The 53789-nt window shown below is 54.3% G+C and carries 68 protein-coding genes and 1 tRNA gene (2 of these 69 only partly in view); 30 read left to right on the top strand and 39 right to left on the bottom strand.

What is annotated here, in order from left to right; all coding sequences use genetic code 11:
• Positions 1-72, bottom strand: the start of a protein-coding gene (locus M8010_RS06800) for an FKBP-type peptidyl-prolyl cis-trans isomerase (RefSeq protein ID WP_250089825.1). It extends 408 nt beyond the left edge of the window; the window shows 72 of its 480 coding nt (coding positions 1-72); the start codon lies at positions 70-72; the stop codon falls past the left edge of the window.
• A 102-nt stretch (positions 73-174) separates the two neighbouring features.
• Between M8010_RS06800 and M8010_RS06795 the strand changes: the two genes are divergently transcribed.
• Both M8010_RS06795 and M8010_RS06790 read left to right on the top strand, forming a co-directional pair.
• A complete protein-coding gene (locus M8010_RS06795) occupies positions 175-1659 on the top strand; it encodes a glutamate-cysteine ligase family protein (RefSeq protein WP_250089824.1) in 1485 nt (494 codons plus the stop codon).
• Positions 1656-2696 (top strand): M14 family metallopeptidase, encoded by a 1041-nt coding sequence (locus M8010_RS06790; RefSeq protein WP_250089822.1) that lies wholly within the window; start codon positions 1656-1658, stop codon positions 2694-2696. The genes M8010_RS06795 and M8010_RS06790 overlap by 4 nt, the downstream gene beginning before the upstream one ends.
• 53 nt (positions 2697-2749) lie before the next feature.
• Here M8010_RS06790 and radD read toward each other — a convergent pair whose 3' ends face one another.
• From radD to M8010_RS06775, 4 genes are all read right to left on the bottom strand, one after another.
• Positions 2750-4519: a DNA repair helicase RadD gene (gene radD, locus M8010_RS06785; protein ID WP_250089820.1), complete on the bottom strand. Its 1770-nt coding sequence runs from the start codon at positions 4517-4519 to the stop codon at positions 2750-2752.
• 103 nt (positions 4520-4622) lie between these two features.
• Positions 4623-4997, bottom strand: a complete 375-nt coding sequence (locus M8010_RS06780) for a TM2 domain-containing protein (RefSeq protein ID WP_250089818.1) — start codon at positions 4995-4997, stop codon at positions 4623-4625.
• Positions 4975-5232, bottom strand: a complete 258-nt coding sequence (yidD, locus tag M8010_RS20105; RefSeq protein ID WP_502846193.1) for a membrane protein insertion efficiency factor YidD — start codon at positions 5230-5232, stop codon at positions 4975-4977. The genes M8010_RS06780 and yidD overlap by 23 nt, the downstream gene beginning before the upstream one ends.
• Before the next feature lie 3 nt (positions 5233-5235).
• On the bottom strand, positions 5236-5457 hold the full coding sequence (locus M8010_RS06775) for a DUF4177 domain-containing protein (RefSeq protein ID WP_088827196.1): 222 nt from the start codon (positions 5455-5457) through the stop codon (positions 5236-5238).
• A 134-nt stretch (positions 5458-5591) separates the two neighbouring features.
• On the opposite strand from M8010_RS06775, the gene M8010_RS06770 reads away from it, so the two are divergent.
• The 4 genes from M8010_RS06770 (at position 5592) to M8010_RS06755 (ending at position 8332) form a co-directional block, all read left to right on the top strand.
• Positions 5592-5843 carry a hypothetical protein gene (locus M8010_RS06770; protein WP_250089816.1) on the top strand — a complete coding sequence of 84 codons (252 nt, stop codon included), beginning with the start codon at positions 5592-5594 and terminating at the stop codon, positions 5841-5843.
• A gap of 106 nt (positions 5844-5949) precedes the next feature.
• Positions 5950-6495: a nucleoside 2-deoxyribosyltransferase gene (locus tag M8010_RS06765; RefSeq protein WP_250089814.1), complete on the top strand. Its 546-nt coding sequence runs from the start codon at positions 5950-5952 to the stop codon at positions 6493-6495.
• 179 nt (positions 6496-6674) lie between these two features.
• Entirely contained in the window at positions 6675-7685 is a 1011-nt protein-coding gene (ltaE, locus tag M8010_RS06760; RefSeq protein WP_250089812.1) for a low-specificity L-threonine aldolase, read from the top strand.
• Between the two features lie 44 nt (positions 7686-7729).
• Positions 7730-8332, top strand: a complete 603-nt coding sequence (locus tag M8010_RS06755; RefSeq protein WP_250089810.1) for an IMPACT family protein — start codon at positions 7730-7732, stop codon at positions 8330-8332.
• Positions 8333-8517: 185 nt separating this feature from the next.
• Here the strand turns inward: M8010_RS06755 and M8010_RS06750 are convergent, their stop codons facing one another.
• Both M8010_RS06750 and M8010_RS06745 read right to left on the bottom strand, forming a co-directional pair.
• Positions 8518-8823 carry a hypothetical protein gene (locus M8010_RS06750; protein ID WP_250089808.1) on the bottom strand — a complete coding sequence of 102 codons (306 nt, stop codon included), beginning with the start codon at positions 8821-8823 and terminating at the stop codon, positions 8518-8520.
• 210 nt (positions 8824-9033) lie between these two features.
• Positions 9034-9444 carry a hypothetical protein gene (locus M8010_RS06745; protein WP_250089807.1) on the bottom strand — a complete coding sequence of 137 codons (411 nt, stop codon included), beginning with the start codon at positions 9442-9444 and terminating at the stop codon, positions 9034-9036.
• Between the two features lie 201 nt (positions 9445-9645).
• Between M8010_RS06745 and M8010_RS06740 the strand changes: the two genes are divergently transcribed.
• Positions 9646-9990, top strand: a complete 345-nt coding sequence (locus M8010_RS06740) for a PBPRA1643 family SWIM/SEC-C metal-binding motif protein (protein WP_250089806.1) — start codon at positions 9646-9648, stop codon at positions 9988-9990.
• A 222-nt stretch (positions 9991-10212) separates the two neighbouring features.
• Here M8010_RS06740 and M8010_RS06735 read toward each other — a convergent pair whose 3' ends face one another.
• Positions 10213-10539: a 5'-nucleotidase gene (locus M8010_RS06735; RefSeq protein ID WP_250089804.1), complete on the bottom strand. Its 327-nt coding sequence runs from the start codon at positions 10537-10539 to the stop codon at positions 10213-10215.
• A gap of 106 nt (positions 10540-10645) precedes the next feature.
• Between M8010_RS06735 and M8010_RS06730 the strand changes: the two genes are divergently transcribed.
• Entirely contained in the window at positions 10646-10864 is a 219-nt protein-coding gene (locus tag M8010_RS06730) for an RlmF-related methyltransferase (protein WP_250089802.1), read from the top strand.
• A gap of 113 nt (positions 10865-10977) precedes the next feature.
• Here M8010_RS06730 and M8010_RS06725 read toward each other — a convergent pair whose 3' ends face one another.
• Both M8010_RS06725 and M8010_RS06720 read right to left on the bottom strand, forming a co-directional pair.
• Positions 10978-11286, bottom strand: a complete 309-nt coding sequence (locus tag M8010_RS06725) for a hypothetical protein (RefSeq protein ID WP_250089801.1) — start codon at positions 11284-11286, stop codon at positions 10978-10980.
• A gap of 515 nt (positions 11287-11801) precedes the next feature.
• Complete coding sequence (locus tag M8010_RS06720; RefSeq protein WP_250089799.1) at positions 11802-12578, bottom strand: substrate-binding periplasmic protein; 777 nt, start codon at positions 12576-12578, stop codon at positions 11802-11804.
• 308 nt (positions 12579-12886) lie between these two features.
• Here M8010_RS06720 and M8010_RS06715 point away from each other — a divergent pair, with 308 nt between their 5' ends.
• Positions 12887-14344, top strand: a complete 1458-nt coding sequence (locus M8010_RS06715; RefSeq protein ID WP_250089798.1) for a pyridoxal phosphate-dependent decarboxylase family protein — start codon at positions 12887-12889, stop codon at positions 14342-14344.
• Between the two features lie 42 nt (positions 14345-14386).
• Here the strand turns inward: M8010_RS06715 and M8010_RS06710 are convergent, their stop codons facing one another.
• Together M8010_RS06710 and M8010_RS06705 are read right to left on the bottom strand one after the other, a co-directional pair.
• Positions 14387-14683, bottom strand: a complete 297-nt coding sequence (locus M8010_RS06710; protein ID WP_250089796.1) for a hypothetical protein — start codon at positions 14681-14683, stop codon at positions 14387-14389.
• A gap of 344 nt (positions 14684-15027) precedes the next feature.
• Positions 15028-15324, bottom strand: coding sequence for a hypothetical protein (locus tag M8010_RS06705; protein WP_250089795.1), 297 nt, complete (start codon positions 15322-15324; stop codon positions 15028-15030).
• A gap of 200 nt (positions 15325-15524) precedes the next feature.
• Between M8010_RS06705 and M8010_RS06700 the strand changes: the two genes are divergently transcribed.
• Positions 15525-15965: a DUF3010 family protein gene (locus tag M8010_RS06700; RefSeq protein ID WP_250090150.1), complete on the top strand. Its 441-nt coding sequence runs from the start codon at positions 15525-15527 to the stop codon at positions 15963-15965.
• Between the two features lie 286 nt (positions 15966-16251).
• Here the strand turns inward: M8010_RS06700 and M8010_RS06695 are convergent, their stop codons facing one another.
• The 4 genes from M8010_RS06695 to M8010_RS06680 form a co-directional block, all read right to left on the bottom strand.
• Positions 16252-16707, bottom strand: a complete 456-nt coding sequence (locus tag M8010_RS06695) for a metallophosphoesterase family protein (protein WP_250089794.1) — start codon at positions 16705-16707, stop codon at positions 16252-16254.
• 337 nt (positions 16708-17044) lie between these two features.
• Positions 17045-17242: a hypothetical protein gene (locus M8010_RS06690; RefSeq protein WP_250089792.1), complete on the bottom strand. Its 198-nt coding sequence runs from the start codon at positions 17240-17242 to the stop codon at positions 17045-17047.
• Positions 17235-17732 carry a type VI secretion system PAAR protein gene (locus M8010_RS06685; protein WP_250089791.1) on the bottom strand — a complete coding sequence of 166 codons (498 nt, stop codon included), beginning with the start codon at positions 17730-17732 and terminating at the stop codon, positions 17235-17237. The genes M8010_RS06690 and M8010_RS06685 overlap by 8 nt, the downstream gene beginning before the upstream one ends.
• A gap of 151 nt (positions 17733-17883) precedes the next feature.
• Positions 17884-18204, bottom strand: a complete 321-nt coding sequence (locus M8010_RS06680; protein ID WP_250089790.1) for a DUF1127 domain-containing protein — start codon at positions 18202-18204, stop codon at positions 17884-17886.
• 25 nt (positions 18205-18229) lie between these two features.
• Here M8010_RS06680 and M8010_RS06675 point away from each other — a divergent pair, with 25 nt between their 5' ends.
• The 9 genes from M8010_RS06675 to M8010_RS06630 all read left to right on the top strand — a co-directional run bounded on the left by M8010_RS06675 (position 18230) and on the right by M8010_RS06630 (position 26881).
• Entirely contained in the window at positions 18230-19114 is an 885-nt protein-coding gene (locus M8010_RS06675) for a LysR family transcriptional regulator (protein ID WP_250089789.1), read from the top strand.
• Between the two features lie 168 nt (positions 19115-19282).
• Positions 19283-21178: a hypothetical protein gene (locus M8010_RS06670; protein ID WP_250089787.1), complete on the top strand. Its 1896-nt coding sequence runs from the start codon at positions 19283-19285 to the stop codon at positions 21176-21178.
• Between the two features lie 404 nt (positions 21179-21582).
• Positions 21583-21927: a LysR family transcriptional regulator gene (locus M8010_RS06660; protein WP_250089786.1), complete on the top strand. Its 345-nt coding sequence runs from the start codon at positions 21583-21585 to the stop codon at positions 21925-21927.
• Positions 21908-22216 (top strand): LysR substrate-binding domain-containing protein, encoded by a 309-nt coding sequence (locus M8010_RS06655; protein WP_250089785.1) that lies wholly within the window; start codon positions 21908-21910, stop codon positions 22214-22216. The genes M8010_RS06660 and M8010_RS06655 overlap by 20 nt, the downstream gene beginning before the upstream one ends.
• Positions 22217-22256: 40 nt before the next feature.
• The gene (locus M8010_RS06650; RefSeq protein ID WP_250089784.1) at positions 22257-22742 is read left to right on the top strand and encodes an MOSC domain-containing protein; all 486 of its coding nucleotides are present in this window, start codon (positions 22257-22259) and stop codon (positions 22740-22742) included.
• 252 nt (positions 22743-22994) lie between these two features.
• A complete protein-coding gene (locus M8010_RS06645; RefSeq protein ID WP_250089783.1) occupies positions 22995-23522 on the top strand; it encodes a retropepsin-like aspartic protease family protein in 528 nt (175 codons plus the stop codon).
• 83 nt (positions 23523-23605) lie between these two features.
• The gene (locus M8010_RS06640) at positions 23606-24895 is read left to right on the top strand and encodes a lactate 2-monooxygenase (protein ID WP_250089782.1); all 1290 of its coding nucleotides are present in this window, start codon (positions 23606-23608) and stop codon (positions 24893-24895) included.
• A 6-nt stretch (positions 24896-24901) separates the two neighbouring features.
• Entirely contained in the window at positions 24902-25885 is a 984-nt protein-coding gene (locus tag M8010_RS06635; RefSeq protein WP_250089781.1) for a ribonuclease Z, read from the top strand.
• 315 nt (positions 25886-26200) lie between these two features.
• Positions 26201-26881, top strand: coding sequence for an arginine N-succinyltransferase (locus M8010_RS06630; RefSeq protein WP_250089780.1), 681 nt, complete (start codon positions 26201-26203; stop codon positions 26879-26881).
• A gap of 33 nt (positions 26882-26914) precedes the next feature.
• Here M8010_RS06630 and trxC read toward each other — a convergent pair whose 3' ends face one another.
• Entirely contained in the window at positions 26915-27355 is a 441-nt protein-coding gene (gene trxC, locus M8010_RS06625; RefSeq protein ID WP_250089778.1) for a thioredoxin TrxC, read from the bottom strand.
• Positions 27356-27411: 56 nt separating this feature from the next.
• On the opposite strand from trxC, the gene M8010_RS06615 reads away from it, so the two are divergent.
• Positions 27412-27915 carry a YchJ family protein gene (locus M8010_RS06615; RefSeq protein ID WP_349666097.1) on the top strand — a complete coding sequence of 168 codons (504 nt, stop codon included), beginning with the start codon at positions 27412-27414 and terminating at the stop codon, positions 27913-27915.
• Positions 27916-27937: 22 nt separating this feature from the next.
• Here the strand turns inward: M8010_RS06615 and M8010_RS06610 are convergent.
• Positions 27938-28011: transfer RNA gene (locus tag M8010_RS06610), tRNA-Gly, on the bottom strand.
• 62 nt (positions 28012-28073) lie between these two features.
• Positions 28074-29006 carry a M14 family metallopeptidase gene (locus M8010_RS06605; protein ID WP_250089775.1) on the bottom strand — a complete coding sequence of 311 codons (933 nt, stop codon included), beginning with the start codon at positions 29004-29006 and terminating at the stop codon, positions 28074-28076.
• Positions 29007-29184: 178 nt separating this feature from the next.
• On the opposite strand from M8010_RS06605, the gene M8010_RS06600 reads away from it, so the two are divergent.
• Together M8010_RS06600 and M8010_RS06595 are read left to right on the top strand one after the other, a co-directional pair.
• Complete coding sequence (locus tag M8010_RS06600) at positions 29185-29508, top strand: type II toxin-antitoxin system RelE/ParE family toxin (RefSeq protein WP_250089773.1); 324 nt, start codon at positions 29185-29187, stop codon at positions 29506-29508.
• Positions 29505-29795: a helix-turn-helix domain-containing protein gene (locus M8010_RS06595; protein ID WP_250089772.1), complete on the top strand. Its 291-nt coding sequence runs from the start codon at positions 29505-29507 to the stop codon at positions 29793-29795. Before M8010_RS06600 ends, M8010_RS06595 begins: the two co-directional genes overlap by 4 nt.
• Positions 29796-29958: 163 nt before the next feature.
• Here the strand turns inward: M8010_RS06595 and M8010_RS06590 are convergent, their stop codons facing one another.
• Positions 29959-30234, bottom strand: coding sequence for a hypothetical protein (locus M8010_RS06590; protein ID WP_250089770.1), 276 nt, complete (start codon positions 30232-30234; stop codon positions 29959-29961).
• A 10-nt stretch (positions 30235-30244) separates the two neighbouring features.
• Positions 30245-31210, bottom strand: a complete 966-nt coding sequence (locus M8010_RS06585; RefSeq protein WP_250089769.1) for a LysR family transcriptional regulator — start codon at positions 31208-31210, stop codon at positions 30245-30247.
• Positions 31211-31322: 112 nt separating this feature from the next.
• Between M8010_RS06585 and M8010_RS06580 the strand changes: the two genes are divergently transcribed.
• Positions 31323-31703 carry a cupin domain-containing protein gene (locus M8010_RS06580; protein WP_250089767.1) on the top strand — a complete coding sequence of 127 codons (381 nt, stop codon included), beginning with the start codon at positions 31323-31325 and terminating at the stop codon, positions 31701-31703.
• 127 nt (positions 31704-31830) lie between these two features.
• On the opposite strand, the gene rho is transcribed toward M8010_RS06580, so the two are convergent.
• From rho to M8010_RS06540, 8 genes are all read right to left on the bottom strand, one after another.
• The gene (gene rho, locus M8010_RS06575; RefSeq protein ID WP_250089766.1) at positions 31831-32865 is read right to left on the bottom strand and encodes a transcription termination factor Rho; all 1035 of its coding nucleotides are present in this window, start codon (positions 32863-32865) and stop codon (positions 31831-31833) included.
• A 121-nt stretch (positions 32866-32986) separates the two neighbouring features.
• Entirely contained in the window at positions 32987-33163 is a 177-nt protein-coding gene (locus tag M8010_RS06570; RefSeq protein WP_250089765.1) for a hypothetical protein, read from the bottom strand.
• Positions 33145-33558, bottom strand: a complete 414-nt coding sequence (gene mntA, locus M8010_RS06565; protein ID WP_250089764.1) for a type VII toxin-antitoxin system MntA family adenylyltransferase antitoxin — start codon at positions 33556-33558, stop codon at positions 33145-33147. The genes M8010_RS06570 and mntA overlap by 19 nt, the downstream gene beginning before the upstream one ends.
• Positions 33559-33668: 110 nt before the next feature.
• The gene (locus tag M8010_RS06560; RefSeq protein ID WP_250089763.1) at positions 33669-34178 is read right to left on the bottom strand and encodes a CAP domain-containing protein; all 510 of its coding nucleotides are present in this window, start codon (positions 34176-34178) and stop codon (positions 33669-33671) included.
• Between the two features lie 54 nt (positions 34179-34232).
• Positions 34233-34874: a DUF1294 domain-containing protein gene (locus M8010_RS06555; protein ID WP_250089762.1), complete on the bottom strand. Its 642-nt coding sequence runs from the start codon at positions 34872-34874 to the stop codon at positions 34233-34235.
• Positions 34871-35926: a nuclease-related domain-containing protein gene (locus M8010_RS06550; RefSeq protein WP_250089761.1), complete on the bottom strand. Its 1056-nt coding sequence runs from the start codon at positions 35924-35926 to the stop codon at positions 34871-34873. The genes M8010_RS06555 and M8010_RS06550 overlap by 4 nt, the downstream gene beginning before the upstream one ends.
• A 99-nt stretch (positions 35927-36025) precedes the next feature.
• Positions 36026-36337, bottom strand: a complete 312-nt coding sequence (locus M8010_RS06545; protein ID WP_250089760.1) for a helix-turn-helix domain-containing protein — start codon at positions 36335-36337, stop codon at positions 36026-36028.
• A gap of 14 nt (positions 36338-36351) precedes the next feature.
• Positions 36352-36705 carry a type II toxin-antitoxin system RelE/ParE family toxin gene (locus M8010_RS06540; protein ID WP_250089759.1) on the bottom strand — a complete coding sequence of 118 codons (354 nt, stop codon included), beginning with the start codon at positions 36703-36705 and terminating at the stop codon, positions 36352-36354.
• Positions 36706-36896: 191 nt separating this feature from the next.
• Here M8010_RS06540 and M8010_RS06535 point away from each other — a divergent pair, with 191 nt between their 5' ends.
• The 5 genes from M8010_RS06535 (at position 36897) to M8010_RS06515 (ending at position 40093) form a co-directional block, all read left to right on the top strand.
• Positions 36897-38066 (top strand): PDDEXK family nuclease, encoded by a 1170-nt coding sequence (locus tag M8010_RS06535; RefSeq protein ID WP_250089757.1) that lies wholly within the window; start codon positions 36897-36899, stop codon positions 38064-38066.
• A gap of 141 nt (positions 38067-38207) precedes the next feature.
• The gene (locus M8010_RS06530; protein ID WP_250089755.1) at positions 38208-38528 is read left to right on the top strand and encodes a hypothetical protein; all 321 of its coding nucleotides are present in this window, start codon (positions 38208-38210) and stop codon (positions 38526-38528) included.
• A gap of 1 nt (position 38529) precedes the next feature.
• Positions 38530-39030, top strand: coding sequence for a hypothetical protein (locus M8010_RS06525; RefSeq protein WP_250089754.1), 501 nt, complete (start codon positions 38530-38532; stop codon positions 39028-39030).
• 161 nt (positions 39031-39191) lie between these two features.
• Entirely contained in the window at positions 39192-39623 is a 432-nt protein-coding gene (locus tag M8010_RS06520) for a tautomerase family protein (RefSeq protein ID WP_250089753.1), read from the top strand.
• 287 nt (positions 39624-39910) lie between these two features.
• Positions 39911-40093 (top strand): hypothetical protein, encoded by a 183-nt coding sequence (locus M8010_RS06515; RefSeq protein ID WP_250089752.1) that lies wholly within the window; start codon positions 39911-39913, stop codon positions 40091-40093.
• A gap of 112 nt (positions 40094-40205) precedes the next feature.
• On the opposite strand, the gene M8010_RS06510 is transcribed toward M8010_RS06515, so the two are convergent.
• The 3 genes from M8010_RS06510 to M8010_RS06500 form a co-directional block, all read right to left on the bottom strand.
• On the bottom strand, positions 40206-40829 hold the full coding sequence (locus M8010_RS06510; protein WP_250089751.1) for a SagB/ThcOx family dehydrogenase: 624 nt from the start codon (positions 40827-40829) through the stop codon (positions 40206-40208).
• 81 nt (positions 40830-40910) lie between these two features.
• Positions 40911-41507, bottom strand: a complete 597-nt coding sequence (locus tag M8010_RS06505) for an HNH endonuclease (protein WP_250089750.1) — start codon at positions 41505-41507, stop codon at positions 40911-40913.
• A gap of 420 nt (positions 41508-41927) precedes the next feature.
• Positions 41928-42716 (bottom strand): hypothetical protein, encoded by a 789-nt coding sequence (locus tag M8010_RS06500; RefSeq protein WP_250089749.1) that lies wholly within the window; start codon positions 42714-42716, stop codon positions 41928-41930.
• A gap of 228 nt (positions 42717-42944) precedes the next feature.
• Here M8010_RS06500 and M8010_RS06495 point away from each other — a divergent pair, with 228 nt between their 5' ends.
• Both M8010_RS06495 and M8010_RS06490 read left to right on the top strand, forming a co-directional pair.
• Positions 42945-44300, top strand: a complete 1356-nt coding sequence (locus M8010_RS06495) for a hypothetical protein (protein WP_250089748.1) — start codon at positions 42945-42947, stop codon at positions 44298-44300.
• 69 nt (positions 44301-44369) lie between these two features.
• On the top strand, positions 44370-46994 hold the full coding sequence (locus tag M8010_RS06490) for an SIR2 family protein (RefSeq protein WP_250089747.1): 2625 nt from the start codon (positions 44370-44372) through the stop codon (positions 46992-46994).
• 377 nt (positions 46995-47371) lie between these two features.
• On the opposite strand, the gene M8010_RS19950 is transcribed toward M8010_RS06490, so the two are convergent.
• From M8010_RS19950 to urtA, 7 genes are all read right to left on the bottom strand, one after another.
• Complete coding sequence (locus M8010_RS19950) at positions 47372-47494, bottom strand: hypothetical protein (RefSeq protein WP_349666096.1); 123 nt, start codon at positions 47492-47494, stop codon at positions 47372-47374.
• A 35-nt stretch (positions 47495-47529) separates the two neighbouring features.
• On the bottom strand, positions 47530-47784 hold the full coding sequence (locus M8010_RS19945; RefSeq protein ID WP_284047945.1) for a HupE/UreJ family protein: 255 nt from the start codon (positions 47782-47784) through the stop codon (positions 47530-47532).
• Positions 47785-47933: 149 nt separating this feature from the next.
• A complete protein-coding gene (urtE, locus tag M8010_RS06480; RefSeq protein WP_250089746.1) occupies positions 47934-48632 on the bottom strand; it encodes an urea ABC transporter ATP-binding subunit UrtE in 699 nt (232 codons plus the stop codon).
• Complete coding sequence (gene urtD / locus M8010_RS06475; RefSeq protein ID WP_250089745.1) at positions 48632-49456, bottom strand: urea ABC transporter ATP-binding protein UrtD; 825 nt, start codon at positions 49454-49456, stop codon at positions 48632-48634. Before urtD ends, urtE begins: the two co-directional genes overlap by 1 nt.
• Positions 49453-50595 (bottom strand): urea ABC transporter permease subunit UrtC, encoded by a 1143-nt coding sequence (gene urtC / locus M8010_RS06470; protein WP_250089744.1) that lies wholly within the window; start codon positions 50593-50595, stop codon positions 49453-49455. Before urtC ends, urtD begins: the two co-directional genes overlap by 4 nt.
• A gap of 192 nt (positions 50596-50787) precedes the next feature.
• The gene (urtB, locus tag M8010_RS06465; RefSeq protein ID WP_250089743.1) at positions 50788-52386 is read right to left on the bottom strand and encodes an urea ABC transporter permease subunit UrtB; all 1599 of its coding nucleotides are present in this window, start codon (positions 52384-52386) and stop codon (positions 50788-50790) included.
• Positions 52387-52550: 164 nt separating this feature from the next.
• A protein-coding gene (gene urtA / locus M8010_RS06460) for an urea ABC transporter substrate-binding protein (protein ID WP_250089742.1) crosses the window boundary here: on the bottom strand, positions 52551-53789 show its 3' portion. 63 nt of this gene lie beyond the right edge of the window; the window shows 1239 of its 1302 coding nt (coding positions 64-1302); its start codon lies off the right edge, out of view; the stop codon is at positions 52551-52553.

Below are 53789 nucleotides of genomic sequence, written 5' to 3'. Positions count from 1 at the left end.
TTCAACAACGTTGCCCTGTTCATCACTGACACTGTAATGGAACAGGACCACCTGATTCTTTTCGATTGGCATAGGGTTCTCTGCTTCGGTTTAAAGTACGCCATTATAAACGGCTGCGGTTTTTCACAAAACTGACTACTATCAAGGTAAGTTATCGCCAGAGACGACGTTACCGTGGGACTGTCGATCAAAAAAACAGAATTCTCGACGAAAGACTTTGAACGTTTTGCTGCCAAGGTCCGAACGGACCTTGCAGCACTTACTCGTCTTCTGGATCGGCCCGACTTTGGTGAGGGCGAGAGCTCTATTGGAGCCGAGGTCGAGTTCTACATCGTAAATCCTGACCTGCGAGTTCACCCCATTAACACGGAAATCGCCGCCAGCGTTCAGGACCCCCAACTGACGGTTGAGCTCAACCGCTTCAATCTCGAATACAATCTCAGCCCCCAGGATTTCAGGGGAGATCCGTTTGCCAGAACAGAACAAGAGCTGCTCGCTGCCATTAGACGAATCAATCAGCACGCCGCACCACTGGGCGGCGAACTGGTACCGATAGGCATTCTGCCCACACTTCGCCAGTCCGATATGGGCGCGCATGTGATGACAGACGAACCCCGCTACCATGCTCTATCCAACGCGCTGCTCAAACAACGCGGCCAGCCATTCAGCATCCATATCGGTGGCAACGATGTCATAGATCTGGAGGCCGACGACGTCTACATGGAAGGGGCAAATACGTCGTTTCAGCTGCACTGGCGTGTCCCCGCCCATCGCTTCGCCGATTATTTCAATGCGGTCCAATTGGTCACGCCTATTGTCCTGGCTCTGGCCAGTAATTCGCCCAGCCTGTTTGGCCACCACCTCTGGGACGAAACCCGTATTGCGCTGTTCAAGCAATCCATCGACAGCCGATCCCCCAATCATAAAAACTGGCGCCACCCACCCAGGGTTTATTACGGAAACGGCTGGGCACGAAGCGCCTGGGAACTGTTTGCGGCCTCAGCCTCGCTGTATCCTCCCATCATTCCAGTGATGTCGGACGAAGACCCGATAGCCATCATTGATCGTGGAGAGGTGCCGAAACTGGCCGAGCTGCGCCTGCACCAGGGAACCACATGGCCCTGGAACCGGGCTATCTTTGATCATGCAGACGGCGGTCATCTACGCATCGAGATTCGCTCTATGCCTGCAGGTCCGACTGCCGTTGATATGTGTGCGAACGGACTGTTCGTGATCGGGGCTGCGTTGGCAGTACTCGATGACATCGGTCATCTGACGTCGATACTGCCCTTCCATTACACCGAACACAATTTCTACCGCGCAGCCAAATATGGCATTGGCGCAGAAATCATCTGGCCGCACAGGGATCAGGTTCAATTGCAGGATACGCCCCTGTTAACCGTGGCCCGTGAGCTGCTGCCGCGTGCCCGGGAAGCATTGAAACGAACAGACGTCGACGAGACGGAAATTCACCGCCTGCTGGGAATTATCGAAGGCCGCATTGAAACAACCATGACTGGCGCCCGGTGGCAGCGCAACATTACTGAGTCTTTTTTTAAATCCCTGAGCCCCGATGAGGCATTCCGGAGTATGCTGGCTCTTTACATGGCCAACCAGAAGAAAAACATCCCGCTCCATGAATGGACACTGTCACCGTGAGCAACTCAAACGTACTCGATTACCTGAATGACCCGTCACCCCGGACGCTCGGTCGCTCCCCCCTTGAGTGGCTGGACCGACTGCACAAGCCCACGGTTGTGCATGTTACCGGTCGCGACCGCTCCCGTACCCGGGCTATGGCAACGCTTCTGCACGGCAATGAGCCTTCGGGGCTGTTTGCGCTTCATCGATGGCTACTTGAGCAACACACGCCCGGGGTCAACATGCTGTTTCTCCTGGGGGGCGTCTATCCCGCGAAGATTCTACCCGCGTTTTCACATCGCCAGCTGCCCGCAGGGCGCGACCTCAACCGGTGTTTCAAAGAACCTTTCGATGGGGAAGAAGGTGCCATCGCACAAGCCATGCTGGCCGAGCTTCAAAAAGTGAAACCTGAGTGCCTGCTGGACGTACACAACACCTCAGGCACAGGCCCGGCCTTCGCTGTTACCATCACCAATGACGCCGCACATCAGGCGCTGACCTCTCTCTACACCGACCGCCTCATAATGACGGATCTTCGTCTGGGGGCGCTGATGGAATATTCCGAACAGGAGGTACCCACGGTGACCATAGAGTGTGGTGGGGGGCAGGATGATAAAGCTCATCAACTGGCGTACGAGGGTCTCGTTCGATATACCTCAAGACCCGACGTGTTGACACTGGAAGAAGCAGAGTGGGATGTCGCGGTACTGCGAAATCCGATCCGGGTGGAGCTGGCCCCCGAAGCGACCATAGAATATCGCCTTGAGCCGACCGGTCACGCTGACCTGACGTTTCCGCCAGACATCGAACACCGCAATTTTGGAATTGTTTCCCCAGATGAGCCTCTGGGATGGATCGGAAAAAAGGGCCTCAGCATACTCAACGCGATAGGTCACAACCGGACCGAGAACATGGAGCAGGTTCTTCGAGTCGAGGATGGACAGATCTACCCCGCCCAGGCCATCAAAGCCTTTATGATTACCACCAACCCGGTTATTGCGAAGAGTGACTGTCTGTTCTATGCGGTCAAAGCAACGGGCGAACCCATTTTCTAGAACCCGAAGAATCCAAAAAAGAAAAAATGGTTTTTCGACAGTCCTAATAGGCTTTACGCTTCATTCGCCTTCCGATAGTGACCCTGATAATCAAAAATCCTTTCCTGCACCTGCCAGTAGTGCTTCTGCTTGCGGGCAATCACAAAATCCGGTGCCGGCAACAGGGCCTGACTCTCAATCAGCTCATCAACTCCGCTGAACGTTTTCGGGGCCTGGCTATTGGCGAAACGACGGCCGAACAGTTTGTTAAAAACGGCGCGCTGTGAGGGCTTGCTGAAATCAAACGACTCGCTGAGTTCCTCCCCATCTTCACCGTGATAGGTGACCCTCAGTTTGCTGCCATCGACACCCAGCGTGATGCCGGCGCAGCGAATCACCATGGCATCCTTGAGTTTCAGCGCATCTCTTAGCTGATCATCCGGGTCGATGATGGCGTTCTGACACTGCCCGCAGTTACGGGCCGCGATATCGTTCTCGCTACCGCAGTGTGGGCACTCCTTGAAACGAAATCGGTAATCGCACTGCTCAGGGCGCCCGCTCTGAGCTACAGCCCTGCCCTCGTCTTCAGACTCCAGCAGCCCCTGACAACGGCGCCCGTAGTGCTCAATAACAAGGCCTTCACTGTCGGTTTTGCCCCAGAAGATATTGGCAAAACCACAGCTCGGGCAGAACACCTGCACCGGCTCACTGTCGGGGTTCGGTTTCGGCTCCCCCACCTCCGGGTGATGCAGATTCACATGGTTGCCCGCGTAGTCGATCACCAGGCAATCCTGTTTACCCTCGTCCAGACGAAGACCGCGGCCCACGATCTGCTGGTGCAGGCTGACCGACTGGGTGGGCCGAAGAATAGCGATTAGGTCCACATGGGGTGCGTCAAAGCCTGTGGTGAGCACGGACACATTGACCAGATACTTTAATTGCCGCTGTTTAAAGCGCTGAATCAGTACCGCCCGTTCGTTCAGATCGGTACCGCCAGTAACCAGGGCGGTTTGGTGTTCCGGCAGATAGCCGGTGATCTCCCGCGCATGATCCACCGTTGCCGCAAAGATCATCACCCCCTGACGTTCAGCGGCCAGCTCCATCACCTGCTCAATGATGGCCCGAGTCACCCGCTTGTGCTTGCTCAGCAGCTGATTGACGTCCTTCTCCGCATATTCACCAAAGCGGTCCTGGGCCAGCGAGGAGAAGTCGTATTGCGCCACCGCCGCGTTCACCAACTCGGGCCTGGTGAGATACCCCCGATTGATCATATAGCTCAACGGCAGTTCATAAATGCAGCGCTGAAAAGGCTTGTCCTCTTCACTACGAACAAAGCCCCGGTAGTGATAGCGATAGATCCAGCCCATGACCAAACGATAGGGAGTCGCGGTCAGCCCTAACACCTTGAGGGAGTCGTTCTGCTGCCGCAGTAGCTCGATGATCCTTTGATACTGACTGGTTTCATCACCACTGACTCGATGGCACTCATCGATGATGACCAACGAGTATTCACCCCTGAACTGATCCAGATTCGCCGACACGGACTGCACACTGGCAAAGGTCACCTGATGCTGGTTTTCTTTACGCTTCAACCCTGCGGAGAAAATGCCGCCAGTTAACCCGTAACTCTGGTATTTGGCGTGATTCTGCTCCACCAGTTCTTTTACATGGGTCAGCACCAGAATCTTGCGCCGGGCAAGGCGGGCCAGCTCGGCAATGACCAGGCTTTTACCGGCGCCGGTTGGCAGCACAATGACGGCAGATTCATCCGATTGGCGGAAATGCCTTAACGTGGCATCAACCGCTTCCTGCTGGTAGGGCCGCAGTTTGAAGGGAACATTCATTTTGCAGGGCTTAATCGTTTTCAGGATGAAGAGGTGGCCATACTAGCAAACGCGGTTGCCGATAACCGTGAGCAAAATATTAATCTGTCCCTGTTTTCGTTAGTTAATAGCGACGCAACAATTCCCGATAAAGCCGGTTATTCCTGTCCTGGACGATAATCTGGGACCTGAACAGTTGCCACAACTCCCAGGAATAAACGATCACAAGCAGGGCAACACCCGGCCAAATCAAACCAGCCAAGAAACACCCAACTGCCACCAGCAGAGCGCCAAGGTCCATCAGCCCCCATTGCCAGCGCCCCAGATAAAAATGGTGCAGTCCGGTGATAAAAAACCAGTTCAATGCGGCGTAGGTATCCGGATCCTTAACTGTTTTCCCGGCTTGCCGATAGAATTCTGCCCGCTGCTCTTCTGACAGCTCTCGAACCGCCTTTCTGAGCGACTCTTCCTCGGCATCAACTTCCTCTTGCTTCAGCATGCTCGTTATCCCAGGTGACCGGCTCGATGCATTTACAGATCGCGTCAGGCCTGTTGCACCTTCGAAGACGGTGAAACGTTAATGCCAGCCCTTTGCGAAGACCGAATTGCCGGATAGCTTCCTCAGAATAGGCAGAGCAACTCGGTTCGAAATTGCAGTCGATGCCAAACCACCGAGTGCCACCACCCGTTCGACGATAAAAACCGATGACCTTCAGAGCTAGAGTGTTCAGCACCTGTTAACGTCCCAACGTAACAATCACAGATTCACGCTGCCAAAACAGCCAGAAGCGCTTCATCTCCAGAACCTGGAATACAACCTGCCAACCTTCGGAAGCGTAGCGGTTTAATTCCGCTTCAATCTTTTTTAAAGGCAAGCCGGAGGAGCCGAGCAGCAATGTGCCACAGCCGCCCTCCGAGATATGGACCATCTTGTATTCGGTAAAGCGTTGAGCCGTCATAACATCTCCTTTGACGAAAAATAAATCGGCCGGGCCCGATCAGTAGAAAACAATCCGACCTGAAACAGCTATCTATTCATACACCTGTAAACTAAATTTGTATCATAACGGTTCCAGTAATGGCGGAGTTGCTTATGCGCATCGAGCGAATGGCGGTATACACGGCGCATCTGGAATATACCGGAAAAGCCTATGCCTTTGCTGGCGGCCGCTCCCACCAGGGATTCGAGACGACGGTTGTTGCCCTTTCAACAGACACGGGGCTGGAGGGCTATGGTGAGGTGTGCCCCTACGGCCCCAATTATATGGCGGCTTTTGCTGAGGGCCTTCCTCCCTGTCTCCACACTGCTTGGCGGCGCGGAAGCGCACTCAGTCAAACTGGATGAAGCTTTCAACTCGTTGAACGAGGTGCAGCGTGGACCCAGAGGCGCCGTTATGACCTGAAACAAAAATCACTCTTTCGTTTGACGCCTCAGGAGTTTTGTAACGCCCATGGCAAAGCCGAAACGCATCTACCTTGCCGGCCCCGAAGTCTTCTTCCCGGCCGAAGAACACCAGGCCATAGTGGCCGAGAAAAAACGCCTGCTCCAGGAAGTCGGATTTGAAGGCGTGGACCCGTTGGATACGGCGCTCACGTTTTCAGATGACGAGGCTAAACCCGATCGCGGCCACCACATATACCAGGCCAACCGCGAACTGATGGACAGCTGCGACGCCATCATTGCCAACCTCACACCCTTTCGCGGCATCAGCGCCGACCCTGGCACCGTGTTCGAAATCGGCTACATGATCGGCCAGGGCAAACCCGCCTTCGGATTCACCCTGGACAGCCAGCATTATCGCGAACGCGCCGGCGCAACCGAACGGGATAAACTGGGCCATACGATTGAGGATTTCGGGATGAGTGACAACCTGATGATAGAAGGCGGCATCAACGATTCCGGTGGCCAGCTGTTCGTGGCAGATCAACAAGGCGAACACCGATTTTTCTCGGCCAAGCTGTTCCGTCTCTGTGTGCAGGCGCTTGCTCATGCCTGAACCTGCTGACACTGACAAACAAAACGCTCAGAGCGAGCTGCCAGGAAAAACGGCCCGTGAGAAGCATGCGCTCCTCAAAAGGAAGGGACCTGTTAACGCACCGCCGAGTAGTATTAAGCTTGAATCAGATTTTCTTCAGGCTCAAGATTCCCAGACACCATCCACAAGACACCGCCCTCATGATCGATTTCCGCAGCGATACAGTAACCCGCCCTACCTCTGAAATGCGCGAGGCCATGGCCAGCGCCGAGGTAGGAGACGACGTTTACGGTGACGACCCAACCGTTAACAGCTTGCAGGCCTGGGCTGCTGAACGGCTGGGCTTCGAATCGGCGCTGTTTACCGCCACCGGCACCCAGGCCAACCTGCTGGCGATCATGAGCCACTGTGGCCGGGGCGATGAATACCTCTGCGGCCAGTCGGCACACAACTACCGTTACGAGGGTGGCGGCGCCGCCGTACTCGGCAGCGTTCAACCGCAACCCATCGACAATGAGCCGGACGGCAGCATCAACCTTGAGAAAGCCAAAGCTGCCATCAAGGCCGACGACTTTCATTTCGCCACAACCCGCCTGCTCTCACTGGAAAACACCATCGGCGGCAAAGTGTTGTCACTGGACTACCAGCGCCAGGCCCGCGCCTTTTGCGACGACCACAACCTGCTGCTGCACCTTGATGGCGCCCGGGTGTTCAATGCAGCGGTGAAATCCAACTGTGATGTCACCGAGATAACCAGACACTATGATTCGGTCAGCGTCTGCCTCTCAAAGGGTCTGGGCGCGCCTGTCGGTTCGCTGCTGATGGGTTCGAAAGCCTTTATCAAGCGGGCAACACGGCTGCGTAAGATGGTGGGTGGCGGCATGCGCCAGGCCGGCATAATGGCCGCTGCCGGGCGAATCGCCCTGGAGAGCGGGCCACTGCGGCTATTTGAAGATCACGAAAACGCCGAATACCTGAGCGCTGGCCTGGCTGGAATCCCGCAGCTGGAGATCAACCCCGCCAGCACCCAGACCAACATCGTCTACGCCCGCTGCCAAACCGGAAAAGCCGCGCAACTGCGCGACTACCTGGCTGACCAGGGCATCCTGATCACGGCGGGAGACCCCATTCGCTTCGTGACGCATCTGGATGTCAACCGCCAGGATGTAGACCAGTTATTGGATGCAATCAGGCGGTTCTATCAGCTCTAAGAGGCCGCCATGGGGAAGCGTGGCCCCTGCAGTCGGAGAGTTTCATGAATAAAGATTACCCGGTCCCTGCCGGATACCTTGAGCGCGAAACGGAAGTGCGGAAAAGCCGGTTTATCGCCAGGGTCGCGCCCGTGAACTCCCGGGACGAAGTAAAAGACTGGCTAAAACAGGCTCACAGCGATCACCCAGACGCCGGCCATATCTGCTGGGCCTTCCAGATTGGCCGCCCCGGTTCTGCTACCGAGGCAGCCATGAATGATGATGGCGAGCCTTCCGGAACCGCTGGCAAGCCGATTCTGAACGTCATTCAACACAAGGATATGGGTGATGTACTGGTGATGGTCATCCGCTACTTTGGCGGTATCAAGCTCGGCGCCGGGGGATTGGTGAGGGCTTATGCCGGGGCGACAGAGAGTGTGCTATCTGCAGTTGAACGTGTGGTTCAGCAGCCAATGATCGATGCGCATGTCAGTCTGTCCTTCAAGGACGAGCAACCCTTGCGCCACTGGTGCGAGGTCCATGGTGCATCGGTAGAGTCGGTGGAGTATGGCGCTTCCGTTCATGCCCTGGTGTTGGTGCCGGAAGACCTGATGGCAGAGTTCGAGTCTTTCTGCGATGCCCATAAGCTGGGTTTGACACTCACATGAGGCGCCCATGGTTGCCTCAACCCCACTTCAAACCCTGCTATACACCCTCCCCCAATGCGGCCGCGTGGAGTGGTGGTCGGCGACGAGGTGCAGGCTCTTGCTATTAATTACCGCTGTTCTGTTCACTTAGGCTTAATCACTTCGGGCTCCGGGTCAATTAATGAATCTGTCCCGGTTTCGGAGCGTCAGTTTTCATTGAGAGTGGAAATGCCGTCAATCTCGATCACCGTTTTGGCATCCGCCCGCTCAATAATTTTCAGGAGGGTGGATTGAATCGTTTCATCTTCCCGGGCATCACCGCCACTCACAAACGTTTGCTTCTGGGGATCCGCGCCCTCTTCCTCGGTAAATGAAACAACGACCTGGGTGGCTGAATCCGGCGTTTTACCAAAGTGCTCTTTACCAAAGTACTCCAGCGAAACTAACGGATAGCCATGAAAGCCCTTCTTAACCTGCTTTGCAATACGCTTCTTTGCTTTATCCACATGCATAATAGGGCCTGTCGCTGTGCGTGTTATTTGGGTGTCATACGAGCACCCAGTAAATACCATTCGCCAATTCTATCCCGTTAAATCCTTCTAAAAATAGACTTGTCCCGGTTATCTTGGGGTCATACCCCATGTCGTTCGACACCCACTCCGGTAAGCATCTCAGTGTTAGCGCATTAAAGGCTGCTGCTTTTGGGAATTTCCCAGAGAGCTCTAGCGCGCCTTCAGGGTTTCAGGCCGGAACAGTGCCGTACTCAACACCAGAGCAAACGCTGTCAGAACAAACACCTTATTCACAAACCAGTTCGTGCGCCAGATTGACCACTCCGGCTCCGCCAGGAACCAAATGAACAGAGTGGTGATGATCAGGATCTCAACCACAGACATGCCAATGGCCAGCAGGCGCGCATACCATGGCCTCGCCAATAACGTCCAGGCCAGCCAGAGGTGTGCAACCGGCCACAGGTCCCAGTATATATAGGTTGCCCAGCCCTCATTGCTGGCCAGCGCAAAGCCGATCGGGAACAGGTATTTGATAAAGATGGTCCAGGCCACGAGGATCACGAACAGATGCGCGAGAAACCTGATCCAGGGGCTCCGAACATTTTCACTGGACGATGTCATTAAGGTGTTCCTGTTAGCGAGTTCATCCGAAACTGAGACTGATCTATTCAATGGAATCTGATCGACGCGAACACATCTCTGCTGTTTCCTGTTGCCCAGGCCGGTTCAGAAAGTTATATCTGCCTATATCACCGTTTCCGCAAGCATGCTAAAAGATTCCTCCGGCAGTAGCCTGGGCACTCTCCCCATCAGGATATCAGCATGTCAGATAAATTTTTCTTCAAGGGTCGGCAGGACGCACGCCAGCATCACACCGCTTACGGCGGCTTTCAGACCAACGCCAGCCAGAAGAGTGGCAGCAGGAAGTATCCGCTGACGCTGGTAGTTACCAGTGAAGCGCGCAAGCAGGAGGTTGAGGCACAGGTGGCCAGGGCGAAACTGCACGCGAATATTTCAGTTGATAACCGCGAGGGCGCCGTTGAATCCATCAATGAGCTCACCGTTCTGCTAGATAAAGGGGGGACAGTAACCACGGTAAAATCGCCCGCCCGCAACGACGTCTGCAACTGTGGTAGTGGTATCAAATTCAAGAAGTGCTGTGGCTGAAGGCCTTTCAGGAAGCGGCCTTTAGCGCCGCCTATGTAGGGCATCCGCACGGTCGTTGCACCTGAAAGTGTGTACTCAGAAAATAGATTTGTACCGGCTTTCTCGGTTTTCTAGTTTTTCTCAGAACCCTTGAGCGGCGACCCGGACCTATTAGGCACCTTCCCTGCAGGCGTATATCTGGCTGCAGGCTCCAGATGCACATCCTGATCATCGAAGAAGATCTCATCCACATACACCCCCCCAATGGCGCAGGGTCTTGATGACCCGAATCTCAGCCGGGCTATTTCTTGCGGTGATGATGGCCACGCGAACGGGTGAAAAGTCGACCTTGTGAGGAAGCCGATCCTGCAAACGCGACAACTTCCGAAGCAGCGTTGCGTAAGGTCCGTCGTTCAGGGAAAGAAGCGCCTTCACAAGATAAAAGCCCGTGCCAGGCTTGAGCCAATTGGACTCGAACTTACCGCGAAATACGGAATCTGCTTCGCTAAGATCAAACAACGCCGTTGCTGAGATGCCGACTTCCAAGGTATCCGATAAATCGTAGGGCATGAAAAATCCTTATGGGTGATTTCAGCTGTGCGCTATTTCTTATGCACGGAAATAAATCTGTCACGGTTTTCCTCCAACCCCGGGCAGAGCCGACTATATTCATTACGTGGCGGATCTATTTGGGCTTGGGACCGGGCCTGGGCATGAACAGCCCAGCATCAAGCTGCTCGATAAATGTCGCTGGTTCAACAGCCTGATTTCAAAAGCCGACAATGTTAAGCCTGCAAAGAAATTGATTCGTAAGCTCGGTGCAGTTGATATTCGGGAAATCGAGATGAAGCAGGGAAACAAGATTACAAGGGTATTGGCCTGGACATTCATCTGAACCGCTCCCGAGGTGGCGCATGATTATCCAAACCGAGGCCATCGAATACCGTTCGGCGGCAGCTACTGGCCGATCATCACCGGCCTGATCAGCCGGTGACAACCGGCCGGCCATTACATTGGCCCTTTTTCCTCGTCGGACATCATGTCCTTTTCCATGGTCTCCTTGTCCATGTTTCCCTTCTTCATGCCATCCTTCATTTCCTCGTGCATGCCATCATCCATCATGCCTTCATTTTTCATATCGTCATGCATGGAGTCGGTCTGCATTGTGTCCTTGTTCATGCCATCGTCTTTCATGTCGTCATGCATCATCTTCTTTTCCGCACCCATGCCGTCCTTATCCATTTCGTCCGCATGGGCCGGAGCCATCATGATCAAGGTGGTGCCAACAACAAGCAGTGTAGTTGTCAGGGCTTTCATTATGCATTCTCCTTGTCGGAAACATTCAATGTTCGACGTCGCTGAGCCCATGGATAACATGCCGGCGGCGTCAGAATGCAGAGTGCACTGGTGACCTCACAAGGCCGTCACGGCCCGGTAAAAAGTCTGTAAAGGAAAGGTCACAAAACGCTCACGGGCAAGACATCTCGTTTTTGGCAGGCTCGAGCCGTCACGACCTGCCTGTCGAAAGCCATAACAACAAGCAAGCAACCCCGAAAAGAAGCACTGCAAGATGGACAGCCAGGTTCTTCTGGGTAGTTGGGGCGGGCTTTCTGGCGAAGCTGAAGTAATCCTCACCAAACAACCCAACGCCGCAGCGCTCGCAGTAGTTCTTCGAGTAAGAAAGCCTCAGCTCAGATGGCTCAAACTTTTTCCGACAGCTGTAACAACTGGGCTTAATCACTTCGGGCTCCGGGTCAAAACGACTGTGCATAATGTTCTATATAAACCATAAGCCCGGTCGATTAATGAATCTGTCCCGGATTTTAGCCGCGTTATCGATAGCTTTCGATCAGAGTTTTCAGTTGTGACTGGAATTCGGGACTCTGCATGACCGCATCAACCTGATTGATCACCTCCGCAGCGGACGGAAGCTTCCGCGAAACACCAATGTGAAAAGGGATCTGGGAATTCGGGATGAAATCGACCTTGCGAACTTTCAGTTTCTTCGAATAACCAAGTTTTCGAGCGCTGAATCGGGCATCTTCAGCGGGCTGCACCATAAAATCTCCGGCCTCCCGAAGCATAAGAAGATGCATCATCGCGCTCATGTGCTGGCCCGGTACACGTTCCAGATAGTCGGGGATGTTGTCCTCTTCCCATTTGGAGCCCTTCTCGCCGATCACCGTCAGACTGGACAAGTCAGTCAAGCTAGTAGCCGATTCGATCAGGTCTATGTTGGGGTTGTCAGCCGAGTAAACCAGGTGGCCGAAATCCCGCGTGAAGAGCGGCATCGCTGAAAAGATGGCGTAGCCCCGTCGCTCCTTCGACGGATAGGTGAGAAGGCCATCGTTGAGGCCAAGTCTGACGTTGTACTGCGCTCTCGACCAGGGCAACACCACATTTTCCGTGGTGTAGTCGGGGATAAAACTGAACACCAACTGCACCAAATCCGGAAACAGCCCGACAGCCCTTTCGCCAGACGAGGAACTGTAAGGCGGTGATGCTTCGCTGAACGCGAATGTCAGTTTGCTGCTTCCCCTCGATACACTGGGAAAAGCAAGGAACACAATCAGGAACGCGATGCACAACAGCTCCGCAAATCCTTTCAAAAAAAGCTTATTTACCAAGATTACCTCGGGTTCTACCCCGTTTCCACGAGCGGTTTTAAAGCGGCTGACACTTTCTGATCCTGAGCGGCAACTCTACGTCGCATTCTGCGATTATGGAACCGAAAACAGAAAATAGATCTGTCCTGGTTTTCTTGGGGTCTGACCCCAACCTCTGAATAATTGTACCAGCCGGTGACTTGGTTTCCTTGCAGAACAGGACTATCGTTGAAAGGTTCCTTCGCCAGGCGTCGCAGCAGCAGTAGAAACCCTCATCCTGTAGCGTTAACCGAGATGATGTGGAGGTCGATATGTCAACCGAACTGGCCGAAACCGGAAATCTGCAGCGTCTGCTGGAACAAGTTGGAGCGGGACTGGACAGCTATCTGACCTTTGAACATCCCGACGCCATGCATCCGGGTCAGCGCTGGCGCCAGTTCCTCGACATTCCGCTCCCCGAACTGGGAGTCGGCATCGAACAGGTGACGCGGGACCTCATTGAGCAGGTCATCCCAAACGGCTCGCCGGTCCCGCGCCCGGGGTTCAGTTCCTTTATCACCACCGGCGCCACCAGCGCCGCCATCCTGGCCGCGACAGCGGCCAATGTTGCCTCACCACAACGCTACATGCACACCGCGTTCAACTTTCTCGAAGAGCTCTCCCTGCAGTGGCTGGCCCAGATGTTCGGGCTCGGGCCGATGCTCGGGGTCTACAGCAGCGGAGGATCGGTGGCGAACCTGATTGCCCTGGGTGGGGCGCGCCAGTCCGCCTTCGAAAAGATTAACCATGACCCGGCATCCTCCGGCGTCAATCGCGCAGTGGGTATCTACGCCAGCGCGGAATGCCACCACACGATTCAGCGCTCAGCCGGGGTTTTGGGGGTTGGGCGAAGCGCGGTGCGGCTGATCAAGTGTGACGCCGGGGGGCGCATGCGGGTTGACTCTCTGGCAAAAACGCTGGCCGAGGACAAGGCCGCCGGTATTCTCCCCATGGCCATCGTCGCCAATGCGGGCTCGACCAATACCGGCGCTATCGACCCGCTCCAGGCCTTGGGGGAGATCGCACAGGAAAACGGAATCTGGTTCCATGTCGATGGAGCCTATGGCCTGCCCGGCATTCTGGATGAGGAAGTCAAACCGCAGTTCAAAGGGCTGGACCTGGCCGATTCGGTCATCGTCGATCCGCACAAGTGGCTGGGAGCGGCAGTCGGCGTGGCGGCTACCTTTGTGCGCGACCGCCAGCTGCTCTACCGGGCATTCACCCAGGAACCCGCCGACTACCTGGAAGGCTCTGTCGAGCAGAACCAGGTAGCTGCGCAAGTCGAGCATTCGCTCGATGATCTCGGCATTCCCTATTTTGACTTCGGCGCCGAACTCAGTTCCCCGAGCCGGGGCGTAGTGGTGTGGGCGCTGATTCGGGAGATCGGGGTGGCGGGGTTGCGTCAGCGGGTTAAACGCCACAACGCGATGGCCCGCCGCCTGGCGCTCCTGGTCCATGAGCACCCCAACCTGGAGATGTTGGCCGAGCCCACCCTTTCGATCTGCTGTTTCCGCTATACCTCGCCCAAGATCGCCGACCTTGATCGGTTCAACCAGCGCCTGCACCGCCGCCTGGTGCGGGAGAACATTTATATGCCGAGTACAACCCGGGTGCAGGGGAAACTGGCGCTGCGCCCCTGCTACATCGGAGCACGCGCCGAGCCGGACCAGGTGGATGGATTGCTCGAGGCGGTGTTAAGGATTGGCGCTGAACTGGAGCCCGGGCGCTAGCACTCGACGACAAGGTACAAGACCTGACCCTGTTATTTCAAATCAGACATCATCAACGTCGATACCAACGGGCATGTAGGACCCACGAGAAGCAGGCTTGATGAATTCAACATAGCTTCCAGAAACCTTCTCTGCTTTTCTGTTGATGGTGCGAACAAACTGAAAGAACGAATCGCTTTTGCTCTCTACCCAGCTCTGAACCCGCTCCAAGCGAAAATACGGCACTTCGTCTGCAACGATTTTCATCGTGTCGAAAGTGCTAGTGGAGAGGTCACGCTCCATGGCTTCAACAACAGAAATTAGCGAATCGACCTCTCTAAAAATAGTGTAAGTATTCATAACAAATCCTCTGTGTTTAATTTAAACATACATCTATAAACTAGGAATGATATAGAATTTTTGTTTAATTTAAGCATCAGACCACAATCGAACTATATTAAAACAGTTAAAAATAGGGCATTCATACTAATTTATAGAGATTGTTCGTTAAATTACATTAACTATTAAAAACAGGGCCTTATCACATCTAATTGCAAAATATTACTTGCAAGCAAAGTTGACACTCCTCATTTTGTAGAAACTGACGAAAACAATACGTAAAAACAGGTAGCATGGGCATAAACTTGCTATTAAATAGCGCGTTTTTTCTGGATAGAAATACTAGCCGTCATGGCGCTAAAACGTCAGTTTTCATTGAGCGTGGAAATGCCGTCGATCTCGATCACCGTTTTGGCATCCGCGCCCTTTCCCTCGGTAAATGAAACAACGACCTGGGTGGCTGAATCCGGCGTTTTACCAAAGTGCTCTTTACCAAAGTACTTCAGCGAAATTAACGGATTGCCATGAAAGCCCTTCTTAACCTGCTTAGCAATACGCTTTTTTGCTTTATCCACATGCATAATAGGGCCTGTCGCTCTGATTGTTATTAAAAATAGATCTGTCCCGGTTTTCTTGGGGTCAGACAGCGTCGTTTTGCGCACCAAATGCACTGGGGTCTGACCCCACAGAGTTATGCGAACATCCTTGTTTTGCCTTTCTCAATCAGTCAGATGTGAAAGAGAAATCAGTCTTTCATTCTGCACCTTATGAGTTTTGTAACAATGATATCTGCCTATATCACCGTTTCCGCAAGCGTGTTAAAAGATTCCTCCCGGCGACCGGGACAAAGAGGACAATGGTTATGATTGTTTGCGGGGTTGAGCTGACTGGCAGTGATGCGGTGGTGTGTTTGCTGAATATGGACAGGGGGCAATTCAACCTGCCGGAGTGCAAGGTGCGCAAACTGTCACTGCCGAAAAACCACAGCCGTGAAGATCTGAAGCGTTTCCAGGCGGCCTTTTCGGAGTTAATGGCCGAACGCGGGATCACCAGTGTCGCGATCAAAGAGCGGATGCCAAAAGGCAAATTTGCCGGTGGTGCCATCAGCTTTAAAATGGAAGCGGCCATTCAACTGATCACCGGCACGGAGTTGACGGTGACCATGCTGCCCCCGGCACTGATTAAGTCCACCCTGGCATCCAACCCGCTGCCAATTGCTTTTGCCGATACAGGTTTGAAGGCCTTTCAGGAAGCCGCCTTTATCACAGCCTATGTAGGGCAGCTGCAAGGTCGTCACAACTGACAGCGTTGGTTTTCTTGGGGTCTGACCCCCAGCGATATTTTCGCCAACCGCCGACCAGCTGTAACTTCTGCTTAGAACCCGCTCCAGCAAAGCCCGATCGGTTTCGTCCATCTCGCACTCGTCAGCCACAAGAAAACCGGAAAATCCGGGAAAACCCAACAGGGCCAGGGCGTTCGGCCCGGTCTGTCTGGCCATGAGCTCCTCCTTGCTTTTTTGAGCATAGAGTCCTTTCTAACGGCTAGATGAGTTAAAGCAGAAAATACATCTGTCCCGGTTTCCCAACTGATCAAACCGGCAACTCAATAATCTCACCAACCACACCGTCTTCACTCACCTGCAGCCGCCCCACGGTGATCGGCAGAGTAAAGCGCCGGGGCCCGGCGCCACCTGGGTTGAAGTAGAGCACGTCGCCGATCCACTCGTTACGGGGTTTGTGGGAATGCCCGGCGATTACCACGCGGTAACGGCCTTGCGGATTGATGTCGAGGGTTTTGACGTCGTGGAGCATGTAGAAGGAGTGGCCGAGGAATTCCAGATCCTGAACATCCGGAAGATTCGCTGCGCGGCCTGTCTTGTCGATGTTGCCACGGATCGCAACCAAAGGGGCGATCGCCTCCAGCGCATCCAGAACCTCGTCTCGCCCCACGTCACCGGCATGAAGGATCACGTCCGAACCTTTCAATGCGGCCAGGGCCTCGGGACGCATTTTGCTATGGGTGTCTGCGATCACTCCGATTTGCATGGTTACGCCCTCTCTAACACTTCGAGCTCTTTCCGAACATCCTGGAAAACTTCTTTATCACGAGACTCCAAAAACGCTTCGAAATCAGAGCCCGTCAGCTCAGGTACATATGGTGAAAGAGCCTCCTGTGCTGACACCCACTAATCCAACGCTCCCAGATACCAACCTGAAAAGAAAAACAAAAACATAAGAACAGCATAAACGGTGAAGGGTACCACCACCCACAATTTCAACGAGAGCGGCAAAGGTTCGCTCTCATCACCCATTCTGGTTTCGATACGGGGTCCTATTCGTGGAATGTGTCGGAAAACCACGAAAGCGTATACATGCATCACCCTCATCCAGCGACCGATCGGCCCGTTTCCCCAGATGCTACGGATTTCATCCAGTTGCTTGCCTGGAGTTGCAATTCGCCGTTCGACTTCCACAGTTTTTCGGAAAACAGCGTAACCATCAATAAAAGCAGAATGATAGCAATGCCCAGAGCGGCCACGATCGTAATCTCAGCCAGCAACGTCAATTTTTCATCACTCATGAATAGACCTTCTCAGGATTTCGCCTGCGGCCTCACCACCCGCTCCGCCAGCAGGTACGCTATCCACCCCGCGAGCGAACCCTTTGGAACCTGGGGATTCCGCGAGCCCACCATCAGCACTGCGCGCAAAAGATGCCTCCGCCCGCCGAGCAGCCTTAGGTGGTGCCGGCGAAACGCCGGAAAACGGCGCGGACGTATATGTGTCACCAATAACAACACTGCCACTGCCGATAGTAACGCCCCCACACGAAATCGCACCACCGGTCACCGCTGCAGGAATACCATTGATCAACACGGTTGCCGAACCAGCGGCGATAGCTCGCGGATGGGGAGGATGCTTAGGCTTGGAGTGCGGCGCGAGTGGATCGCCAACGCGGGCGACAGGCTTGCCATCAATCAGTACATCGGGGGAACCGGCAGTTACCGGAGTGGGCGGGAACCCCTGGTGGTCAGTTCCCATATCACCCAACAGCACAACTTTCTTGCTCATTCCTTTGTTCCTTCTGTCCTTGAAGAATCATCCATTTTTTTCAGGGGGCCGTCACTGGCACCTCATGCGTTTATGGTAAACAAAGATGCCGTAATACCCAAGTTCCAGTTCAGGAAACCTGAGAGCTATCAGAGTCTCCCAAAAGGCGGCTTCAATCACGCCAGAAAGGTTTATGGGCCTCTTCCGACAAACTGCCGTAGGGCACTCCAATATCCTTTTCGATCAGTTGCGTATCCATCTCGTACAGCGACTGCCTCAGCCGATACCGCCGGTTCCAACGTTGCGCATAGAACCTCAGTGTGTCCCGGGTCCGTTTGAAAAGATTAGGTTTTGCATGCTGGCTGCTGATGTCTGCGGACATACAGCGTAGCTGGAAAGTGGATTCAAGCTTCATTTTTATCTTCCTGTAAATGTGAACGATGACTACAATGAAGCCATTGTCGATGGCCTGATAAAGGTCGTCCATGGACATTATATGAACCTGGTGTTCTGAAAATATGAACATAAAACTGGACAGACTTAAGTCATTTCTCCTGGTCGCAGAGGAATCCAACCTGACTCGCGCAGCCGCGCGCCGACACTCAACACCGTCTGCCGTGAGCGAGCACCTTCGCCAACTCGAGGACGAATTGCAGGTGCTGCTGTTTGAGCGGAGCAAGAAAGGCATGTCCCTGACCGCGGCCGGCGAACAATTATTGGCGCCGGTACGCCAGGTGTTCTCTGCGGTGGAGAGCGTGCGCAACACCGCACTCACCCTGCGCGCCGTGCCACAGGCAACGATTCGTCTCGGTTTGAACTCGCCGCCCGAGTACCTCCGGATCGATGAGGTGCTGCGCCTGAAAACAACCGCCCTCCCGCATCTGAATGTGGAAATGAGGACCCGATCATCGGCACAGATCATCGAGCAGGTACTTTCTGATGACCTGGACCTGGGTTATGTCTACGGAAACTGGAAGGATGCAAGGCTCCGAATTGTGCCACTCGCTCCAGTGCAGGTAGCCGTTATAGGGCCGGCAGATGCCAGCATCGACACGCTTCCGGATGACTTCGACGCACGCCGGCGTCTTCCCTGGATCTGGCCCAACCAGGACTGCCCATTTTTTGGCTTCATGGGGGAATTGCTCGGTCGCCGGGCAACCATAGCAGAGGCAGCCACCAGCTCCGATGATGAGTACTCAACCATAGTCATGGTTAAATCTGGTATGGGGTTTGGTCTGGTAGAGCGGGAATTTGCGCTGCAATCACAACAACGGGGGGCGATTCGAATTTTTGAAGAACCCGCTCTCAAGACGGATCTGAGCCTGGTGTGCGGCGTTCGCAGCTACGAGCGGGCGGATTTACGGGCGATGTTTGATCTGATTGTCAGTGGGTGGCAGCCATAGGTGCCCTGTGCCCGGGGGAGCTTCCTCGGGTTATTGAAGGGGGTGAATCCGGATATGACAACGGCCCTCGCGTCTAAGGGATTACCGTGCTGTCGCCCCTGAGATCTGGCTCCGGTCCCGCGAAGGGTTTAGTGTACGCTGCCAACAGTACCGAAGTTCAGGTGATTTATGATCAGGCGCTTTCTACCCCGCGGGTTTCGGCCCCGCGGACAACCCCGGGATGAAAGCGGCGGTTCCCAGGTTAACCTGGAGCGGGTCGGACGCAGCCGCATCGACGACATGGCCGCCAGCACCCGAAAAGTGCCATGGACGCTGACCTTGCTGCAACTGCTTTGGACCGCTGGCCCGGTTACTTTCCTGGCAATGCAAGGGGGATCCTACCTGGGTTACGGCGAGCCCGCCTCGGTTGCCACCTATGTTTTCTTTGCCATCTACGTGGTTCTCGCGGCCACCATAGGCCTGGTTGCCCGTGTCGCCGCCGACGCCATACGCGGCAAACGCCAGGCCAGGGCCAAAGCCAACATCACCCGCACTCTGGATATGGCTCCGGACCTGATGTTCACCATGCGTGACCTGCATCTGGCCACACTGCCGGACGACCAGCGCCAGCGGGAAGCCGCCTTTATCCTTCTGGGCAAGCTGGATGTGGGCTCCAGCAGCATTGCCATGGCCGTGGAGGATCTGACCGGCGACCGGGATCTGGCGGAGATTGCCCAGCGTATCGAGATTTACCGCCGGGCCGGCATGCACAGCCGGGTGGAAGACTGGGTCAGGCACAGCGCAGCGCGGCGGGACGTTGCCATTGCCGCTTTCCGGGGCAGCTCGCCTTTAGTATTCCAGGCTTTGGAACAGCGCCTGCAGGGGATTGCGCCGTCTCAGGAGGCGGGCATTCCCCGGAATCGTAACTTTATTGCCCAGATTTTTGCCGCTGCCCACTATGACGATCTGTCTCTCATGTCCTTGACGGACGTGGAAGAGCTGCTGCTATTGACGTTCGAGCTGCTCAATAACCGCCGCATCACCCGGCTGACCATCGACTATGCGGGCGACTGGAAACTGGCCCGGGTTCTGGATCAAATGGAACGTACCCAGAGCGACTACCGACAGGTTCGGGCTTCGGCGCAACAGCGCCTGCACGATTTTAACTCGCTGTTGACCGAAACCGGTCTTGTCGCTCCTGCCCCGGATGCTGCGGGCATGAGCCTGGATCAGCGCCTGGCCCAGGCTAACGCCGATCTGGGACAACTGCTGGCGGAGTCAACCGGGCGCCGCTCAGCTCTCGCGAGGGATGCGGTCACGCGCGAGGCCCTGCGCCGGGCCCTGCGTTACGCCAGGCTGACACGCCAGGCTATTGATCGTCTGCAAGAAAGCTATCGTGCCAAAGTCCGGGCCCTGAAAGTTTGGGAACGACTGCGTCAGCGCCAGTTACCCGAGACTGCTGCCGGTAACCGCAGCCAGCGACGCCAGGGCCTGCTGATTCGGGAGAGCACCATTGCCTTGGAAGACCACCAGAAGCTGGCCCTTACGGAGGGCTTCTGCCGGTACCTGGATGAAATGCAGATCACCAAGGGCAGTCAGGGCATCCTGCAGCGGGGCGAGCCCCTGCCGGTGGACAGGGCGAAGCGCCTGGGCGTTCATCTGGCACTGATTCTGGAACCATTGGTGGAACTGGAGAACCCTGCGGTCCAGCGGGCGATTGACAGCAGCAATGGTATTTATCTGGAAGGCCTGGAAACCGGCTTCAGTGCCGATGCCAAGGCCGGTCTTGGCACCGCTGCCGCCAAGGAGATACAGGAAAACCTGGGGCCCGCGGCGGAGCTGATCGCCACCCGGCTGACCCAGCTGTATCATCTGCCGCTCACCGAATCCATGATCAATTTCCTCTGCAGCAACTATGGCGCTGATCGCCAGCGACTGGAATACCTGGGCACCTCGGCCAGGCACACCCGGCACCTGGGGGATGTCACTGCCATTCCGGCCGAACCGCCTCAGGCCGATCTCTACGTAAAATGGCGCCAACCTGTGCAACGGATCGAGAAGGTGCTGGGGCGGCTGCTACGGTGACTTTCGTGTCTAGCACATTGGGGTCTGACCCCACGGAGATCGCGATCCGCTCTAGGGGCGCCAGAACATCAAACCCAACGTAGCAAAGTGACGAGTGCATCGGCCACAACCACTCCACCATATTGCCAGCCCGGCCAAAGGGCATGAACGCCTGTTCCAGTGAGCCGGTGGTTACAGAGCACACTGCCTTTTTCCCCCGGAAATGGCCGCGATCGTAGTGTGACCGCTGCTCGGTTAAAGGCGCGAAGTAGTCCTGCTCTGCCCGCCGTTGAACGAGGCCCGCTCTGGATGAGCCAGCACAATTAACACATTCATAACCCGTCACTCCTGTTGCACCCTTTTCACAACAGCCTATGCTGTTATCAAATACACAGGAATTCCAAATTACTGCGAGTTTCATTTGCATGGATGAACAGTCTATCCGCTGGGATGATCTGCAAATCGTTTGGGCAATTTCGGAATCCGGCACCCTGTCCGGAGCGGGTCGGCGGCTGAAGGTCAGCCATGCCACGGTTTTCAGGCGGCTCGGCAACTTAGAAAAACGGCTGGGTGTGGCGCTATTTGAACGGTCGCGGACTGGCTATACACCCACTCCAGCGGGGGAAGATATTGCCGCCGTCGCACAGCAGGTCGAAGCCAACATCAAGGGCGCTGAACGCCGCCTGGCCGGACGCTCATACCCCCCTGCAAACACTGCCGGAGTGCAATTGGATTGGGCCCGACAAACACATGGGAGACAGCGCGCTTGAAACCTGGATGACGCAACATGGCCTTGATGGCCAATGCAACTATCGCGTGGATTCAATGCTGGGAATGCAAACGGCCGTGCGAAACGGCTCAGAAGTGGCAGTACTGCCCTGCTACCTGGGCGATTCCGACGCTTATCTCAAAAGGCTGACAAACCCATTGCCCGAACTGTCCGTACCACTGTGGATACTGATTCATCCGGATCTTCGCCGGGTCAGCCGGATAAAAGCGTTTACCGACACTATGGCGGACTACATTCGCCATGCGCTTAATCGAACTACCCAAACCTGATTCGATACCCACAAGAGACTCTGCGCACAGGAATCTGCCGATGCCCGAACCAACCCCACTTCAAACCCTTCTAGACACCCTGCCCCAATCCGGTCGCGTGGAATGGATCGGCATCCGCCCTGCCCGTGGTGAACCGATGACAGCGCTCGATAGCGTGACGGTCATCCCAGGCAAAGGCCTGGAAGGCGACCGATTCAAAGGCCGCGAAACCAGCAAACGACAGGTGACACTGATCCAGAAAGAGCACCTGTACGCTATCGTTTCCTGCCTGCAACGGGAGGCCGTTGATCCCGAGATTTTCCGGCGTAACATCGTGGTCTCTGGCCTGAACCTGCTGGCCCTGAAGGGCAAAAGGTTCCAGATTGGAGGCGTGGTGCTGGAATACACCGGGCTATGCCATCCGTGCAGCAAAATGGAGACCGCGCTAGGGCCAGGTGGATATAACGCCATGCGCGGACATGGGGGAATTACTACGCGGGTGGTTGAAGGGGGTGAACTGGCACTTGGGGACAAGGTGAAGATCTAATGAAACAATGTGCGACAAGGTTCGACTTATGAATTATGAACACGCAATCGTAAAAGTTAACGGGGACGTTGCGACCCTGCTCTGCAACGGCTGCGGCATCACTATCGCAGAGGGCACCAAACACGAGGACCGTGAGCACTACTGTACGATGTGCATGAGCGGCAATTGCAAAGCAAAATTCAAAAAAGGGAACTAATTGCAGAATAAGTTAGAGTTGATACCGTTATTAAGCGGCCCACGACAAGGAATGGGATGAGTAAATCTGGCATCATCAAACCCGAAATCCGATACTTACTTTACTTCGCCGCTTTCTGGGCTGTGTTTCTCGCTGCTGTGGCGTATTTAATCAGCGGTTGGGACTCCCGACAGAACAACCCTAACCAGCAACTGGTCAGCCAAACCCGCGGCAGCTCCACTGAAATTGAACTACAGGCCAACCGCCAGGGCCATTATTTGGCAAACGGCACCATCAACAACCAGGACGTCACCTTCATTCTGGATACCGGAGCCACAACCGTGTCAGTCTCAGAATCTGTCGCCCAAAAAGCAGGCCTTACCCGGGAACAGTCCGGCCTTGCACGCACCGCGGCTGGCACAGTAAAGGTGTGGAGCACGACCATTCAGGAACTCCGCCTGGGCGATATCACGTTCAATAATGTATCCGGCACCATCAACCCCGCCATGGACCCCAACATGGTGCTGCTGGGAATGAGCGTTCTTGGACAGCTTAACTTCTCCCAACAATCGGGCGTTCTCACCCTGAGCCAGGAAAAACGTTGAAATGGCGTAAGGGGGTCAGACCCCATGTCGTTTTGCAGCACCAAATGTATTGGGGTCTGACCCCACAACAACGGAGTACCACCATGGACAACAGCCCCGGTCGCCGAGCGCCGACCATCAACCGCCAGCAGGACATCTACAGCAAAGGCCTGAGCGGCGAAAAACCGCTGGTACCGGTGGATTTTCACGAGCTTGAACGCAAGGGCTGCGATGCCATGAGCGCGGAGGCCTACGCCTACATTGCCGGCGGGGCCGGATTGGAAAGCACCATGCGCGCGAATCGGGAATCCTTTGAACGCCAGCGCATTGTTCCGCGCATGCTAAACGACGTATCCAAACGGGACACCAGCGTTAACCTGTTCGGCCGAACCCTGCCCAGCCCCTTCCTGTTGAGCCCGATCGGCGTGCTGGAAATGGCCCACGGTGACGCCGACCAGGCCGTTGGCCGCGCTGCCGCAGCCGAAGGCATACCCATGATCTTTTCCAACCAGGCATCGCAGCCCATGGAAAAGGTAGCCGACGCCATGGGCGACGGCGCGCGCTGGTTCCAACTTTACTGGAGCAAATCCGACGACCTTGTGCGAAGCCTGGTCACCCGGGCCGAACGCTGTGGCTGCGAAGCCATCGTGGTCACCCTGGACACCACCATGCTGGGCTGGCGCACCCGGGATCTGGATCTGGCCTACCTGCCCTTCCTGAGGGGCAAAGGCATTGCCCAGTACACCAGCGACCCGGTCTTTCTGGAAAGTCTGAAAAACCCGAGCCAGCAGGTCAACATGGCCAGGCCCAAGCTGTCGCTGGAAACGCTCAAAACCCTCAAACAGATCGGCCAGTCCTGGCCCGGCGGTGCCCTGGACGGCATCAGTTCCGGCAAGGCCATGGCGGCAGTGCAGGAATTTATCGCCGTCTATTCCAAACCCTCGTTAACCTGGGACGATCTGAAGATGCTGCGTGATCACACCCACCTGCCAATCGTACTGAAAGGCATCCAGCATCCGGACGACGGCCGCAAAGCGGTGGACCATGGCATGGACGGCATCATCGTCTCCAACCACGGCGGGCGCCAGGTGGACGGTGCCATCGGCAGCCTCGAGGCCCTGCCAGCGGTGGTTGAAGCCGTTGCCGGCCGGATTCCGGTCATCATGGACAGCGGCATCCGCACCGGCGCCGACGTTTTCAAGGCACTTGCCCTGGGCGCCACCGCCGTCGGCCTGGGCCGGCCCTGGGTCTACGGGCTGGCGATTGCCGGCGAAGCCGGGGTGCGGGAAGTGATTGCCAACCTGAAAACGGATTTCGAGCTGACCATGGGGCTTTCCGGCTGCAAGTCCATAAGCGAAATCACGCCCGAAGCTTTGCACCGAATGGTGAAGTGAGAAACCATGGAATTCACTTTCCTGGGCACATCCGCCGGAACACCCACACGGTCTCGCAACGTAACCGGCCTGGCCCTGTGCCATTCCGGCCCCAAACCCTGGTACCTGGTGGACTGTGGCGAAGGCACGCAGCACCAGTTGATGCGTACTCGCTACTCGGTGATGCAGTTGCGGTCCATATTCATCACCCACATCCACGGCGACCACATCTTCGGTCTGCCGGGGCTGCTCACCAGCGCCTCGATGCTCGGCCGTACGGAGCCACTTGATGTCATCGCCCCCGTCCAGGTGCAGCGTTTTATCACCGCAGTAATGGACAACAGCGACTCCAGCCTGAGCTACCCCCTGAACTTCATAGACTCCGAAGCGCCCGACTTCCACTGGCAGGATGAGCAGTTCAGCGTGAGCGCCGTCGCGCTGTCCCATCGCGTTTCCTGTCGCGCCTATGTGTTCACCGAAACGAATCTGGAGCGACAGCTGCTGCAGGACAAACTCCGCAAGGATGGTATCGAGCCGGGCCCCGGATGGGGCGAATTGCAGAAAGGGAACAATGTTCTGCTGGAGGACGGCCGCCTGCTCAGAAGTGACGATTACACACAGATTCCGCGCACTGCCCGCCGCCTGATCGTCGCCGGCGACAACGACACCCCGGCCCTCTTGGCCGAGGCCTGCGAAAGCACCCATGTGCTGATCCACGAGGCCACCTATACCCAGGACGTGGCGGGCCGCGTCGGCCCCTGGCCTCAACACAGCTCCGCGGAACAGGTGGCAAAGTTTGCCCAGCAGGCACACCTTCCCAGCCTGGTGCTGACTCACTTCAGCTCCCGTTACCAGTCGGGACCTGGCGGTACGCCCAATATTAATCAACTGGCGGCCGAAGCCATGCAGCACTACAAAGGCCAGCTGTTCCTGGCGCGGGATTTCGATACCTACCGGCTGGCGAAAGATTTATCGCTTAGCTGCCTGACAACCGGAACCACGGCGACATGACCCGCAAGATGATTTACGAGGTATAGTGGTGCGGACGAAAATTCCGCCCGGAGCAAGTGGCCGAGCGCCCCGGTTGGGCCGGCGGCGCTGACGGATGGGTTGGATGCGTTATGTGGGATTATTGACCGGGTTTTCCTGGGGTCAGACCCCAGTGCATTTTGTGGTGCAAAACGACATGGGGTCTGACCCCAATGAGACCCGATTAGCTCAAAGCCATCAGAGAAACCGGCAGCCTGACCCAACGCGAGCCTCGTAGTATGATAGAAGTGGTGAAGCGTGGCAGAGGATTCAAACTCCAATCAGGTAACATCGGCAATGAGTGAGCCAACCGAAAATAAAACAGCATCAGCGCGGCCGCCCGCAAAAAAGGGCTTCAGTGGCTTGCATGTCTTTGGTATTGTCCTGCTTACCATCGTTGCCACCATCGGCATTGGTTACTGGTGGCTAAGCCATTATGTGTTTCCAGAGAACTTCCAACCCGTAACCCTGAATGCCAGTGAACAGGATTCACTCAACAACAAGCTGACTACTCTGGGTATTGATACCCGAAGTGGCGAATCTGGCGGCCCCTTGCAGCCGGAGCCCTACAGTGAGGAAGGCGCCAGCCGGGAGGTGAGCTTCAGCGAGCGGGAACTCAACGGTATGCTGGCCAATAACACCGATCTGGCTCAGAGACTTGCCGTCGATCTTTCGGATGATCTCCTGAGCGCCCTGCTTCTCGTGCCTCTTGAAGAGGGTTTGCCCGTACTTGGCGGAAGAACCTTACGAGTAAATGCCGGAGTAGAACTCTCCTTTGCCAACGGTCGTCCCCTGGTCAAGTTAAAAGGTGTGAGCCTGATGGGCGTCCCCATCCCGAATGCCTGGCTGGGCAACCTCAAGAATGTGGACCTGGTCAACGAGTTCGGTGCCAACCCGGGATTCTGGCAATCCTTTGCAGCCGGTGTAGATTATATCCAGGTCGAAGATGGGCGGTTACTCGTCCGGCTCAAGGAATAGCCCAAGGCACTGATCAAATCCGTCGCTTCCGAGTTAGGTAATACCTTTCGACTGCAGCCACTGGCTGATCTGCGCCTGGTTCATCGCCCCGCTCTGGCGGGCCACTTCCCGGCCATTCTGGAACAGGATCATGGTCGGTATGCTGCGAATGCCAAATTGCCCGGCCGGCCCGGGAGATTGTTCGGTGTTCAGCTTGGCAAAACGCACCTTACCCCGCCAGGCTTTCGCCGCCTGCTCGAACTGAGGCGCCATTGCTTTGCAGGGGCCGCACCAACTGGCCCAAAAATCCACCAGCACCGGCACATCACTGCGTCCTGTATGGGCACCAAAGCTCTGATCCCCCAGCTCCAGAACCTGATCCGGCCAGAGCGGCTGTTTACAGGCACCGCAATTGCCGCCGGATGACAGCTTATCGGCGGGCACACGGTTCACTTTGTGGCAATGAGGGCATACAAGGTGTTGGATGTCGGTCATGATCACTCTCCCTCTGACTGTTTACTGATTTGAACAATCAGGGCAGATTATAAGAAATCAAGCATTGGGGTCTGGCCCCAAGGAGATCAAGACACTCTACGACAGAAGATTCCGCAAACACTCTATGCCCTTGTGGCAGCAGAGCCCTCTACGCGAAATGTTGCCAACCTTTGCATCAGGGCGAGCCCGCCTTATCGCCGGAAACCCTGATGCGTTCGCGGTATGCCGCATTTGTGCTAAATCTGCCGGAATACATTCTGACGACCTGGCACCCCAGAACCCGGCCAGGGTCACTTAGCCTGGAAAACTCCCCTGACTGGGTTTCACTCCAGATATTGAATAGCACTGAAAACGGCGAACAGGGCACGGTTCACTTCCGGGCCAACTATCGCCTTGCCCAGAGCTTCGGATTTCTGGAAGAGCGTTCAACTTTTCTCAAGGAGAACGGCCACTGGTATTACCTGCAAGGTGAAACCAGCGAAGGCCAATTCAAACCCGGCCGTAATGAACCCTGTCCCTGTGGCAGTGGAAGGAAATACAAGGCTTGCTGCCATAAGTAGAGCGAGATCTTCAGGATGCAGATGGAGCGGGTGAAGGGAATCGAACCCTCGTCGTAAGCTTGGGAAGCTTCTGCTCTGCCATTGAGCTACACCCGCATCCTGTGCCCCAATATAGGTCTGCAGTCGCACGCTGACAAGCATCCGCTCGGAAACTAAATCTATCCCGGTTTTCCGACTGACAGCGCATAGTCGATCGCCGCACACACGGCGGCAACCTGCGCGGCATTGCATTGCTCGGGGGTCACTCGGTCGCTGTCCGGATATACCTCGGTGGTGGTCCGGTAGCGGGCGTTGGTCATGCTGGTGCAAAGGCCAAGCTGCGCCAGCGGATACTGAATAACGCCCCAAGCGGCCGCCGGTGAGCCGAGGATTTCGCCGTTGTCATCCGCCGGCGCGATATGGGTGATCTTTTCCACTGCCTTGATTACCGCCTGCTGGAATTCAGGGTGCGGACTCTCGGTGTCATCCACCAGGTAGAAGCCGTCCGGAATGTCACCCGGCTCAAACGGTTTGCCATCGCGGGCCGCAAGCGCTGGGCGGAACTCGGTTTCGTCGGTATCGGTCGTCTCGTGCAGGTCGATGTGCAGCAGTATTGGCTCGTCTATCGAAGCGACCAGTTGCATGAGCGCCGCTGACTCCCAGGCCTGGCCGTCATCACGAAATGAGCGGTTGGGATCAATCGCGTTCGCGTTCCAGCGATGGATGCGTTCGTAAGCCCAGGGGCTGACGCAAGGCGCGACCAGCAGGTTTACACGACCAGCGTAATCCAGTGCATGTTGTTCAACGAACTGCAGCGCACCATGGACACCGCTGGTTTCATAGCCATGCACTCCGCCCGTTATCAGCACCATCGGCCGATCTGCACGCCAGTTGCGGCTGCGGATCGCCATCAGCGGATAAACCTCCGGGCCGTATTCCAGACGGCCATACTCTTGCACGTCGAAGCGCGAACGCAGACGCCCAACCACGCTCAGTACATCAGATTCGTAACTGCGTTGACGGGTCTGCCGTGACAGCCACTGGGCACGTTCCGCGTCGCCCCAGGGAGTGCCGGGCGTACCGATTGGATAGGCCGCTGAAGCGGTGCTCATATCGATTGTCTCCTTCACTAAGTCACTCGCGCGCATCTCACGCCTGCGCATAGGCATGATATCGATCCTGGGAAAATAGATCTGTCCCGGTGTTCCATGTCGCGGTTTTCCACGTCACTAAATCACTTCTCGAAGCCAAGATTATCATATATGATAACAAAAAGACGAAGGAGCGCCCATGGATTGGGAAATAGAATTCTACGGGAAAGTAGACGAGGAACTGACCAAGCTGCCGCCAAAGATTCAGGCCCGAATGATTCGGCTGATGGAATTGATGGAGAAACATGGGGCGAACCTTGGGGAGCCACACACAAAGTCACTGGGTAACGAGCTTTTCGAGATCCGCGCAAAAGCCAAGGAAGGCATAGGTAGAGGCATCTTCTGCTACATGCAGGGCAAGCGAATTATCATCCTGCATGTCTTTGTAAAGAAGGATCAGAAAATACCGAAGAAAGACCTGGAGCTCACCAACGAGCGATTGAAGGAGGTCAAAAAATCATGAATTTCAAACAGTTTAAGAAAAAGGCACTGGAAAATCCCGAGGTCCGCCGGGAATACAATTCACTTCAAGACGAATTCAGCTTGATCGACCAGCTGATTACGATGAGAACCAAAGCTGGCCTCACCCAGGAAGACGTTGCGAAGAAACTCGGAACCAACAAAAGCAACATATCCAGGCTTGAGCGTGGCCGAAGCAATCCAAGCTGGGGAACACTCAGCAAATACGCCGCAGCCTGCGGTTTTCGGGTGAAGCTGGAAGCAGTTGAAAACGACCGAACTTCGGCATGATTTGTGAACCAACCTCACTCCAAACTATGCTAAACACCCTACCCCAATGTGGCCGCGTTGAACAATATGATGGGGAAAACCGGGCACGATCACCCTGGCCTGTCTTGGCATAAGCATTGGCGGGCCTTCCCGTACGGCAGGCTCTTCGAGCACGTGGTAAATTTTACCGTTTTTGCAGCTGTTTCAGGAATAGCACGATGGCCGGTGGCGCATGGGCCACGCCAAAAGCGGCTAAAAAGGCCACGAGACCGCCGCCTTCTTCAGCGCGCATGTAGACGTCTGATACAACCCAGGCAAAGCTGGCCGCCACCACGGCCAGCACTATGTGGCCAAGCCAGCGCTGATAAAGAGACGTTACCTGGCGATATAGCTGCCAGTGGGCGTACCCCGCCGTCGCGAGGGTTGCCAGGACCAAAACTAGCGTCAAAACAAGGCGCAAGTGCTTCTCCTTAACAAGGTTTTATTGGGCCACAATGAAGCGGTAGCAGCCGGCGCCGAGAAAATAAATCTGTCCCGGTTTTCCCGCCGGGCGTGCCGTTGCTGACCAGGGCATCGATCAGAACTCGTACGCGGGGAGGCAGCATGCGGGCGCTGGGGTAAACCACACTGATGGGCAGGGCTGATGGCCTGAAGATTTCTAGCACTTCTTTCAAACGACCGTCAGCAACGGCATCGACCGCCATGTAATCCGGCACCTGTATCAGGCCGAGGCCGGCAATCGCTGCATCTATCAACGCTTCACCATCCCCGAGACGAAACCGGGATCGAGGATCAGTCCTCAGCTTCACCCCATCCACTGTAAATTCCCATGGCCGGTCTCGGCCGGAGGTAGGCACACGAAAAAGCAGGCACTCATGATGTTCCAGCGCATATGGGCTTTCCGGCAGACCCTTGCGCATAAAATAGTCAGGGCTCCCACAAACCACGAGCTGCTGCTGATCAAAGCGCCTCGCGACCAGTCCCGAATCACTCAGCTCACCGATGCGTATGACGGCATCCAGACCATCGAGAATGATATCCGAGTAGCGATCCGACAGTCGCGCATCAATACTCAGCTTTGGATGCCGAGTCTGCAGCGCGGCAAGTACGGGCAGGACCATTCGTTTTCCGTAACTCAAGGGCATATCGATGCGCAGAGTACCTTCCGGTTCACCACGAACTCCCGCAGCCATGGCCTCCAGTGATTCCACCTCGGCAAGAATGCGCTGACAGTGGGCGAACAGGTTCTGGCCATCAGGCGTGAGACTGACCTGGCGGGTGGTTCGGTAGAACAGTTTGACGCCCAGCCCCTCTTCCAGACGAGCGATGCTTTTCGCGACGGTCGAGGCGGACTGACCCAACTCTCTTGCAGCCCTGGCAAAGCCCGCGTGCTGGGCGGCGGTAACAAACGTCAGTATCTGCTGGAGATTATTCATAGGGATTGAGGAATAATTTTCCTCAATCTTATGACTGCTGCGGTACTTCTGCCAGCTAATTTTCTGGATGAAACTGGTCCCGCACGTCACCACTCATCAAAGGAGATTCTCCATGTACGTCATCAAGCATACCGACGCCCCCATCACCTCCATGTCAGGCATCCGGCATACCACGCTGGCCGGCTCCGGGCAGGGACTGCGCCAACTGTCAGTGTGGCAGCAGTCCGTCCAGCCCGGCGGCGCCACACCACCGCACCGTCACGACTGCGAGGAAGTGGTGCTATGCACGGGAGGTCAAGGTGAGCTCAGAATCGATAATCGGGAGACCCATGGCTTTGGTCCCGGTTCTACGGTCATCATTCCCCGGAATGTTTTGCACCAGATTGCCAGTGTCGGGACTGAGGATCTTCAGTTCGTAGCAATATTCAGTACGACTCCGGTAGAAGCCTATTTTCCTGATGGGGGCTTTATCGAGTTACCCTGGGCTTCCTGAATCTCTTTTCAGGCCCGGTAGATCCAGAACTGAAGAAAGAACGAGAAACCCAAGCCTCGGCAGGCGCTTTCCCCCTTTCGGACGCGTCAGCCGAGCACGTTTTGATCTGTCCCGGTTTTCCGCAGATTCAATCGGTTTGCGTTCCGGGGATGCTGTTCAGAAGCTCGGCATTTGTGGGGTACTTCTCAAGCAGCTCAACCAGCTTTCTCGTGCCCTCTAACGGTTTGAGACCGCTAAGCGCCCGGCGCAACGCTCTTATTTTGTCGAAATATTTCGGATCTAACAGCAGCTCTTCACGGCGTGTACTGCTTTTCGAAATGTCCAGCGCGGGGAAGATTCGCTGATTCGCAACGTCTCTTGATAAAACCAGCTCCATGTTCCCCGTGCCCTTGAATTCCTCAAATATCACCTGGTCCATCCGGCTGCCGGTATCAACCAGAACGGTTGCCAAAATGGTAAGCGAGCCGCCATTCTCAATGTTTCGTGCAGCGCCAAACAACCTCCGCGGGATCTCCATCGCTCGCGCATCAACCCCGCCAGACATCGTACGACCGCTGCTCTTTCGCTCCGCATTATGCACACGCGAAAGCCTGGTGAGAGAATCAATCACAATCATGACGTTGTGACCCTCGCCAGCTTGTTGGCGGGCGAGATCAAGAAGTTCATCGGCAACGCGAACGTGATGAGCATAGCTCTCATCCGAAGAAGAAGCGTGTACCTCAGCCGGGACGCTACGCCTGAAATCAGTGACCTCTTCCGGTCGCTCATCGATCAATAACGCGTAAAGTTTAATCTCGGGATACGCCTTTCCCACCGCCTGACAAATATCTTTTAAAATCGTCGATTTTCCAGACCCCGGCGGTGCAACTATCAAACCCCGCTGCCCCATTCCAATCGGCGTGATCAAATCCATCGCACGCACCGTGAGTTTTTCTGAACCTGACTCCAAACGAATCCCCGGCGCTGGATTAATAACCACACCGTTTAAAAAACGTTTTTGTGGATCAGCCTCACTCTCAACCCCAACCATAGCTTCCGCTTCGTCAGCCACTGGTTGGGCGTCTTTAATTGGCTTCCGGGTTAAACCTAATGTCTTTCTCGTCATGTCTGTTTGATAGCTCTTGTTTGATAGATATTTTTCGAAACGGGCTGATAACGCCACAAAACAGACCCGAAAGATGATTTACGAGGGCTAGTGTCCCGTCTACGCAATTAAATCCGAAAACACCCTGGCAAACGCCCGAAAATCGCCGAGATGCTTAGTGCAGATGGCGTACACAATCTCAGTGTGAGGCAATATCAACGCACATCTGTACGGCACGGGTGAGGTTCAGCGAGACAATATCCTGCGCATCCAGATCAACCAGTAGAGCATCCAGGTCTTCGGGCAGTCGGGACTCTACCCGCTGAATGCAGCGCCTGAGGGATTCCAGTTTCTGTGCTACGAGTTGCTCATCCATGCGTTGCGCCGGCCTTCGAGTATGCGTTTCTGATAAGGAACAAAATCTTCATTTTCCATAATATTGCGATAGATCAGGTCGCCCCATTGGTAACGCGTGCCGATCACCTGTAAGCCAGTGCTGACAATCTGGTCCAGTAACGGCTGGCCGGCTGTGCGTAAGTCCACCAGATCAACCGGGCGGTTGAAGGCCAGAGCAATGGCTTCTGTGATCGCAATGCGTTCATCCACGCTGAGTTCTTTGTCCGCCTGGACGGCGACATCAATGTCACTGTCTGGCCGGGCTGCTCCACGGGCCATGGAGCCGAAAAGAGCGGCAAGGCGGATGTGCGGGAAACCGGCGAGTAGCTCGCTGATTTTCTCGATATCAGGATGTTTGATTGCATCAGGTGCCATGGTGCTCGCCTATGTGATTCACTTTTTGAGTGTATCAGAAAGCATTAAGGCAGGTGGCAGTTGCGAACATCTGCCCATCGCAGGCCTGATCGTCAGAATGTCGAAATGGCTTAACGCGCCGGCCGCCCAAAAACCTGGGTCCACGAAGGGGAGTGCTGGGAGCCTGGCGCCTCGACCCTCGCCGCGCCCATTTCGGTGAATTTCGGACTCATGATATTAGCGCAGTGACCCGGGCTCGAGAGCCAACCAGCCACGACGTCATCAACGGAGTTCTGACCCCCTGCGATATTTTCGCCAACCGCCGACCAGTTGTAACCTCTGCTTCGTACCCGCTCGCCCATCTGGACACCGTCAGGGCTGGTATGGCTAAAGTATTCCTGCTCTACCATATCCTCCGAATGGGCCAGGGCAGCATCCTCGAGTTTGCAGTTCCACGAAAGCGGTTCGGCTGCGTCGAAGTTCTCGTTGCCACATTGCCTGGGCTGGCTGCGAGCTTCGTTGACGCGATCCAGAAAAGACCTATCAGTTTCGTCCATCTCGCAATCGCCAGCCACAAGCAAACCGGAAAATCCGAGAAAACCCAACAGGGCAAAGGCATTTGGTTTGGTCTGTCTGACCATTAGCTCCTCCCTTGCGCGAGCACCACGGCCGCGCCGCATCGCACTCTGTTCAGATTACCAGATAAGCGGCTGTAACGACCTCGACGAATCAAAACCCAACTGCTGCCGAAAGCTCATCGCATCGGGCGAAACCATCAGCCAGCCCAGGGCTCCCAGGTTCGCAAGCACCGCCAGCCAGAAAACAAACTGATAGCTGCCCTTCCGCGTTTTATGCCGGAACACCTGCTGGGCCATCAGCGCACCGGGCCAGCCGCAGCACAGTTCGAAAAAGTGAAGGGTATTCTCCGCAGTGCGCTGTCCGCCGCTCTGTGCAGACTGTTTGTCCATTCCGTACATAAAGAACAACACCAGGCTGACGCTTCCGTAGGCAGCCAGAACAGAAACCGGCAGATAACGCTGATAGAAAAGCCCCACCAGAACTGCGAAAAAGCCCAACACAAAAACACCGGCCAACCAGGTTCCGGGCGCGACACTGGCCCCAACCTTCGCAGCACCCACATACTGAAAACGCCCTGCCCTTAAACGCCCCTGGCCATCTCTGGTAATAACGAACTTTACCTTGCGACCAGAAACCGGCCTGCCCCGGCCCGCATAAACACTGATATGCGCAAAAACCCGCTCGCCACCACCCTCGGGGGTGATGAAGCCGAAACCCTTATCGTCGTTCCAGGCGGTGAGTAATCCTGTCTGGTTCAATGCACCTCTCCCTTCAGCACCTTATACCTGGCACAGGCCTTATCCCGGTCTCGCAACAATCTCGGATCTTGGTTACCAAGGGCGGCAGCGATCAAAGAGTTGCATTCCTGCATCGCCAAATAGAGTTTGGAAGGTGATTGATCAATGCGCTGAATTCGAGTCGCCACATTCGTCTGTTTTCCCTCTTCCCTGGAGCTCACTTTGATCTGCACGTCAGGCTCGCCAGATGCAGGCGACTGGCTTCTCTCGACCCGTTGTTCCGGCATATTCTTTGTGGCTAACGCCGTCGCCTTCGACGCGAAGTTCGAATAAGCATGTGAAATAATTAAACTGAATGCGACCAGCATTGCCGGTAAAACCAAGATCTTGAGAAGCCCTCTACGCGCCCGACGAGGCTTAACGCCATCGCGTTCAGATACCAACTCTCTGACATGCCTCACATGGGCCCGATCAGTCGAAAATGATTCCTTCAGACGACCAGATGCCATCTTTTCCAGCGCTTCTTTTACCTGCTCCGGGCTCAGCACCCTTCCCTGCTTCGACTTGATATAGCGAACATAGCCCAGCCCCCTGGTCACGTTGTCGGGCATAGATGTCTTGAAGGTACTGTCGCCGACGAACACCACCACCGAATGCATCTGGTGATCACCAAACCCGAGCAAGGCCTGCAGCGTTTTTACATGCTTGTAGTTCTGATGTAGCGGATTCTGAAACTTGTGGTTGGATCGAAAAATCTTCTGGGTCCAAAAACGCTGGTGCGGGCTACCGAAAATCCAGCCTTTCATATTCTTGGTTTCCACAACGAAAACGCCAAACTCTGAAATCAGAACATGGTCAATCTGCGTGGTGCCGTCTTCTGTAGGGAGGGTGACGTTATTAATCAGATGATAACGGGATTTTTCGAGCAGCCGCCGCGCAGAAACGTTGACGAGAAATTCCCCTGCCTTGCCCTTGAACCAGGGTGTCCTCACCAAAGCCACGATGATGAACGGGAGAATCAAGTACCAGAATTCAGAAAGTGCTCCCTGGAAGGTGGAGCCAAGATCTATCATGAGAACATCCTTGTTTTAATTTTCTTAATCAGTCGGATGCGAACGATAAATCAGTCTTACAATTTACACCTTATGAGTTTTGTAACTCTGCAACGGTTTTCAAGCAGCCTCATGAGAACCATTATTTCCGTTCGACTCCAGCGTCCATGTCATCCCTAATGCGCGCCCCGCTTTGACAAGCGTTGTGATGGTTACACCAGTGTCCTTCTCATCAAGAAGACGGTTAACCACGGTCCGGCTCGTGTGCATTTTCTGGGCAAGTTGAGACTTGTTTACGCCGGTCTGCCCCATTGCCTGCTCAATCTGCCAGACAATGACCCGCTTCAACGCCTCAGCTTCTACTTGCTCAAGAGTACCGTCAGATTCAAGCAGATCATCGAGAGAGCTGCCAACGTGTTTATAAGGTGTCATTTTCTTGCTCCCATTCAGACAAGATTCTTCTTTCGATCTCTCGCCTTTGCCAACTCATGATCCGGTGTTTTCTGAGTCTTCTTAATAAAGCCATTCAGCAAAACCATGTCGCCGCGAAACATCGTGAAAATGATTCGCGCAATCCGACTGTCTGATAGGTCACTACGAACCTCCCACAAGTCCGAATTGGCTTTCCCAGAGAAGCCTCTTACGAGGGGCATTCCAAGCGGCCACCCGTATTCAACCGTTTTCAAGTCAGTCCCAATCACTGAACGATCATTTTTATCCAGCTTCAACAACCACTCTTTGACCGGCTCTCGCCCATTGGTGGTTCTGTAAAACACGACGTTAACCGTTTTCCTTGTCATACGATTCCTTCCTTGACAAACAAAGCGTACCTAAATAGGTTCATTAAGCCAAATGAATAATGAGTCTGAAAAACGATTGAAGACGGGTACTGGACCAGACCGACGGTGCCCGAGACCCACCCTCAAACCCTTGAAGTCCAAAGACTCTCGACTAGGATACTAAGCAAAGCATCTTAATCAGGATCATTACATTGCGCGCAGTACCCTTTCTCATCGACGCGAATTCAAACGCTCGACCACTTTTTCGGCTCGCTTTCAATGAAGGTTTCTCCGAGCAGTGGCTACAAGAACAACTTTTTAAAACCCCCAACAGCCTGCCTTTCGGCGAAATCAATCCGGGGTACAGAGATGTCGTGCCTCTATGCATGGAAATGGGAACAGGCGCTGGACCAATAGATATCGTTTACGTAACGCCACAAGGAAAAGTGGTCATCGTGGAAACCAAGCTCTGGAGAAACCCCGAAGCTCGGAGAAAAGTTATTGGCCAGATTCTCGACTACGCAAAAGAGTTACAAACCTGGAGCTATTCGGACCTGCAACGCGAGGTCACTCGCAGAACCGGGGAAAAAGGAAATATACCTTACGAGTTGGTCAAACGACGCTTCCCCAACACGGAGGAAAGCGAATTCGTTGACGGCGTTAGCAACTCGTTAGCACAAGGTGATTTCATGCTTGTGATCGCGGGCGACGGGATCCGCAGCGACACCCAGGCGATGGTTCAATATTTAGACCTTACCGCCAACATGAAATTTACACTGGCAATGATTGAAACTGCGGTATATCAAACCGAGGACAAGGACTTGACGTTCATCCAGCCTCGTACACTATTCCAGACGAAAGAAATCCAGCGAACGGTTTATATCTCCGACTTTGCGGAGCCCACGAGCCAGCGAGAACAGATTCAAGAAGAAGTAAACCCCCTTTTCGAGCAGTACCATGAGTTTTGGAAGGACTTCATAAAGGACCTAAGACTCGATGACCCAGAACAACCAGTGGCAAACCCGCTTGCCAGAGGTAACGTGTTCTTTTCATTGCCGCCCTCCTCAACTACAGCTTGGATAACTCTCTATTTCTTAAAAGCTTCTTCTGAAATCGGCTGTTTTCTGCGACTGTCGAGTTCTGAAGAAGGTGTCTCGCTATACCATGCATTGAAAGAGGACGCTGAGGCTATTGGTAATGAGCTACCGTATGCAATCGAGTGGGACGACAAGAATTGCCGTGTTATTACACACAAACGAATACACGGTGAATGGCCTCCGGTAAGAGATCAGAACACAAAAACCTATTTCTCGGGAGCTGTGAACGCTTTCGTGAATACATTCAGGCCACGTTTGGAACGGTTAAGTGATAGCCCCGACTGAACACAGGAATTTTTGGTTCTCTAAGCTGAATGTTACTCAAAAACAGATCTGTTCAAGTTTCGAAAACTTGCCGACAAACAGCCGTCTCTGTATCTTCAGATTCGTTGCCCAGGAAGGGCCCTGTTTACAAGGAACGAAACAATGGAATCTGACCAACGCGAACACGTCTCTGCAGTCATCAATTATTTCTGGGGCGAAGAGACAACCTCGCCGGAATCCGTTAACCAAGGTATGGCTGCCATCGCCTACGAGGCACTCGAAGAAGCGCAGAGCTGCTCAGCAGCGATGGATTTCGTCCCTCGCCCCATCTCTGGCCGCCCGGGCGGCAAGTACATCATCAAGCAAGTCGCGAAGATTGGAAAGCAGATTGCCTCTGGCGACACTCAGATTTACGAAACCTGCCGGCAGCGCGTCGCAGTAAACTTTCGCAACAAAATGGAATTGGCAAAACAAGGATTGTGATATGAAAAGAACCACCCTACTAGTCGCTTTGGCTTTCGCTTCTCTCTCGGCCTGCGCTCAAACTAACCAATACATCACCGCCGCCTATGCTGGTATGAAATTCCAGGTGCCCAGGTCTCCGGTTATCGTTGGGTCATTGGGTGTGAACAACGACATTTTGCTGATCAAATATTCCGACATCATCGGCAAGCGATATATAAGTTTTGGTACCGAAAACACTCTTGAAACCGGAGGCTGCGGATGGTCGAACTTTTTCGAAGCAACACTATCAGAGAAAGACAACCACAGTTGTGCCCAGGCCAGCGTGGCGTCTTTCAAAAACGTGTTCGTGAAGGGTGCGGACGCGGGCGCCTGGAAAATCGAGGGTCAAGCCTATTATTACTTTCTGTCTGATTCAAATTCCTCGTTTGTATTCTTTCAGTCCGGCAACGGTAACTTAATCAAGCTGGAATCTGACTTTCTCGATTCTGATGGCTTTCGAAGAATGCTCGGAGATATTTAGATAGGGGAAAACTGGGCTAAAAGCAGGATATAGGGACAGGAAATCAGTCTGTCCCGGCTTTCCTCTCACTGACGCCCACCCAGCCCGTCCGCGCAAGACCACCTGATTCTCAATATGGACCACAACAGACAAATACACGTCACTCTCGGTAGGATGTCCCAATGCCAACTTATACTGTCACGGTCGCGAATTTTGCTCTGTCGCCGCAGCAGAAATCTCAGATGGCGGAGGCCATAACAACGGCCCATAACACGCAATCCGGCGCGCCCCGTTTTTTTGCCCAGGTTTTGTTTTTTTCTACCCATCAGGGCGACCACTTTGTAGGGGGCAGCGTGAACAAGGCGCCACAGGTGTATGTGCACGGCTTGGTACGGCAAGGCCGCAGTAACGATATTAAGCAGGCGCTGATGAACCAGATGCTTGAGGAGATAGTCCGGATTGCGGGCATAACGGCCGAGGACGTCTGGATCTATCTGCAGGACATTCCAGAAACTCAGATGATCGAGTTTGGCCGGTTTCTGCCAGCGCCGGGAGATGAAGCTGAGTGGGAGCGGGAAATGACTCCAGAAAAGCGGTCCAGGCTGCCCAATTAACCGGACGCTGGCACTGGAGGCCAAGATGCAGGCTTGCCTAGGAACCCAAATAATAGATCTGTTCCCCGTTTCCCACAAGAGGTCCCCATGGACATGCAGGTTTACCCTACAGGCCTCATCAGACTTGAAGTTAGGCTACGTCCACACCCAGTCATTCGCAGGTAATCCATCTGATGATTGAAGGCGGGATCAACGAATCCGGTGGCCAGCTATTCGTGGCAGAACAGCCGGCGAACACCGGTTTTTCTCGGTGGAGCTGTTCTGCCTCTGTGTGCAGGCGCTTGCCCATGGCTGAACCAACCCCACTTCAAACCTTGCTAGACACTCTCCCCCAATGCGGCCGAGTGGAATGGATTCCCGAGATTTTCCGGCGCAACATCGTCGTCTCTGGCCTCAATCTACTTGCGCTGAACGCTACTTATCTCACAGAGCGTGCGGAGCAAACCATCAGAAAGAAACGGGATACCTGATTTCGACAACACCATGGAAGGTAGTTCTTACAGACAGCGCAATCCGAGAGCTTGAGGAGTCCGGGAATCGCGCTCCGCTTTTGAAAAACAGGGCAGACATGACCCTTTTATGTTAGACACCTCGCCGTTGCCCGATACACAGCAGTGCAGTAGGCTCCAAGCCTGAAGGCAACCTCAATGCATCCTTCACCCTTGCACCATCGAACCCTGCCACCAGAACACAACCGACTCCGAGAGCAGTACTCTGGAGATGGACATTTTGTGCTAAAGCGCCGGTTTCCATATATACGTAGCGAGCACCGCGCTCTCCCTGGGGCGGCTGACGTTCAAAGTGCCGAACCACGTCTCCGAGTTTCGCTGTAACTCCGATGACGATAGCCGCCTCTTTCAACCATGGCTGATCACCAATACCGAGCCCGTACATGGTTTTTCCCGAAATACGGTCACCCACAAGCTTCAGCGAATGGCTGTCAGCCATATACTCATAAGTGCCAGGCTCAAGTCCTGATACATGCTGCACCACGAGTTGTAGATGCAACGGATGCAATCCACCCGCCGATGGAGTTGCTCTTTTTTGGTCTGGACCCGTTATTCCCTGGGCCGACCAAAGCAATTGGGACAAGACACCTATAGGTAGCGGTGTCTTTGCGTACTCCCTTACGCTGCGCCGAGCCTCAATACAACCAACCAATGACTCAGAGCCTCGCAATTCCGGTGCAGGTAGCTCGAAGACCACGTATTTACTCCCCTTTGAAGCACCCCCGATGCACTGAGCATAGGACAGCCATGCCTGTTCCGGTTTACGATGGCGCCGCCACTATGCCTCCCGAAACGCCTGATACCGGCCTTCAAGAGCAATCTTATCAGGCCTGAAATCGGCTCGCCGAGGAATGATGATCTTTTGCCCGTGCATCTGCTGCAGACCAAACCGAAGCATTGGGCCGTCTATCTCTTCAAGAATATCCTTGCGAATTTCAACGACATAATCCGGCCGAATTCCGAGAATATTCTGGTCAAATGCCGCGTGGTGAAGCTTGCATAGCGAAACACCATTTTTAACGATGGGCTCACCATCCGGCGATGAGTCTGGCGTGATGTGAGCTGCCTCCAACAGTGATGTATGCCGAAGTCGACATAGTGCACATTGGTCTCGGTACGCTGCCAGAACTCGTTCGCGAAACAACCGCTGATGTAAACGTACCTTCACCGCTGCCGTAACATACCGGCGACGGGAATCAGCACTATCATCGTAAGCTCCAAGAGCCACCTGATCCGACAACGCGGCACGATCATCAATCGCAATGATAACTGCCAAGCATTTAGGATCGTCGCCGACGACAAATGCTGGCCAAGTTGCAACATATCGCCCAGGAACGATTCCGTGAAAATACACCAAGGGCTTGCGATTCATCATCAAAGCTCTGAGGCCAACGTTGTCCCGATGGGAAGGATCCGTCCCACGGTACCGATAACGAACCAGGTTGTCCTCCGTAAACGAGTCATCATAGGGGCTGTTTGGCGCCGTCGTTATCGAAATCGGAAGATCAAGAATTTTCGGTTTGAAGATTCCTTGAGGCCCGAGCAGGGGCACCCGATGGCCGTGAAAGTTGACGCCCTGTCTCAAGGGTTCGATTGGGAGTACATCACCGTAGCGGTCCGCGAGCTCACCCAGGAATTCGAAAACCTGTGTTCGGACAAGGTGATCGTAATCGGACGAATTCAAAGTGTCGGTCTCCCGTTAATGCCAAGCAGGTGTCCAACGAGGTTGAGCAACGCCCTTCTCGGCCCTATCTAGCAGCAGGCGGTTTCGCCCAAAATACCTACACAGTCATGCCTAAAACAGCTTCCTTTGGTTATTCTCGATGTCCGCTTTCTCAACAAACGTAAACTCGTAACTTTCCTCCCCAACTTCAACAGCAAACCTGTAAAACGATTCCGGCCTTTGATCAAACACCGTCATTTCGGACTGGAATCGTCCTATAAAAGTCTGACCGGGGAAAACGGTGGTTTTCTGGATATATCCTTCCAGGGAATTAAGGTCCTGCTGCAGGTCGGATCTGATATTCGCGATACCTGACTGAGCACCACTTTGAATCTGGGCCTGAGCGGCAGCACTGGCTGCCGGATCTCGAGAATATGTGGTTGAAGTGCCGGAGTAATTCACAGCTCCGCCAGGCCCATAAGCGGTACCCGATCTATAAGACGATGTCGTGGTCGGTTGGGAGGCATTCAGGCTTTGTGCCAGAGCGCCCAGAGCTACAGCAGTACGGCGCGACTGCGCCTGACCAATATACTGCTGCTCCAACTCATTGTATGATTTCAACGCAACCTGGCGATCATCCTGATGCAAAGTTATGTCGTTAATGCCCACCGTCACAGGGTCTTCAGACCTGTTTTCAACATACAAAATTGCATTAACAGTTTCCCAGGGCTGCTTACCGTCGCGCACCGCAAGCTCAACAAGGTAATCAGAACCTTCTCGATGGCCTTGAACTATCCAACCGCTGGAGTAATAGGACTGAAAACCGGCTTGCTCAACAGCGACAAATTCCGTGTGAATGCTTTGACTCGCGCAGCCAGTTAGCAAAGCGGTACAGAAAATAGCGCCCAAGTTCTTTTTCATGACCATCCTCATAGTCGAGACTCCCCTCTCACCAGACTAGGACATGTATTCTAAAGGTGCATGCACGATTACAACCGAATACGCGCAAAGAAAGACCCAAAGCCCTCATACCTCCTTCGGCGTTTTTCAAGATTTCACAAACAAGTTTCCGAATCCACGGCGCTCCCGAAAATCACTGCTAGAATTCATTAGGAAACTACATCTAATAAAAAAGCATGGAGCGCCCTGATGCCTCGCCCAGACTTCCTCACCGGCGGAGAACCCGCCCGCCTGATTCCGATTGCGGCAGACAGCGCAAGAGAACAGAAATCCGTCTCCGTCATCCTCGCGGGCATGCGTTCCGTGCTTGAGTTGCGCCAGTCCATGCTGAAATCCCTGGGCGTTCGTGTTGGCACCAGCGCGACCCTGGAAACATGGACAGAAGTGGTCTTCGTGAACGAGGACAAAAAAGCGATCAAACACAAAGACCGGCCGGATGGCCTGCTGATTCTTCGCACCGGCCGGCGTGAATGGCGGGCGCTGATAGAGGCCAAGGTCAACAACGACACCATCGGTGAAGAACAGGTGTCGCGCTATCTGCAACAGGCCAAAACCCACAAACTCGATGCCGTGATCACCATCACCAACCAGTTCGCAGCGCTGCCGACTCACCACCCGGTAAAGCTCCCGAAAAACGCCACCAAATCCGTTGCGCTCTTCCACTGGTCGTGGTCCTTCATCCGCACCCAGTGCCAGCTACTGCTCAAGAACGACGGCGTGGAAGACGAGGACCAGGTATTCATCCTCAGTGAAATACTGCGCTACCTTGAAAGCGACCGCTCCGGCATCAGCCATTTCGACCAGATGAACGCCGAATGGAAAGACGTCGTCAACAAAGTGAAGAGCAACGCCACGCTGGCCAAAACCAGTGATGAGGTACAGAACACCGTCGCCGCCTGGCACCAGGAGCAACGAGACCTCTGCCTGATCATGTCCCGGCTGACCGGCAGCGACGTATCCCTGAAACTGAAAAACGACCACCGCCTGGACCCTGCCAAACGCCTGAAGGACGACGCCGACGCATTCTCCAAAACACCGGCGCTGAACTGCGCACTCCACATCATCAACGCAGCGGCGGACCTGGAAGTAACCGCAGACCTCCAGCGGCGAATGATCTACTGCTCAATGCGCCTGACGGCCCCGAAGGACAAACAAAGCACCAAGGCCAGGGTGAACTGGCTCTTGCGACAACTGAAGAAGACAGAACCCGCCGGATTCTTCATCCGTGCCACCAGGCCCGGTAAAGCAGAAACAACCTACCAGGCACTGAAAGACTTGCGGGATTCGCCGGAGTTGCTGGAATCGGACACTTCCAACACTGCCGCCACGACGCTGGAAGTGGTTTACGAGGTAGATCTTGCCGGGAAATTCAGTGGGCGGAAGGTGTTTGTTGAGGAGTTGGAGAAAGCGGTGCCGCATTTTTATCAGGAGGCTGGGCAGTTGTTGAAGGCTTGGACGCCGCCCCCGCCAAAAATTCAGAAGTCAGATAAAGACACTAAATATCAAGAGAGAAAGCTTATCGAAGACGAACTTACGAGCAGCTAGTGGAAGTCATTCTCCTAAAGCTCAATCTGTGATTCCTAAATTTTCCAGACTGATAATCAGAGGATAGAGATGAAGGCAAACCAACTGTTAGCGGAAGGGAACGAACTTCAGCATAAAGTTCGAACTGTATCCGATCTAATAAGGCACATAAAAACTCGAGAAGCAGACAGCGAAACCGCAAATTATAACCTATTTTTCGGTGCAGGGTGTTCTGCCACTTCAGGAGTGAGAACAGCCGGGGCATTAATTGAGGAATGGGTCTTTGATTTATACGAGCGCTTCAACCTCCACAAACCAACGTCAATTGAAGAAGCAAAGCAATACTTCGAAGATAACCATGCAAGCTGGTACAACAAGGATGATGCGTACTCATCACTGTTCGAAAAAACATATGAATTCCCAAGCCAAAGAAGGCGCTTTGTGGAGAGAGAGGTGGAGAACTCCTTACCATCAATCGGCTATGCTTATCTAACATCCCTTGTAAGCAACCGATATTTTAATACAATCTTCACATCTAATTTCGACGACCTTATTAACGAAGCTTTTTATCAATTTTCTAATAACCGGCCATTGGTTTGCGCGCACGATTCCTCCATAAAAACAATATCCATTACATCAAAACGCCCTAAAATAATTAAAGTGCATGGCGATTATTTATTCGACGACATAAAAAGCACGCTACGTGAAACCGAATCTCTAGAGCAAAACACAAAAGAAAAATTAATTGAGTTTTGTAAGGAGTTTGGCCTTATTGTTGTTGGATATGCTGGAAATGATCGCTCTGTGATGGATGTTCTAGACTTCCTCACTAAGCAGGAAAACTATTTGAAAAATGGTGTATACTGGTGCTTAAGAAAAGATGACGATATCAATCACTCTCTCCACAACTTGTTTTGGAAAGAAAAGGTTTATCCTATAATAGTTGACGGGTTTGACGAGCTTTTCGCGGAAATACATACAAAGCTCATACCAAAAGGATTAGACTTCGAGTCAAACCTAAAGGATTCAAAACTTCAACAAATAAAGAAAAAGATACTTGAAGATACAAGCTCGGTCAGCAAAAACCCGTTTATTGAAGAAGACATAAAAGCCATAAAAGAAGCAAGCAGCAAACAAGAGATATCGGATTTTCTAAGCAACCTTAATAACAGCGGAGAGTCGGATGGACTTTCCCTTACAGAACTTCGAAACCTACTCGAGATTGAAGATCTTTTAAAAAAAGATGAGTACGATAAAGCATACAAACTCGCGGAAGACTTTTACTATCAGGCAACTGAATCAAGGGATAAGTCACGATATATCTCGATGCTTATCTCGATATCAGATAACAAGGGAGATTCAAGAAACTGCATTGCATGGTGTGATAGGCTTGTTGAGCTCGACCCTAACAACACATCATATATAATTAAAAAATCACAACATCTGAATGACCTATCCACGAGATATTTTTATTTATACGATAAATTAAAAAAATACGACTACAAATTCAAACTGCATAATGCAGTGGCTCGCTCTGGCTTTGAACTTATCCGCAACAACCCATTGTCAACCGAATTATCGGAGGAAACTCTTATAGAAATTCTTGACAATAGCTTAAAACTCAACCCTTCTTTATCCAACCCCGCATGGTTTATTAAGTTCGAAGTACTAGTTAAAATGAAGAAAAATCTTCGCTCCGAAAAAGCAAGCGATGATAGATACAATAATATAAAAAAAAGCATTGCTGCCCATACTGCGTCAGCAAAGATCATAAACTCGAAGAGCTTGGTCTCCCTAAAACTGGAATTACGTACAGCCCGTGACTCCGACGATGAAAATATCATACTTCAAATTATAGACAGACTATATGAACTATATGAAGAATCTGATACAGCAAATAAGGTTTCTATAAACGAGTGCTTAAACGAGGCTTTTGCAAACTACAAGGAAATAATAAAATCGCCAACTAAAGACAGTTTATTTTCAGATTTTTATGAGAAGCACCTGCAAGATAAGGAAATTCGAGATAATGCTGAGCTGTTGATAAGTAAAGGGATGCACTTCATCTCTAGAGGTGATCAGAAATCAAAATCTGAATCGTATTTTATCTCTGCACTCGAATGCTCTAACATTGTAACAAACATACGCGAGGCAATTGCTCTCAATAACTGCCATGAATTTCGTTATTCGGACAAAATAAGTCGGATAATCGAAAAAAACAGGTCAAAGATGTTCGACACTCACTATTTTGACTATAAATATGAAATAGCCTCAAGCAATGGTGATTTTTCTCATGCGATGGAGTACTTAGAGAAAGCGTATGATTCTGGCTTATCAATGGAAAGATACTACTCGAACCTTTCGTATCTACTTGTATTATCATCTGATTACAAAAAGCTTCTAGATATCGGCGAAACCCATAAAGAAAAAATCACTTTCTGCGACAACGAGACATTTACAATTAACTATCAGTATGCTGCTAAGATGCTGAAAAGTGAGAAATATAAGCCTGTGATTCTGAGAAATATCGTCGCGAACACCAAGGAACAGACGGTGATCCTTGCAGCATTTGCTGTTTTAGGACAGGAAAATGATTTAAAAAGGATTCTTTCCGAGCAAATCCAACTTGACTTCGCCAATTACTATACTTTTAAGCGCTGGCCCATAATTCCTAGCGCTCTTCTCGATTCAGTCGCTGCAACCAAAGCGGCATAGTTATAAAGTGAGACTCCCAGCTCTCAAGCGTTCACATTGGGGGCTCGGAAGCTGATAGCTGCTTAACCAAATCCTGTCGACTTTAACTACTAGGGATTACCTCAGCAATAAACTTGCAGGATTTTGCTTTTTCGAGGGGTAGCCAAAGAAAAAACCACCCGCTTCACCACCGGGTGTTTTTATGATTACAGAAATTTAGCACTTAAGATGGCTGCTAAATATAATCCAGCAACCGCCAGTAAACCTCCAATACCGCGAGTGAACCGGCTGTCCGCTTTCATCTCACACTCCCCAGCCCACGCCCAACAAAGGTCATTACCAATGTAGCGATGGATAATCCAACCACGCAAGCAGCGAGCGTCGCACCAGCCGACATTTCAGCCCCGGACGCAAACCATGAAGCACCATACATGAAACACTATAAACGTCCCAACCAGTGAACTGCCCACGGCGGTAGGCAGCTCGTCCATGGTCGCAATCAGAATACCCTCCAGCAGCACGGAGAAGGCAATACAGGCTTCCACGCCCGGCAGGCTCAGCCACCTTGGGCAAAGACTGCGCCGAGGATCATGCCGCCAATCACGAACAGGGGTTTGCTCTTTTTAAGTGTGGCTGACTGCCGCATGCTCCAGAATCGGATAGCGGTCATGGCCAACAGGCAGTCCAGACCCCGCTTGGGATGCACAAGGCCGCCAGTGAAGCCGGCTCCAGCGTCATGGCCGGTGTTTGAGGCGGCTGGGGCGGCAAAAATAAGGCGGGTGGCCATCAGTAGTCGGGTGAATGTGTTCATGGTCTTTTCTTACTTGTCTTAGGGGGTTTCGGTAATTTGGTTCGGGCCTCTTTCGGGTAGCATGCTTCGCTCAAAATAATGCTGATAATGGTCTCCAGCCCTACTCAGCAGATCGAATTTGGTGATGCCGGAGATGCGCTGGAAGACTGTCATACCGTCAGATGTTTCTTGATCAGCTCATCCGTCAACCCCGAAATCTCATCCTCAGCAACCCTCCTCCCCCGATCCAAAATCGCAAACCGATCCGCATACTTCCGCGCAAACGGCAACTTCTGCTCAACCAGCAGCACCGTCAGCCCATCCTCTTCGATCAATCGACGAATAACCTCCCCAATCTGCGCCACAATATTCGGCTGAATGCCCTCCCCAGGCTCATCCAGAATCAGCAGCCTGGGCTCGATCACCAGCGCCCGGCCAATGGCCAGCTGCTGTTGCTGCCCGCCGGAAAGGTCGCCGCCTCTGCGGTTTTTCATTTCCTTCAGCACCGGAAACAGCTCATACACCCGCTCGGGGATTTTCTTGCTGCCGTCTTTGCGCACGGCCAGGCCGGTGCGCAGGTTTTCTTCCACGGTCAGCAGGGGGAATATCTGTCGGCCCTGGGGCACGTAGCCGATGCCCAGGCGTGAGCGGTCTTCGATTTTCTTTTTGGTCAGTTCCACGTCTTCGGCGAATTTTATGCTGCCGTTGCTGGTGGTTTCCTCGCCCATGATGCATTTCACCAGGGTGGTTTTGCCTACGCCGTTGCGGCCCATTACGCATGTGCACTGGCCCTGGGGTACGTCCAGGTCCAGGTCCCAGAGGGTGTGGCTTTCGCCGTAGTACTGGTTCAGCTTCTGGATCTTGAGCATTACGCCTCCTCCCCCAGGTATACCTTGATCACTTCCGGGTCGTTGGAGACCTGGTCCATGGTGCCTTCGGCCAGCACGCTGCCCTGGTGCAGTACGGTGACTTTGCGGGCGATGGAGCGCACGAAGCCCATGTCGTGTTCCACCACCACAACGGACTGTTTGCCGGCCAGGCTGGTGAGCAGTTCGGCGGTGCGTTCCATTTCCTGTTCGGTCATGCCGGCTACGGGTTCGTCTACCAACAGCAGCCGGGGTTTCTGCATCAGCAGCATGCCGATTTCCAGCCACTGTTTCTGGCCGTGGGAGAGGATGCCGGCCAGCTGGTCGCGTTCGGCCTGCAGGTTGATGGTTTCCAGCACTTCGTCGATGCGGTCGCGGTATTCCACTTTCATCACCGCCCGCAGGGTGGGGATTACGCGCTTGTCGGTGGCCATGGCCAGTTCCAGGTTTTCGAATACCGTTAAGGCTTCGAATACCGTGGGTTTCTGGAACTTGCGGCCGATGCCCAGGCTGGCGATGTCGGGCTCGCTCATGGTCAGCAGGTTGTGGCGGCTGCCGAACCACACGGAGCCGGTATCCGGCGCGGTTTTACCGGTGATGATGTCCATCATGGTGGTTTTGCCCGCGCCGTTGGGGCCGATGATGCACCGCAGTTCGCCGTCGTCGATGGTGAGGTTGAGGTTGTTGATGGCTTTGAAGCCGTCAAAGCTCACGTTCACGTCATCCAGGTACAGGATCGGCCCGTGGCGCACGTCCACGGGGGATGCCACCGGTGTGAGGAAGTTGAACACGCGGTTGCGGTTGGAAAGCTCCTCGATAATGCTCATGCGGTGGCCTCCCTTTCTGTATCCGATGGGGTATTGGGATCGGCATCAGGGTCTTTACGTTTTTTGCGGCGTTCAAACAACAGACCGGCGATGCCTTTGGGCAGGAACACGGTCACCAGCACGAACAGGCCACCGAGGGCGAACAGCCAGGCGTCCGGCATTACGCCGGTGAACACGGTTTTGGCGTAGTTCACCAGGATGGCGCCGATCACTGCGCCGTAGAGGGTTGCGCGGCCACCCAGGGCCACCCACACCACGATTTCAATGGAGAAGATGGGCGAGAATTCACTGGGGTTGATGATGCCCACCTGCGGCACGTACAAGGCCCCGGCCACACCCGCCAGCATGGCGGACACCACGAACACGAACAGCTGTACCCGTTCCACGCGGTAGCCCAGGAAGCGGGTGCGGGCTTCGGCGTCACGGCAGGCAATGCTGACCCGGCCCAGCTTGCTGGTGACAATGCCACGGCAGATCAGGTAGCCAATCCCCAGGGCGATGCCGGTGGCGATGAACAGCCCCAGCCGGGTGGCGTCGGTACGCAGGTTGAAGCCGAGGATGTCGCGGAAGTCGGTCAGGCCGTTGTTGCCGCCAAAGCCCATTTCGTTGCGGAAGAAGGCCAGCATCAGCGCAAAGGTCAGCGCCTGGGTGATGATGGACAGGTACACCCCGGTCACTCGCGAACGGAAGGCCAGGAAGCCGAACACCAGGGCCAGGATGCCCGGTGCCAGCAGCACCATGATGAAGGCAAACCAGGCCATGTCGAAGCCCAGCCAGTACCAGGGCAGCTCCTGCCAGTTCAGGAACACCATGAAGTCCGGCAATACCGGGTCGCCATAGGTGCCGCGGTCGCCGATCTGGCGCATCAGGTACATGCCCATGGCGTAGCCGCCCAGCGCAAAGAAGGCACCGTGGCCCAGGCTGAGAATGCCCAGATAACCCCACACCAGGTCCACCGCCACCGCCAGCAGCGCGTAGCACAGGTATTTGCCCAACAGGGTGACGGTATAGGCACTGACATGCAGGGCGCTGTCTTGCGGCATGAACAGGTGGAGGAAGGTCACCACCACCAGGGCCGCGAACAGAACGCCTAGAAAAATTTGTGTAGAACGTTCACGTAAGGGTCTTGTTAACCACATACAGGTGTCCCTTCTTGCTAATTATTTGATTCACTGAGCCTCTGAACGCCTTGAGAGCAAGGCGCAGTGGCGAAGGTTTGGTGGTTCCAAATCGAGGCGCTGCAACGCTGCTATCAAGGCGTTCAGAGGCTCCCGAAGGGCGAGGCACTTGTGCCTCGCAGTGGATTAAAGAATTGGCTAGACGGGACACCCCTAACCCTCCGCAGCCCGGCCTTTCTGGGGGAAGAGCCCCTTTGGCCGTTTCTGTATAAACAGGATGATGAACACCAACACGATGATCTTGGCGAGGACGGCACCGGCCCAGGGTTCCAGCAGCTGGTTGATGGTGCCCAGCGACAGCCCGGCGATGAGCGTGCCCCACAGGTTACCGACGCCGCCGAACACCACCACCATGAAGGAATCGATGATGTAGTTCTGGCCCAGGTTTGGGCCGACGTTGGTGAGCTGGGACAGCGCCACGCCCGCAAGGCCGGCCACGCCGGAGCCCAGGGCGAAGGTCATGATGTCTACCCGTGTTGCGCGGATGCCCATGGACTGGGCCATTTTTCGGTTCTGGGTAACGGCGCGCACTTCCAGGCCCAGACGGGTCTTGCGCATGATCAGCATCAGCAGCGCGAAGACAACCAGAGCGAAGCCCAGTACATACATGCGGTTGAGGGTCAGGGACAGCGCATCGTTGACCACCAGCGAGCCGCTCATCCATTCCGGTGTGACCACAGTGCGGTTCTGGGGGGAGATCACGGTGCGCACCAGCTGTTGCAGAATCAGGCTGATGCCGAAGGTGGCCAGCAGGGTTTCCAGCGGGCGGCCTTTTAGATACTGAATTACGCTGCGTTCGATGATGATGCCTGCAGTGGCGGCCACCATGAACCCTGCTGGAATCGACAGGATCAGTGCCAGCCCGGGTTGGCCCGGTAACAGTTGCTGCATGCCCCAGGTGGTGTAGGCGCCCAGCATGATCAGTTCGCCATGGGCCATGTTGATCACGCCCATTACGCCGAAGGTGATGGCCAGGCCGATGGCGGCGAGGACCAGTACCGAGCCCAGTGATAACCCGAAATACAGGGTCTCGGCGGCGCGGTTGAGTTTGAGTTTCTGTTCGATGGTGGCGAGTGCCTGTTTGGCCTTGGCGGCCAGCGCGGGGTTATCGCCCCGGACGGCGTTGTTCAGGGCAGCACGGGCGCGGGGGTGAAGGCTGCCGGCGAGTATGTCCACGGCTTCTATATCGCCCTCGCTGACCCGGTAAATGGCCAGGGCCTGTTCGATGCGGTTGCGCACCGCTGCGTTTTCTTCCAGTTCCAGCCGAGCTTCCAGTGGTTTCACCAGTGTGGCGTCCACTTTACCCATTATGTCCTGTGCGGAGGCTTCGCGCACGTCCGGGTCTGCGGCGTTCAGGTCCAGCATGGCAATTATGCCTTCAAGCTGTCCCCGTATGCGGTTGTTGATAGCGACCCTGTCCAGCTCGCGGCGGGACATGTCGCCCATGTTCTCTCCAGTCAGCGGGTTGGCGATTTCCCAGTCCCGGCCCCGGTTGTTCAGTACTACGACGACGTCACCGGTGTCTTTTATCCGGCTCAGGCGGTTGCTGCCAAAGGCTTCAAGCCAGCTCCTGGCTCTGGGGTCGCCGCTGCTGACAATAGCGCCAAGCGCTTCCTCCACCTTGCTGGCCGGCGCTTCTGCCAGATTGATCAGCAGTTCCCGGCCGGGATCGTCCTCCTGCGCCTGTGCGGGCAGCGACAGCAAGGAAATCAGGGCGATAAACAGCAATGTGAGCGATCGGATGATGCTCATAAATATGTCCTGTCTGTTTTTTGCTAAACCGGATGAACGTAGGCGGGCACGTCCATTCAGGACCGTATGCAGCAGGGATGCTGCATCCGAGCCTACATGGATGTATTCACGGCGTGTCCTGAATGGACGTGCCCGCCTAGGTTCCTACTCCTTGGTAAAAGGTATTACTCAGCCGCCATTTCACCGGCAGAAGCACCGCAACTGCCGGTTTTGGTGTTGAAGGTTCCGCAGAACATCGGCTTGCGCCAGTCGGCGATCATGTCCCGTGAACCCGGCAGGTAATCAGACCAGGCATCGCCAGCCACGGTGGACGGGGTTTCCCAGACTACGGAGAACTGGCCGTTGTCCTGGATCTCGCCAATCAGCACCGGCTTGGTGATGTGGTGGTTGGGCATCATGGCGGCGTAGCCACCGGTCAGATTGGGCACGGTTACGCCGATGATGGCGTCTTTCACCGCATCCACGTCAGTGGTGCCGGCTTTCTTCACCGCTTCGATGTACATGTTGAAGCCGATGTAGTGGGCTTCCATGGGGTCGTTGGTAACGGCTTCTTCGTCATCGGTGTGGGCAATCCACTGGTCGATGAAGTCGTAGTTGGCATCGCTGTCCACGCTCATGAAGTAGTTCCACGCGGCCAGGTGGCCCACCAGCGGGCCGGTGTCGATGCCGGAAAGCTCCTGCTCACCCACGGAGAAAGCCACAACCGGAATGTCGGAAGCCGAGATGCCCTGGTTGCCCAGCTCGCGGTAGAAAGGCACGTTGGCGTCGCCGTTGATGGTGGAGACCACCGCGGTTTTCTTGCCGGCGGAGCCGAAGCGCTTGATGTCGGAGACGATGTTCTGCCAGTCCGAGTGACCAAACGGCGTGTAGTTGATCATGATGTCTTCTTTGGCCACGCCCTGATCCATCAGGTAGGTCTCGAGGATCTTGTTGGTGGTGCGTGGGTAGACGTAGTCGGTGCCCGCCAGTACCCAGCGCTCGACGCCGATGTTGTTCATCAGGTAGTTCACCGCCGGAATCGCCTGCTGGTTGGGCGCGGCACCGGTGTAGAAGACGTTCTCGGAGGACTCTTCACCCTCGTACTGAACCGGGTAGAACAGCAGGCCGTTCAGTTCTTCCACTACCGGCAGTACCGATTTGCGGGAGACCGATGTCCAGTTACCGAAGATAACGTCTACCTCTTCCTGGGCCAGCAGTTCGCGGGCTTTTTCGGCAAACAGCGGCCAGTCTGAAGCCGGGTCTACAACAACCGCTTCAAGCTGACGACCCAGAACACCACCTTCGGCGTTCTGCTTTTCAATGAGCATTTCCACGGTGTCTTTCAGGACGGTTTCACTGATCGCCATGGTGCCGGAAAGGGAGTGAAGGATACCGACCTTGATAGGGTCTTCGTCGGCCATTGC

The sequence above is a fragment of the Marinobacter sp. ATCH36 genome (genome assembly GCF_023555055.1).
Classification (GTDB): Bacteria; Pseudomonadota; Gammaproteobacteria; order Pseudomonadales; family Oleiphilaceae; genus Marinobacter.
This window is presented reverse-complemented; position numbering and strand designations above follow the sequence as displayed.

What these genes read in the sequence shown, in the direction of transcription:
- radD (WP_250089820.1), bottom strand. Translation starts at nt 4,519, where the DNA reads ATGAATGTTCCCTTCAAACTGCGGCCCTACCAGCAGGAAGCGGTTGAT.
- M8010_RS06780 (WP_250089818.1), bottom strand. Translation starts at nt 4,997, where the DNA reads ATGCTGAAGCAAGAGGAAGTTGATGCCGAGGAAGAGTCGCTCAGAAAG.
- M8010_RS06775 (WP_088827196.1), bottom strand. Translation starts at nt 5,457, where the DNA reads ATGACGGCTCAACGCTTTACCGAATACAAGATGGTCCATATCTCGGAG.
- M8010_RS06770 (WP_250089816.1), top strand. Translation starts at nt 5,592, where the DNA reads ATGCGCATCGAGCGAATGGCGGTATACACGGCGCATCTGGAATATACC.
- M8010_RS06765 (WP_250089814.1), top strand. Translation starts at nt 5,950, where the DNA reads ATGGCAAAGCCGAAACGCATCTACCTTGCCGGCCCCGAAGTCTTCTTC.
- ltaE (WP_250089812.1), top strand. Translation starts at nt 6,675, where the DNA reads ATGATCGATTTCCGCAGCGATACAGTAACCCGCCCTACCTCTGAAATG.
- M8010_RS06755 (WP_250089810.1), top strand. Translation starts at nt 7,730, where the DNA reads ATGAATAAAGATTACCCGGTCCCTGCCGGATACCTTGAGCGCGAAACG.
- M8010_RS06750 (WP_250089808.1), bottom strand. Translation starts at nt 8,823, where the DNA reads ATGCATGTGGATAAAGCAAAGAAGCGTATTGCAAAGCAGGTTAAGAAG.
- M8010_RS06745 (WP_250089807.1), bottom strand. Translation starts at nt 9,444, where the DNA reads ATGACATCGTCCAGTGAAAATGTTCGGAGCCCCTGGATCAGGTTTCTC.
- M8010_RS06740 (WP_250089806.1), top strand. Translation starts at nt 9,646, where the DNA reads ATGTCAGATAAATTTTTCTTCAAGGGTCGGCAGGACGCACGCCAGCAT.
- M8010_RS06735 (WP_250089804.1), bottom strand. Translation starts at nt 10,539, where the DNA reads ATGCCCTACGATTTATCGGATACCTTGGAAGTCGGCATCTCAGCAACG.
- M8010_RS06725 (WP_250089801.1), bottom strand. Translation starts at nt 11,286, where the DNA reads ATGAAAGCCCTGACAACTACACTGCTTGTTGTTGGCACCACCTTGATC.
- M8010_RS06715 (WP_250089798.1), top strand. Translation starts at nt 12,887, where the DNA reads ATGTCAACCGAACTGGCCGAAACCGGAAATCTGCAGCGTCTGCTGGAA.
- M8010_RS06710 (WP_250089796.1), bottom strand. Translation starts at nt 14,683, where the DNA reads ATGAATACTTACACTATTTTTAGAGAGGTCGATTCGCTAATTTCTGTT.
- M8010_RS06700 (WP_250090150.1), top strand. Translation starts at nt 15,525, where the DNA reads ATGATTGTTTGCGGGGTTGAGCTGACTGGCAGTGATGCGGTGGTGTGT.
- M8010_RS06695 (WP_250089794.1), bottom strand. Translation starts at nt 16,707, where the DNA reads ATGCAAATCGGAGTGATCGCAGACACCCATAGCAAAATGCGTCCCGAG.
- M8010_RS06690 (WP_250089792.1), bottom strand. Translation starts at nt 17,242, where the DNA reads ATGAGTGATGAAAAATTGACGTTGCTGGCTGAGATTACGATCGTGGCC.
- M8010_RS06685 (WP_250089791.1), bottom strand. Translation starts at nt 17,732, where the DNA reads ATGAGCAAGAAAGTTGTGCTGTTGGGTGATATGGGAACTGACCACCAG.
- M8010_RS06680 (WP_250089790.1), bottom strand. Translation starts at nt 18,204, where the DNA reads ATGTCCATGGACGACCTTTATCAGGCCATCGACAATGGCTTCATTGTA.
- M8010_RS06675 (WP_250089789.1), top strand. Translation starts at nt 18,230, where the DNA reads ATGAACATAAAACTGGACAGACTTAAGTCATTTCTCCTGGTCGCAGAG.
- M8010_RS06670 (WP_250089787.1), top strand. Translation starts at nt 19,283, where the DNA reads ATGATCAGGCGCTTTCTACCCCGCGGGTTTCGGCCCCGCGGACAACCC.
- M8010_RS06660 (WP_250089786.1), top strand. Translation starts at nt 21,583, where the DNA reads ATGGATGAACAGTCTATCCGCTGGGATGATCTGCAAATCGTTTGGGCA.
- M8010_RS06655 (WP_250089785.1), top strand. Translation starts at nt 21,908, where the DNA reads ATGGGAGACAGCGCGCTTGAAACCTGGATGACGCAACATGGCCTTGAT.
- M8010_RS06650 (WP_250089784.1), top strand. Translation starts at nt 22,257, where the DNA reads ATGCCCGAACCAACCCCACTTCAAACCCTTCTAGACACCCTGCCCCAA.
- M8010_RS06645 (WP_250089783.1), top strand. Translation starts at nt 22,995, where the DNA reads ATGAGTAAATCTGGCATCATCAAACCCGAAATCCGATACTTACTTTAC.
- M8010_RS06640 (WP_250089782.1), top strand. Translation starts at nt 23,606, where the DNA reads ATGGACAACAGCCCCGGTCGCCGAGCGCCGACCATCAACCGCCAGCAG.
- M8010_RS06635 (WP_250089781.1), top strand. Translation starts at nt 24,902, where the DNA reads ATGGAATTCACTTTCCTGGGCACATCCGCCGGAACACCCACACGGTCT.
- M8010_RS06630 (WP_250089780.1), top strand. Translation starts at nt 26,201, where the DNA reads ATGAGTGAGCCAACCGAAAATAAAACAGCATCAGCGCGGCCGCCCGCA.
- trxC (WP_250089778.1), bottom strand. Translation starts at nt 27,355, where the DNA reads ATGACCGACATCCAACACCTTGTATGCCCTCATTGCCACAAAGTGAAC.
- M8010_RS06605 (WP_250089775.1), bottom strand. Translation starts at nt 29,006, where the DNA reads ATGAGCACCGCTTCAGCGGCCTATCCAATCGGTACGCCCGGCACTCCC.
- M8010_RS06600 (WP_250089773.1), top strand. Translation starts at nt 29,185, where the DNA reads ATGGATTGGGAAATAGAATTCTACGGGAAAGTAGACGAGGAACTGACC.
- M8010_RS06595 (WP_250089772.1), top strand. Translation starts at nt 29,505, where the DNA reads ATGAATTTCAAACAGTTTAAGAAAAAGGCACTGGAAAATCCCGAGGTC.
- M8010_RS06585 (WP_250089769.1), bottom strand. Translation starts at nt 31,210, where the DNA reads ATGAATAATCTCCAGCAGATACTGACGTTTGTTACCGCCGCCCAGCAC.
- M8010_RS06580 (WP_250089767.1), top strand. Translation starts at nt 31,323, where the DNA reads ATGTACGTCATCAAGCATACCGACGCCCCCATCACCTCCATGTCAGGC.
- M8010_RS06570 (WP_250089765.1), bottom strand. Translation starts at nt 33,163, where the DNA reads ATGGATGAGCAACTCGTAGCACAGAAACTGGAATCCCTCAGGCGCTGC.
- mntA (WP_250089764.1), bottom strand. Translation starts at nt 33,558, where the DNA reads ATGGCACCTGATGCAATCAAACATCCTGATATCGAGAAAATCAGCGAG.
- M8010_RS06560 (WP_250089763.1), bottom strand. Translation starts at nt 34,178, where the DNA reads ATGGTCAGACAGACCAAACCAAATGCCTTTGCCCTGTTGGGTTTTCTC.
- M8010_RS06550 (WP_250089761.1), bottom strand. Translation starts at nt 35,926, where the DNA reads ATGATAGATCTTGGCTCCACCTTCCAGGGAGCACTTTCTGAATTCTGG.
- M8010_RS06545 (WP_250089760.1), bottom strand. Translation starts at nt 36,337, where the DNA reads ATGACACCTTATAAACACGTTGGCAGCTCTCTCGATGATCTGCTTGAA.
- M8010_RS06540 (WP_250089759.1), bottom strand. Translation starts at nt 36,705, where the DNA reads ATGACAAGGAAAACGGTTAACGTCGTGTTTTACAGAACCACCAATGGG.
- M8010_RS06530 (WP_250089755.1), top strand. Translation starts at nt 38,208, where the DNA reads ATGGAATCTGACCAACGCGAACACGTCTCTGCAGTCATCAATTATTTC.
- M8010_RS06525 (WP_250089754.1), top strand. Translation starts at nt 38,530, where the DNA reads ATGAAAAGAACCACCCTACTAGTCGCTTTGGCTTTCGCTTCTCTCTCG.
- M8010_RS06520 (WP_250089753.1), top strand. Translation starts at nt 39,192, where the DNA reads ATGCCAACTTATACTGTCACGGTCGCGAATTTTGCTCTGTCGCCGCAG.
- M8010_RS06515 (WP_250089752.1), top strand. Translation starts at nt 39,911, where the DNA reads ATGGCTGAACCAACCCCACTTCAAACCTTGCTAGACACTCTCCCCCAA.
- M8010_RS06505 (WP_250089750.1), bottom strand. Translation starts at nt 41,507, where the DNA reads ATGATGAATCGCAAGCCCTTGGTGTATTTTCACGGAATCGTTCCTGGG.
- M8010_RS06500 (WP_250089749.1), bottom strand. Translation starts at nt 42,716, where the DNA reads ATGAAAAAGAACTTGGGCGCTATTTTCTGTACCGCTTTGCTAACTGGC.
- M8010_RS06495 (WP_250089748.1), top strand. Translation starts at nt 42,945, where the DNA reads ATGCCTCGCCCAGACTTCCTCACCGGCGGAGAACCCGCCCGCCTGATT.
- M8010_RS06490 (WP_250089747.1), top strand. Translation starts at nt 44,370, where the DNA reads ATGAAGGCAAACCAACTGTTAGCGGAAGGGAACGAACTTCAGCATAAA.
- M8010_RS19945 (WP_284047945.1), bottom strand. Translation starts at nt 47,784, where the DNA reads ATGAACACATTCACCCGACTACTGATGGCCACCCGCCTTATTTTTGCC.
- urtE (WP_250089746.1), bottom strand. Translation starts at nt 48,632, where the DNA reads ATGCTCAAGATCCAGAAGCTGAACCAGTACTACGGCGAAAGCCACACC.
- urtD (WP_250089745.1), bottom strand. Translation starts at nt 49,456, where the DNA reads ATGAGCATTATCGAGGAGCTTTCCAACCGCAACCGCGTGTTCAACTTC.
- urtC (WP_250089744.1), bottom strand. Translation starts at nt 50,595, where the DNA reads ATGTGGTTAACAAGACCCTTACGTGAACGTTCTACACAAATTTTTCTA.
- urtB (WP_250089743.1), bottom strand. Translation starts at nt 52,386, where the DNA reads ATGAGCATCATCCGATCGCTCACATTGCTGTTTATCGCCCTGATTTCC.